The sequence below is a fragment of the Moorena bouillonii PNG genome, from assembly GCF_001942495.1.
Classification (GTDB): domain Bacteria; phylum Cyanobacteriota; class Cyanobacteriia; order Cyanobacteriales; family Coleofasciculaceae; genus Moorena; species Moorena bouillonii.
On record NZ_MKZS01000001.1, the window covers coordinates 4,280,755 to 4,338,425 of the forward strand.

General features: G+C 44.8%; 36 protein-coding genes, 1 tRNA gene and 4 pseudogenes (1 of these 41 running past the window's edge). 18 read left to right on the top strand and 23 right to left on the bottom strand.

All coding sequences use genetic code 11. The features are described from left to right. Positions 1–52: 52 nt before the first annotated feature. Both BJP37_RS17480 and BJP37_RS17485 read right to left on the bottom strand, forming a co-directional pair. Positions 53–925, bottom strand: a pseudogene (locus BJP37_RS17480) (S8 family serine peptidase); the annotation flags it as partial. Between the two features lie 711 nt (positions 926–1,636). Further along, positions 1,637–3,109 carry a SagB family peptide dehydrogenase gene (locus BJP37_RS17485; protein ID WP_075900643.1) on the bottom strand — a complete coding sequence of 491 codons (1,473 nt, stop codon included), beginning with the start codon at positions 3,107–3,109 and terminating at the stop codon, positions 1,637–1,639. Between the two features lie 231 nt (positions 3,110–3,340). On the opposite strand from BJP37_RS17485, the gene BJP37_RS17490 reads away from it, so the two are divergent. Continuing rightward, positions 3,341–3,904, top strand: coding sequence for a 3'-5' exoribonuclease domain-containing protein (locus BJP37_RS17490; RefSeq protein WP_075900645.1), 564 nt, complete (start codon positions 3,341–3,343; stop codon positions 3,902–3,904). A 151-nt stretch (positions 3,905–4,055) separates the two neighbouring features. On the opposite strand, the gene BJP37_RS17495 is transcribed toward BJP37_RS17490, so the two are convergent. From BJP37_RS17495 to BJP37_RS17535, 8 genes are all read right to left on the bottom strand, one after another. After that, complete coding sequence (locus BJP37_RS17495) at positions 4,056–5,381, bottom strand: hypothetical protein (RefSeq protein WP_075900647.1); 1,326 nt, start codon at positions 5,379–5,381, stop codon at positions 4,056–4,058. 760 nt (positions 5,382–6,141) lie between these two features. After that, positions 6,142–7,098, bottom strand: a complete 957-nt coding sequence (locus BJP37_RS17505; RefSeq protein ID WP_075900651.1) for an amidohydrolase family protein — start codon at positions 7,096–7,098, stop codon at positions 6,142–6,144. Between the two features lie 134 nt (positions 7,099–7,232). Continuing rightward, positions 7,233–7,994 carry a hypothetical protein gene (locus tag BJP37_RS17510; protein WP_075900653.1) on the bottom strand — a complete coding sequence of 254 codons (762 nt, stop codon included), beginning with the start codon at positions 7,992–7,994 and terminating at the stop codon, positions 7,233–7,235. Positions 7,995–8,358: 364 nt separating this feature from the next. Further along, positions 8,359–9,510 (bottom strand): DNA replication/repair protein RecF, encoded by a 1,152-nt coding sequence (gene recF / locus BJP37_RS17515; RefSeq protein ID WP_075900655.1) that lies wholly within the window; start codon positions 9,508–9,510, stop codon positions 8,359–8,361. Between the two features lie 383 nt (positions 9,511–9,893). Beyond that, the gene (locus BJP37_RS17520; protein WP_075900657.1) at positions 9,894–12,824 is read right to left on the bottom strand and encodes a cation-translocating P-type ATPase; all 2,931 of its coding nucleotides are present in this window, start codon (positions 12,822–12,824) and stop codon (positions 9,894–9,896) included. Positions 12,825–13,242: 418 nt separating this feature from the next. After that, the gene (locus tag BJP37_RS17525) at positions 13,243–15,111 is read right to left on the bottom strand and encodes a ShlB/FhaC/HecB family hemolysin secretion/activation protein (RefSeq protein WP_229415348.1); all 1,869 of its coding nucleotides are present in this window, start codon (positions 15,109–15,111) and stop codon (positions 13,243–13,245) included. A 2,104-nt stretch (positions 15,112–17,215) separates the two neighbouring features. Continuing rightward, positions 17,216–18,397, bottom strand: coding sequence for a DUF4912 domain-containing protein (locus BJP37_RS17530; RefSeq protein ID WP_075900659.1), 1,182 nt, complete (start codon positions 18,395–18,397; stop codon positions 17,216–17,218). An 852-nt stretch (positions 18,398–19,249) separates the two neighbouring features. Next, positions 19,250–21,637: an IMS domain-containing protein gene (locus BJP37_RS17535; protein WP_075900661.1), complete on the bottom strand. Its 2,388-nt coding sequence runs from the start codon at positions 21,635–21,637 to the stop codon at positions 19,250–19,252. Between the two features lie 397 nt (positions 21,638–22,034). Between BJP37_RS17535 and pdhA the strand changes: the two genes are divergently transcribed. Beyond that, positions 22,035–23,063, top strand: coding sequence for a pyruvate dehydrogenase (acetyl-transferring) E1 component subunit alpha (gene pdhA, locus BJP37_RS17540; protein ID WP_075900663.1), 1,029 nt, complete (start codon positions 22,035–22,037; stop codon positions 23,061–23,063). 399 nt (positions 23,064–23,462) lie between these two features. On the opposite strand, the gene BJP37_RS17545 is transcribed toward pdhA, so the two are convergent. The 4 genes from BJP37_RS17545 to groES all read right to left on the bottom strand — a co-directional run bounded on the left by BJP37_RS17545 (position 23,463) and on the right by groES (position 27,988). Further along, on the bottom strand, positions 23,463–24,713 hold the full coding sequence (locus BJP37_RS17545) for an ATP phosphoribosyltransferase regulatory subunit (RefSeq protein WP_075900665.1): 1,251 nt from the start codon (positions 24,711–24,713) through the stop codon (positions 23,463–23,465). Then, positions 24,713–25,681, bottom strand: coding sequence for a J domain-containing protein (locus BJP37_RS17550; RefSeq protein WP_075906202.1), 969 nt, complete (start codon positions 25,679–25,681; stop codon positions 24,713–24,715). Before BJP37_RS17550 ends, BJP37_RS17545 begins: the two co-directional genes overlap by 1 nt. Positions 25,682–25,932: 251 nt before the next feature. Next, positions 25,933–27,564, bottom strand: coding sequence for a chaperonin GroEL (gene groL, locus BJP37_RS17555; protein WP_075900667.1), 1,632 nt, complete (start codon positions 27,562–27,564; stop codon positions 25,933–25,935). A gap of 112 nt (positions 27,565–27,676) precedes the next feature. After that, positions 27,677–27,988: a co-chaperone GroES gene (gene groES, locus BJP37_RS17560; RefSeq protein WP_075900669.1), complete on the bottom strand. Its 312-nt coding sequence runs from the start codon at positions 27,986–27,988 to the stop codon at positions 27,677–27,679. Positions 27,989–28,367: 379 nt separating this feature from the next. On the opposite strand from groES, the gene BJP37_RS17565 reads away from it, so the two are divergent. From BJP37_RS17565 to BJP37_RS17575, 3 genes are all read left to right on the top strand, one after another. Further along, on the top strand, positions 28,368–28,859 hold the full coding sequence (locus BJP37_RS17565; RefSeq protein WP_143727659.1) for a (2Fe-2S) ferredoxin domain-containing protein: 492 nt from the start codon (positions 28,368–28,370) through the stop codon (positions 28,857–28,859). 291 nt (positions 28,860–29,150) lie between these two features. Continuing rightward, entirely contained in the window at positions 29,151–29,798 is a 648-nt protein-coding gene (locus BJP37_RS17570) for a response regulator transcription factor (protein WP_070393620.1), read from the top strand. 73 nt (positions 29,799–29,871) lie between these two features. Then, positions 29,872–31,152 carry an aspartate aminotransferase family protein gene (locus tag BJP37_RS17575; protein ID WP_075900671.1) on the top strand — a complete coding sequence of 427 codons (1,281 nt, stop codon included), beginning with the start codon at positions 29,872–29,874 and terminating at the stop codon, positions 31,150–31,152. A gap of 17 nt (positions 31,153–31,169) precedes the next feature. Here the strand turns inward: BJP37_RS17575 and xseA are convergent, their stop codons facing one another. Continuing rightward, positions 31,170–32,405, bottom strand: a complete 1,236-nt coding sequence (xseA, locus tag BJP37_RS17580) for an exodeoxyribonuclease VII large subunit (protein WP_075900673.1) — start codon at positions 32,403–32,405, stop codon at positions 31,170–31,172. Positions 32,406–32,857: 452 nt separating this feature from the next. Here xseA and BJP37_RS17585 point away from each other — a divergent pair. Beyond that, positions 32,858–33,938, top strand: a pseudogene (locus BJP37_RS17585) (RNA-guided endonuclease InsQ/TnpB family protein). 257 nt (positions 33,939–34,195) lie between these two features. Beyond that, positions 34,196–35,281 (top strand): recombinase RecA, encoded by a 1,086-nt coding sequence (gene recA, locus BJP37_RS17590; protein ID WP_075900675.1) that lies wholly within the window; start codon positions 34,196–34,198, stop codon positions 35,279–35,281. 237 nt (positions 35,282–35,518) lie between these two features. Here recA and BJP37_RS17595 read toward each other — a convergent pair whose 3' ends face one another. Beyond that, positions 35,519–36,154, bottom strand: coding sequence for an FHA domain-containing protein (locus tag BJP37_RS17595; RefSeq protein WP_075900677.1), 636 nt, complete (start codon positions 36,152–36,154; stop codon positions 35,519–35,521). 225 nt (positions 36,155–36,379) lie between these two features. Next, entirely contained in the window at positions 36,380–36,679 is a 300-nt protein-coding gene (locus tag BJP37_RS17600) for a DUF3493 domain-containing protein (RefSeq protein ID WP_075900679.1), read from the bottom strand. Positions 36,680–36,751: 72 nt separating this feature from the next. Here BJP37_RS17600 and BJP37_RS17605 point away from each other — a divergent pair. Then, positions 36,752–36,823 (top strand) — tRNA-Thr (locus BJP37_RS17605). A 137-nt stretch (positions 36,824–36,960) separates the two neighbouring features. On the opposite strand, the gene BJP37_RS39435 is transcribed toward BJP37_RS17605, so the two are convergent. After that, positions 36,961–37,143: a hypothetical protein gene (locus BJP37_RS39435; protein ID WP_158069638.1), complete on the bottom strand. Its 183-nt coding sequence runs from the start codon at positions 37,141–37,143 to the stop codon at positions 36,961–36,963. A 216-nt stretch (positions 37,144–37,359) separates the two neighbouring features. Between BJP37_RS39435 and BJP37_RS17610 the strand changes: the two genes are divergently transcribed. The 6 genes and pseudogenes from BJP37_RS17610 (at position 37,360) to BJP37_RS17630 (ending at position 47,923) form a co-directional block, all read left to right on the top strand. Then, positions 37,360–37,476, top strand: coding sequence for a photosystem II reaction center protein I (locus BJP37_RS17610; protein WP_075900681.1), 117 nt, complete (start codon positions 37,360–37,362; stop codon positions 37,474–37,476). Positions 37,477–37,687: 211 nt separating this feature from the next. Beyond that, a complete protein-coding gene (locus BJP37_RS17615; RefSeq protein ID WP_075900683.1) occupies positions 37,688–40,480 on the top strand; it encodes a DUF3769 domain-containing protein in 2,793 nt (930 codons plus the stop codon). A gap of 142 nt (positions 40,481–40,622) precedes the next feature. Beyond that, a complete protein-coding gene (locus BJP37_RS17620) occupies positions 40,623–42,683 on the top strand; it encodes an AAA-like domain-containing protein (RefSeq protein WP_075900685.1) in 2,061 nt (686 codons plus the stop codon). A 202-nt stretch (positions 42,684–42,885) separates the two neighbouring features. After that, positions 42,886–47,286, top strand: coding sequence for an AAA-like domain-containing protein (locus BJP37_RS17625; RefSeq protein WP_075900687.1), 4,401 nt, complete (start codon positions 42,886–42,888; stop codon positions 47,284–47,286). 33 nt (positions 47,287–47,319) lie between these two features. Next, positions 47,320–47,520, top strand: coding sequence for a hypothetical protein (locus tag BJP37_RS36760; protein ID WP_143727661.1), 201 nt, complete (start codon positions 47,320–47,322; stop codon positions 47,518–47,520). 184 nt (positions 47,521–47,704) lie between these two features. Then, positions 47,705–47,923 (top strand): annotated as a pseudogene (locus BJP37_RS17630) (hypothetical protein). On the opposite strand, the gene BJP37_RS43625 reads toward BJP37_RS17630, so the two are convergent. Next, complete coding sequence (locus BJP37_RS43625) at positions 47,880–48,002, bottom strand: hypothetical protein (RefSeq protein WP_269087143.1); 123 nt, start codon at positions 48,000–48,002, stop codon at positions 47,880–47,882. The pseudogene BJP37_RS17630 and the gene BJP37_RS43625 overlap by 44 nt on opposite strands. A 332-nt stretch (positions 48,003–48,334) precedes the next feature. Here BJP37_RS43625 and BJP37_RS17635 point away from each other — a divergent pair, with 332 nt between their 5' ends. Together BJP37_RS17635 and BJP37_RS39440 are read left to right on the top strand one after the other, a co-directional pair. After that, a complete protein-coding gene (locus BJP37_RS17635; protein WP_158069639.1) occupies positions 48,335–48,745 on the top strand; it encodes a methyltransferase family protein in 411 nt (136 codons plus the stop codon). Further along, positions 48,735–48,947, top strand: coding sequence for a hypothetical protein (locus BJP37_RS39440; protein ID WP_158069640.1), 213 nt, complete (start codon positions 48,735–48,737; stop codon positions 48,945–48,947). Before BJP37_RS17635 ends, BJP37_RS39440 begins: the two co-directional genes overlap by 11 nt. On the opposite strand, the gene BJP37_RS17640 is transcribed toward BJP37_RS39440, so the two are convergent. Together BJP37_RS17640 and BJP37_RS43630 are read right to left on the bottom strand one after the other, a co-directional pair. Continuing rightward, complete coding sequence (locus BJP37_RS17640) at positions 48,900–50,948, bottom strand: hypothetical protein (RefSeq protein WP_075900691.1); 2,049 nt, start codon at positions 50,946–50,948, stop codon at positions 48,900–48,902. The genes BJP37_RS39440 and BJP37_RS17640 overlap by 48 nt on opposite strands. Before the next feature lie 43 nt (positions 50,949–50,991). Then, entirely contained in the window at positions 50,992–51,120 is a 129-nt protein-coding gene (locus BJP37_RS43630; protein WP_269087015.1) for a hypothetical protein, read from the bottom strand. Between the two features lie 321 nt (positions 51,121–51,441). On the opposite strand from BJP37_RS43630, the gene BJP37_RS42615 reads away from it, so the two are divergent. Beyond that, positions 51,442–55,098: an alpha-mannosidase gene (locus BJP37_RS42615; protein WP_158069641.1), complete on the top strand. Its 3,657-nt coding sequence runs from the start codon at positions 51,442–51,444 to the stop codon at positions 55,096–55,098. Positions 55,099–55,207: 109 nt separating this feature from the next. Here the strand turns inward: BJP37_RS42615 and BJP37_RS39450 are convergent, their stop codons facing one another. Further along, entirely contained in the window at positions 55,208–55,354 is a 147-nt protein-coding gene (locus BJP37_RS39450) for a hypothetical protein (protein WP_158069642.1), read from the bottom strand. 8 nt (positions 55,355–55,362) lie between these two features. Next, entirely contained in the window at positions 55,363–56,544 is a 1,182-nt protein-coding gene (dnaN, locus tag BJP37_RS17660) for a DNA polymerase III subunit beta (RefSeq protein WP_075900693.1), read from the bottom strand. 353 nt (positions 56,545–56,897) lie between these two features. Here dnaN and BJP37_RS17665 point away from each other — a divergent pair. Continuing rightward, positions 56,898–57,671: pseudogene (locus BJP37_RS17665) on the top strand (IS5 family transposase); it runs 5 nt beyond the window's last position.

Genomic DNA, 57,671 nt, shown 5'->3' on the forward strand with positions numbered 1-57,671 from the left:
CCTCACTCATACCCCTCTAGCTTCTAGAGGCTCCTAGTGAGAACGAGCCGCACCCTGTTAAATCAGTAAACGCCCCAGCAATATTAACCTCACCCACCAAACAACGAGGACGCTGATCGTTTTCCGGTAGGTTACAGGGTAGGGCTGTTTTTAGCAAGGCAGTACGAACTTTTTGGGGGTCAGGTTCTTCACCCCGTTGCCGTTGCAGACTGAGCAAAAGTGCCGCAACTCCACTGACAATGGGGGTGGCAAAGCTGGTGCCACTGAGTCTGACTGTACCACCTCCGGGTTTAGCTCCTATAATATTCTCTCCCGGAGCCAGAATCCCTTGGTTTTGATAGGTTTGACCCCAATTACTCAGTTCTAGGGGTTGTCCCTGGCCATCCGTGGCTCCAACTGCTAGGACAGCCGGAAGGGCAGCGGGAACGTGTAAACACTCACACCCGTCATTGCCCGCAGCCGCCACAATTAATACATTATTGTCTCGGCACAGACGGACAGCCTGTTGGAGCCAGTCCTCTGCTTCACCATAGTCAGTCAGTTGTCCGCCGCTGATATTGATAATATGCGCTCCGGCATTAACGGCCTGTTCAATGGCACGAGACAAATCCAGTTGGGAGAGGCGGCGACCTTCATCGGCGAACACAGGTATGACTAACCCCTGGCAGTTCGGGGCAATCCCCTGCACAGGAGAACCATGCTGACCCAAAATCAGACTGGCAACATGAGTCCCATGGCTCGACATCCTCCCGTTTGGGTGTGCCTCTCCCTGAACTAACGTTGGCAACCGCTTTAGCCTAGCCCCATCAAAACAAGGATGAGCCTGGTCAACAACCCCATCTAGAACTGCAACAACAACTTGGGAGTCCCCTTTGGTTTTTTCCCAAAGTCCCTGTATTCCTGGGATTTTAGCAATTTCAGACATTGAATCCCAAACTAATTTTGGATTGTTAAGCCATTGGTTAACATACTATGTCCAGTGGTATAGAAGACTGATATAGCCACAAAACTTAATATTTAGGCACTTGCGTGTAAAAAAAATATCAATTAAAGTAGAATGGGCAGAGTTATATATAGCAATTTTTAGCGACGTTTGAGGACAAATCTTATCCTTTAAGGCAAAAGGCAAAAGGCAAAAGGCAAAAGGCAAAAGGCAAAAGGTAAGCTATCAGCTATCAGCATATGCTTAGATGGGCAAATCCCCAAACTTTCAATTCTGTCAAATCTCGAAATATTAAATTATCCTGTTCGATGTTTATTTTAAGCATTAGGCATTATAGCTGACCGCTGACTGCTGACCGCTGACTGCTGAATGTTGAGGGCAAAAGGCAATATTCAAGAGGGTTTTAAAGGAATCAGCCTCAAATAAAACTGTACCTAATAACTGCGAGAAACGCTATAATCTGGAATAATCGAAAAACCAAACTGTTTTTGAGCACCCTCAAAGCTTCTTGATGACCTCTTATCTATTATCTATTGCCTCTTGCCTTTTTCCTTTACCAAATTAAATCGAAATACTATAGTCCAGGGCTATAGTAGGGTGGGCAAAGTTCTATAATCTAGAATACTCAAAAAAACCAAACTGTTTTTGCCCACCCTACAAGCTATTTCCAACGGCCAAGGGCTATAGTTTTTATTAAGGTTTTACGGGAACAGAAGCTAACATAAATTCCCCTACAGAAGACTCTTCATAGTAGTCAATTCCAGTGGCTTTTTGAAATAGATCAGAATTACCTGCTCCAATTCCACAGGGAGCTAAATTCATACTGGTGGCAACCAGATAGAAGGTTTGATACATAACTCCAACGTGTTTCAAAATTGCTGCATAGGCCATGGATTGATATTTCCAAAACATTCGTCCGAAGCGGGCGGTAATCACAAATACAACCTGGGGCTGATCATGTTGAGCGCTGGCAAACCAGACATCCTGAACTAATGCTTCCGTTTCTGCGGTCCATGCTGAGACTTGACACAACACATGGTCTAAGGGGTGATAGTGATAGAGTCCCTGTTCTAATCCTTGACAAGCGTTAACCACGGGATAAATTTCCAATTCATAAATCGCACCTCCACCGGGATAGGGACGGTTACTGACCTCTCCCCGTTCTGTATCGAAGAGTTTTTTCACCCTGGAGCAACGGTATAGAAACTGTCCTAATTGTTCAAGGGTGATCGGGGTTTCGTCATATCGCCGGATCGAACGGCGAGTTTCTAATGCCTGACTCAAGGGCATATCGGTTTGATTGAGTTCCTCTAAGTTTGGTTTTGCCAAGGGAATCACCACATCGCTCATCAATGGCTTCACCCCAGGCAAGGGGTCAATTTTACCGACATAGGGAAATATGCCACCCAAGGGATTATTATGTCTACCGAGGCGACTGCGAGAATGGAACAGTAAATCGTGAAATTCCCAAAACACTAGCGGTGGAGTAGCTTCTTCGCTTTTAACTTCTTCATCTTCTTCAACAGGACTGGCAAAGGATGCAGATAACATCTGGGCCGCAAACAGTAAACTGAGAAACTGTTGGGCAATCTCTTCAGTAATTCCGGGAATTTCCTGACTTAAGCTAGTAGCGGTTTGGGGTTGAGATAACTGACTCACTAACCCAGGACCCCGCCAGTCGGAAAATTTAATCTTACCTTTGGTAAGGGGAGACTCTAATACCATTTCCCCTTCGACTTGATGGAGATAGGCGAAGCGAGAGAGGGTAAATGCGATGTTCCTTTGGAACCGCTTCGCGAACGCATCCCAATCAATTTCAGGGCAATCGAAGTAATAATCCCCTACCATGGGAATAGCGGTCGCAAGGGGGGAAAGCTCAGGGGATGAGGGGGGGATGGCGTGGCAGATCCAGCCCAGTTCAATCAGACGATTCAGGTAAGCATCGAACTTTTCCCGCACTTGTGTGCCATCGGTTTCTAGGATTAAGGTTTGAAGTTGCCCGGGGGTGTGGGTTCCCTGTTTGAGAGCATCTAGAGCAGTTTTTAATCCCGGTTCCGGTTGATGAAATGTCAGCTTACGGCTTGAAGATTGGAGCAGAATATTTCCCTCAACAGGGGTGAGGGTGATTTCGGGTTTGAGGGAAACAGTTAAGGATGAGAAAGTCATTCTTCCACTCAGAAGTCAACAGTAGACTGCATTTAACATTAACCCAAGGTGACACCAGATAACGAGAAGAATTGTTGCGGGTTAGCAACACCCCAGAAGTGTTCAAAGTTTTCAAGGTTCAACAGTTCTGATTGAATTCTTAGTATGCATTACTACCAATTTTTTTTCCTAAATTTTCTCAGATGTTAAGGTCATAGCAATATCCTGTTAATATTTGATATAGGCAAACAAATGACAATCGAAATCTACGTCAGCACGGATATTGAAACCGATGGTCTTATCCCTGGACCTCACTCCATGCTCAGCATTGGATCAGCAGCTTATACGGCAGACAAAGAATTAATCGCCACCTTTACCGCTAACCTAGAACCCTTGCCAGGGGCACAAGCTCATCCCAACACCATGAGATGGTGGTCAGAAAACCCTGAAGCTTGGGAAGCATCACGAGTCAACCCAAAGCCTCCAGCACAGGTGATGCAGGCATATCACGCTTGGCTACAAGCATTACCCGGTAAACCGGTCTTTGTTGCCTATCCAGCCACCTTCGACTTTATGTTTGTCTATTGGTATTTGATCAACTTTGTGGGGGATAGTCCCTTTAAGCATTCTGCACTAGACATCCGCTCCTATGCCATGGCATTCCTAAAACGAAACTATAGCGAGTCAGGCAAGAAAAACCTACCGCCTGAGTGGTTAGAGGACATTCCCTTGACCCATGTTGCTCTTGATGATGCCATTCAACAAGGTAAGTTGTTTTGCAATCTCTTACAAAACAACTTACAGCGTGAACATTAGACTTCGCGGCAGTTGTCGGGAACAGGGAACAGCGGATCTGGGAACAGTGGACAAGAATTGACGTAAACACTATCAGAAAAATACTTTTGCAAGAGGTCTATTGATTTAGCTGGCTGGCTATGGAAAGGGATAGGGGCAGCCAGCGTCAGTATCAACTCTTGAGATCGTCAATATAAGCCTTAATAGTAGGTAGTGCTGTCATCTTTTCGTAGAAGAAATTGTTGACAATATTCATGATCTCTGATTGGATTATTTTTGCGTGGGGACCAAGGGGAACCCCCTCCTCCTGACGGCTGATGCAGCGGGATAGACGCAGCAGATGGCGCACGATCTCCAATTCCTCTTCCCCTTCCAAGACCTTGATCACTGACATAATCAGTTCATCAGTCTGATCAAGAATGCTGTCGATATCAAAGACGGTGCTTTTTTCCGTGGCTTCTTGAACCGTTTTTACCAGGGCGTGGACTTGATAAAGTAATGCCGCCGGTTCGTCAAAAAGTTCCCGCAGGAAGGCAGCTTCCTCATACTGCCCATTCAGCCGGAATATATTATACAAACGTTTGGCAGCTTTGCCATAGTTGAGATGATCTTCCTTAACATATTTTTTAACTTGGTCTTGCAACGCCGTCACGTAATCATCCATGACATCGCTGGAAACCTGCTTCACCAGTTTGTTAAAGATGGGAGCAGATTCGGCATCCAGGTAAACCTCTTGAAAATAAGCGTCTAGATAGCCGTCTAAGGGAGTGATTGTACCATCGGGAGCTTCCCAGGTCACATCCAACATGTTGCTAGCGTTGGCCAATTGACCGCGCACTGGATCAGAAATTACCCAGTCCAGCTTACACCAACCGGGATCGTCGGCTACAGAATCCCAGGTGATGATGACAGGATTTCCTTCAGAGTCCCTCGCTTCTATCTTTCCAGCCACAACTTCGTCAGAAGACCACGCGATCGGTGAGCCTTTGCTACAGGGGCGTTCGTTGCAGATAACGTCTTGGGGATAGCTACCAAATTTCAGTTCAATGAATTGAAAATTGTCACCCGACAGGCTGTTGATTGCTTTCTCACGCATAATTCGAGCTAGAATCTGGCAAGCTTCAGCCTTGGTGGGGGCAATAATATTCACCCGCTCGAAGTAGTCACAGTCTCCAGGGTGAGTTTGAACCTTGGATTGAGCGGCTGAACCAGAGAGGGCCAAAGCAGTTTCTACCAGACCAGGAACATCGTCAAATTCCACAATTTTACCGATAGTGCGAAAACGCTCCAGGTCTTTCGGGTCAAAATCCAACATGCTGACTTTGTGACCGAAAACCCCTGTCTTTTCATCGACGACAATATCGCTGCCCTCTGTGGTTTGGGTAATGGAATTCATCCATCGTTCCAATTCTTGTTCATTGAGTTGAACTCCCAATCGCTTGGCGGATTCAATGACGCGGTTCCGTGCATCTGCGGTTTGATCTGGTGTTGTACTCATATCGGATATCCTGAATATATATAATTGATGATCAATGATCAGAAAGGTTAAAAAAACCTAAAACTTTGTAGTCTTGCCAAAGAGCTTGGGTGTTGATTTCACTAGGCTTGCAATGCAAGACAATACGTTAAAAGCAGTGTCAAATGCTAAATTATTGGCGTTGCTGAATTAAGGAATGAATGCGCGATCATCTGGTTTTGGTCAAGCCCCCGTTGGTCCCCCAAGTGAGCAATTACTCGCTTGGGGGGCTAGAGGGGCAAAACCATACCCATAATCAGCAACGCCAAATTCTTGGCTGCTTTTTAATAGAGTATTTAAATAATTATCATATTTCTGAATGGTTAGAGCTAAGATACCAAATTTCTTTACAATGTTTTTAGCAATGCAGATAGGATGGGAATAGTTCTCAAAGTTGCAGCCCATCTGTTACGAGTAAACCCTTGGGAGAAATCTAATCATCTAAGGGAATGCCAACAACCAAGATTATCGTAATGCTCTCTAGGTGAGGTTAATTATAGAGGTTTGCATGTAGTTGAAGTCTAATAATTAATCCTGACTACTGACTAATTTGGTGATTGTAATTAACGAAGGTTGCAAACTCCTACTTCAGACCTTACAACCGAAGGTAGTGGTAAAGATGCAGTGATTTGGCTAGGCTCTGGTTAAGGTAACGGAAGCTAAAATCACTACTTGTGACCACTACCTGGTTAAGAAACCTAAGACTTTGTGATCGTGCCAAATAGCTTGGGTTTTGATTTCACTAGGCTCGAACTTTTGAGAATAAGTTAAAAGCAGTGTTAAATGCTAAATTCTTGCCTGCTTTTTCAGAGAGAGCATCTAAAAAGACATCATATTTCTGAATGGTTGAAGGTAAGAACTCAAACTTATTCACAACGTCTGTACCAATGCAGACACGATCGGAATATTTCTCACACAGTTGTAGCCAATCTGGATCGGGCACACCTTTGGGACAAATATAATCATCAAACACAATCCAGGCAATATCAACCCAGAGATTATCGTAATGCTCTAGAACGCGCTTAACAATCTGATAGTAGACCGGTGAATAAACGCGGCGAGAAATGCCACAGTGACACCAAACAAACTTGACTTTGGGATGCTTTTGTAACATCTCCTCCAGCTCGTGCAACCACATTGGATAAGTATTTGTGCCCACCGACGTGATATTTTGGTGAATACAAACTGGCATCTCGAGGTCGGCGCATAGTTCAAACACGCTGTCCATGGCCGGATGGTTGCTGCGGGGAGGTTCGCCGTAGGTGAGGTTGGTTAAGTCGTCGTGGCGGAAGAGGATTTCGCCTACTCCACTCCACATATTGGGAAAATACTTAATCGTCCGTTCAATGTGTTTATAGGCCAACTTATCGCAGGGATTGAATCCGCCAATGAATAGGAAAAAGCGTTGTTGCTCTTCGGGAGATAAGGATTGATAGTCACAGGCAATGAACGGATCAACGGCACTGTAGTAGTAACACTTGGAGTTGTCTCCCAAATAATATCCTGGTGAACTGCGTTCCCAACTCGCCCATAGCTTGGTGACCGGTAAACCAAACACACAGGCGTGGGAAATATTCCCCTTATCCATGTACTTTAAACACTTCCGCAGCCCACCTGTATCTTGCAGAAAATCCACAACATGTAAATGAGCATCGATACATTGGTATTTTGAACCCTTCAGTGGTTCTAGAACTCCCATAGTCTTCACTCCTAATGAACTGATTCAGAGTAGGGTCTAAAGGGGAATAATTTTTCGCTTATCAGCATACGGACATTCCCCAAAATTCCGACAATTTGCTAACAATTGGCTGAAAATTAGTCTAAAATTTGCTCTTAAGCCACCAGCAATTTCTGATAGGTTTCTCGCAGGTAGGTGATGTCTTCTGCACCCAAACCTCGCCTACAGACTCGATCTAACTCAGCTACAGATGGAATGACCGCTTGCAACTTATTAAACTCAACCAATTTATCAATTAAAAGCCGATCGCTTTCTTGTTCCAATCCAATAAATGCTGCCATCAGATCATCCGCATCTTGAATGCAATTAATGACTGAGGGCCATCCCATCCGCTCTAGCAACTCTTTTTCTTCCTCTTGGGAAAGTACCTTCATGATGGCACCCAGGGAACGACCAGAATTGATAAATTTTAGTACAAAATCCCAGCCAATCAACTCGATAAACAAGATATCCATCTTGCCATATAGCCAGGTCAGAGCCTCTACCAAATCATTAACATTAGCAATAGACTTGCGAATCACCTCTTGCCCCAAAGAATTAAGGAAGTATTCCTGATCCGCTTCATTCGCCAATAGGGATAATCCCTTGAACAAGGTACTTCCCTTAGTGACTACTTGGCTTAATTGTGTGCCAAAACACTTGAGATAGGGTTGTTTGCTAGCCCCTCGCGTATCTAACACTTTTTCGAGAATTAGCAGAAACTGTTCATCAGTTGTAACTAGCTCTAACATTCCCTCACCAATTTGGGACAAAATCTCCTTATCGGCTTCTATGGGAGTGAGTTCTAGGGCAACGAATAATTCCTCTGCGGTTTCTAATTCAACAGTATCGTCCTGATAGGAAATCTGGCACGGCATTGTAAACTCCTTTTAATTGATGGAGTAGTTATAAGTCAGTTTGATCCAATTTCTTGGTTATTTTAAACCTGTATAATCTTATAGCCCAGCTTGACTAATGGCAAGTCCCTGTGTTGCTTTAAATTTATTAAGGATTTTCTAAATCACTATCCAACCGTCAATCCAGCGATTGCGTAGCGCGACGCAGTAGCGTCCTTCGCCTCCTTTCAAAAACAACATATTTCTTTATATTACATCTTGAAGTGCGTTTGGCTGGGGGTTGTATAGCTGCAACTTCTATTGGTCAGGGTAAAAAGCCGTGTACCCGATCAACAATAAACTATCAACAATAAACTATCAACAATAAACTATTAACTATCAATCATCAAGCTTCCAATCTTTTAATCTGTCCTGCTTGCACTGAAAGAATCTGAGACGAATTCAGCCATTGGGAATCAAAAGCTCCCAAGTGAGTAGTAGTAATTAAAGTCTGAAACCGGTCCTGAATAGCATCCAACAATAAATTTTGCCGATTCAAGTCTAATTCAGCTAATACATCATCGAGTAACAACAGAGGTGGCTCTCCCACCACCTCTTCAATGAGCTTCAATTCTGCTAACTTGAGCGCTAATACCAACGTTCGCTGTTGACCCTGAGAACCATAGGACTTAGCTGGGGTCTGATTAATGGTAAACTGTACTTCATCCCGGTGAGGACCGACTAGGGTTCTCCCTTGATGAAATTCAGGAATAGAGTACTGTTGGATTTTCTCTAAAAAAGCCTGCTTGACTAGATCTGGGTCATCTTTGGAAAGACTGACATTGGGAGCATAGGTAATATCCAATACCTCTGTCTTGCCACTAATACTAGCGTGCCATGCTTGGGCTAAAGGAGCTAACCGTTTTAGCATTCTCTCTCGACGGCGGGTAACTCGTGAACCAGCAGTAGCTAGTTGGGCATCCCACAACCCTAGCTCGGCATTGTACTGGTTGGATACTGATGCCTCAACTTCCCCTTCTTGTTGAAGTTTACGGATTTTTTTGAGCAAAGCATTGCGCTGTCGCAATACCTGGTTATATTGCTGCAAAATGTAAGCATAAATTGGTTCGAGCTGAGTCAGAATCGAATCGAGCCAGGCGCGACGCCGCTCTGGTGCTCCTCGCACTAGTTCCAAATCCAGGCTAGAAAACTGTACTGCATTGAGAATACCTAAAAAGTCCAACTGCCGACGTAAGGATTCTTGATTGAGAGCAACAGTACGTCGTCCTTGAGTGCGCAAGGTTAATCCTAGTTCTACTGAACCATAGGTTCGTTCTAGAGTAGCCCGAATCTCCGCAATGGGAGTAGTTTCTAAGACCAATTCGCGATCGCGTGCTGACCGATGACTCTTTAGGGTAGAGAGCAACTCTACTGCCTCTAGTAGATTCGATTTCCCCTGAGCATTATTACCCAGCAAAATTGTCTTGGGAGCATCGAAGTTAACCAGGCAATCCCTGTAGTTACGAAACTGTCGCAGGTGTAGGCTCTTAAGGTACATCCATTTAAGGTTACAGGTTGGGGGTTAGCAGGTTAAGAGGTTAAGAGGTTGGGAGGTTGAAGGTTAAGAGGTTGGGAGGTTGAAGGTTAAGAGGTTGAAGGTTAAGAGGTTTAAGGTTAAGAGGTTTAAGGTTAAGAGGTTGTTCGCCCAAGGCGTCCCTTGTAGGGTCGGTTAGCTGGTTGAAAGTGAGCAGGTTCTAGGTTATCAGGTTCTAGGTTAATAGGTTAAGAGGCTTAAGATTAGAAGTTTGATCTGAACTGAAAAAAATATCTAACCGTCCAACCTGCCAACCTTCAACCTGCCAACCAGCTAACCTTCAACCTTCAACCAGCTAACCTTCAACCTTCAACCAGCTAACCTTCAACCTTCAACCAGCTAACCTGCTAATCTTGAACTTTTCCCTTGCTAAACCAACGAATAAATAATTTCTCCAGCTCAACCCAAACAAATAGTGATGTACTAAAGCCAAGACAGACAGCGAATTCCATCATAGTCAGAGGTTCAGTGCCAAAGAAGTCTTGCAAAAAGGGTACATAGACCAGTAGCAGCTGTAAGAGAGTAGTCACAGTAACTGCCAACAGCAAATAAGGGTTAGATAATGGGTTTAATTCCAGAGTAATGCGTTTGTTGGAGCGGACTGCCAGGGCGTGGCCCATTTGAGCAATACATAGGGTAGTAAATACCATTGTCTTCCAGTGAGGGAAGTATCCATAGGCAATTGCCATTAAGGTAATGTTGAAAATGGCAAAAACAATACCAATGCGCACCATATAAGACCCCAACCCTCTGGCAAAAATACTTTCCCGAGGACTAAAAGGCGATCGCTTCATCACATCCGGTTCTGCTGGTTCCACAGCTAGGGCAAGAGCGGGTAAACCATCAGTGACTAGGTTCATCCAGAGAATTTGTAAGGGTGTGAGGGGAACATCTGGTAATCCCATAATCGGGGCTGCGGCAATAGTTAATACCTCACCGATGTTACTGCCCAGGATGTATCTAATAAAGCGACGAATATTGTCATATACTGTCCGACCTTCTTCTGTAGCAGCAACAATGGTGGCAAAGTTGTCATCTAAAAGCACCATATCGCTGGCTTCTTTACTGACATCGGTTCCGGTAATTCCCATAGCAATACCAATGTCAGCTTGCTTGAGAGCGGGTGCATCATTCACTCCATCTCCCGTCATCGCAACAAATTTACCCCTACCCTGGAGTGCCTGAACAATTCTAAGTTTGTGTTCCGGAGCAACACGAGCATAAATGCTGACTTGGTCTACCTGTTCCTCTAGATCGAGCTGGGAGAGCTTTTGTAACTCCTGACCAGTCAGTACCTGATCACCTTGATTAGCAATTCCCAAATCCTGGGCAATCGCTCTAGCGGTAAGTTTGTGGTCTCCAGTAATCATAATCGGACGAATTCCAGCATTCCGGCACAGCTGAACTGCTTCTCGTACCTCTGGGCGTGGAGCATCCAACATTCCCACTAACCCCAACCACACCAACCCTTGCTCTAAGGTTTCATGGTCTGCTTCTGGAGCTGATAAGCTATCTAGGGACTTATAGGCAAAACCTAGCACTCGCAAACCAGCCCCTGCCATTTGGTTATTCTGTTCCAAAATCTGTTGCCGCTGCTCTTCTGTCAAGGGTTGACACCCTAGATTTCCTCCTGCTCTGTCATCATTATGTATTGATGAAGTACAATGCTCTAACACCAATTCTGGAGACCCTTTGGTCAACATCATGTAACCGGTCAGTTGTCGGTTCTCGGTTGTTCCCGTAGCGTGGCCGAAAGGCCAAGGTTGTTCCCCTTTGGCGTTCGAGTAGGGTAACTGAGCAGGTAAGTTAGCAGGTTGAGAGTTATCTGGAGAACTATCCCACTGACAAATCACACTCATACGCTTGCGCTCAGAGGAGAAGGGAATTTCATCCACACGAGAATACTTTTGACTCAGGGGTTCCTTATCCACACCGCCTTTACCAGCCAGAGCAATTAATGCTCCTTCTGTGGGGTCTCCTAAAATCTTCCACTCCCCCTGTTCATACTGCAAGATGGCATCATTACACAGAGCACAAGCTAGAAGTAGGGGTTCGAGTTCGGGATACTGTTCTGTAGTAATGGGCTGATTGTTTAGGAGAAATTCCCCTACAGGTTCATAACCATTCCCAGTCACCTGAATACTAGTGTTGAGGGTATCCACCCGTTGCACAACCATTTTGTTTTGGGTCAGGGTACCAGTTTTATCAGAACAAATCGTAGTAACACTTCCTAAGGTTTCCACAGCTGGTAGTTTGCGGATTAGAGCATGACGGCGTACCATTCTCTGGGTTCCTAGGGCTAAGGTAACAGTCACCACCGCTGGCAAGCCTTCTGGAACTACAGCAACTGCCATACTTAAAGAAACTTCTACCAGTTGTTGGAACACACTCAAGTCCCAACCGCTTACGCCCAAGCCAATGATAATTACTAGTGCTACTAGCAACAGCGAACCGGTTACCAAGACTTTTCCCAGCTGAGACATGCGCTGTTGCAGAGGTGTCGGTTCACTTTCCACCCCTTGTAGCATCTGGGCAATTTTACCCAGTTCCGTATTCATCCCAGTACCAGTAACTAGAACTTTACCTCTGCCTTGGACAACTTCAGTTCCCTGAAAAACTAAATTAATGCGATCGCCTATGGGAGTATCTTCCGATAGCTCCACCTCTACGGTTTTATTGACAGCATTAGCTTCCCCAGTCAGTGCAGATTCTCTGACCTGCAAATTCGATGCCTCGATCAGCCTACCATCTGCTCCAACTTGTACCCCAGCTTCCAGCAACATGATGTCCCCTGGCACAAGCTGTGGACTATCTATCTCTAAGGTACGACCATCCCGCAGCACTCGTACCTTAGGGGATGCCATACTTTTCAGGGCTGCTAGGGCTTTTTCAGCACGGCTTTCCTGGAGATACCCGAGGATGCCATTGAGAATCACGATTGATAGGATAGCAATCGTATCTTTGAAGGGGAATTCACTGGCCTTTTCTGAGGCTTGTTGCAGATTGATCAGATCTAAAATCCCGGAAACTATGGCTACCGCAATCAGCATCAGCAGCATGATGTCCTTGAATTGGTCAAGGAACATTGCCCAGGAACTGCGCTTTGCTTTTTCCTCTAGTTCATTTAAGCCATAGTATTGTAAGCGCTGTGATACCTGTTGAGAGGTCAAACCCACTTGAGGGTCACAGTCGGATTCTGCTAAAGAATTTTCGACAGATTGGGTGTACCACGCTTTTAACGGGTCAGGCAATAAATTAGAATGGGTCAATGGATTCACCGGGAATGTTTGCGTTTAGATGATATGCATTCGATCATAAAAATTTCCTAGGGAGTTTGGAAACCAAGACTATAATCGAATCTAGCGCAACAAAATAGCACCAGATGCAGCAAGTGAAGATCTGTTGTTCAAAGTCTGTATTCTACAGATAGGCAGTTGGCGCTAATCCTAGTAATTTAGTTTGTATTTGATCAGGTTTTATTTACTGTTGAAGCTCAACGGTTGACTATTAACGGTGATCGTCAGAGTTGAAATAATTTAATCTAGGGTTTATCATACCTATGAGGTACATAAATTTTTTTTATTATTACCTATTAGCAGCTCCGAAGCTCCCTGTTCCCTGTTCCCTGTTCCCTGTCCCCTGTTCCCTAAAACCCATAAATTTGTACCTCATGAGGAAAGATAATTGCTATATTGATTAATATTGATAGCGAACATTGAAGTAGAAGCCCTCATCCTGGGCATTGTTACTGCGATCATCCAAATCAACCAGAGGAATGCCATAGTCAAGTCGCAGATTCAGCCCTGTCACTGGCTGCACAATTAGCCCTAAGCCAATACCCGCTAAAAAGCGTTGTGACGGTAACGTATTAGGATTGTCAGGGTTATTCCAGACATAACCCATGTCGAAAAACGGAATTAGTTGTAATGCGGGGTCATCGTCTACGTCTCGATGTAAAGTGATACGGTCTTCAACAGAGAATCGTACTCCATTGTCCCCTGCTCTGATATTTTGACGGTAGCCCCTCAGGGATTGACCACCCCCAAGCAAAAATTGTTGGGGAGGCAATAGGCTATTGGGGGTAAGCTGAACTTCGGTTCCCATAATTAAGAAATTATCCTCTGAGAGAATCTGCAACCGCTGTACTTGACCTACCCAGCGAAAAAAGCGCCCATCAGGTATAGGATCGGGGTTGATAGTGGCATCAAACCAGCCAGTTCCGAGACTCAAAAGCGATCGCAAAAACCAAGTTCCCTCCAAATCCCGACGTAGATACTCTTGTTCAAACTTAATCACGCTCAGGGTAGTCGAGCCATCTTGATCTGGACCAAAGCCAAACCCAAGAGGCTCATCACCCAAAAAAGTCTGACCATCTCTGTAGCTGAATCCTAGAGACAGAGCAAATTCTTCCCGAGGTGTACGGTACAACGGCTGACGAAATCGAATTTCATATAGCTCAGATTCTCCCTCAATATCAAAAACATTGAATGGTGCTTGAGTCACCCGATTACGGTCGATCACTGTTCGCAGTTCTAAGGTACCATTTCGGGGATTGAGGGGAAAGCGATAGCCAATATCAAAAATATTAGACCCCCCAGTGGTCGAACGGCGATAAGTGAAAGAAATTTCATCCCCATTGCCAGTTAGGTTGAGATGCCGAAGATTAAAGCTCATTCGTTCAGAACCAATACTAGGAGGTGAGTAGTTATCAACCCATACACTGCCTTCGAACGGATTAGCTTCCACAACACGAACAATCAGAATGCTCTGTCCTACTTTTGTTCCTTTGCGCAGGCTGGCTTCTATACTTTCCAACTTTGGGTCAAGCCGTAACAATCGTAATTGGTTTTCCAAATCAGTAGTATTGAATGGTGTTCCAGTACCTAACTGGACACGGCTGCGGATATAGTTGGCATTGAGGCGGCGTGTTCCTTCAACTTCGATCTTTTCTATACCCCCTTCTAGGACACGAATTGTAACAATGCCCTTGTTAATGTCAATGGTTTGCTCGGCCAGAATTGCTCTAGTGTTAATATAGCCTTGCTTGAGGTAAACCGTAGTAATAGCATCCGCGACTTCTCTTAGTTGCTCAATAGTCAGGGAGCGTCCTTGATAAGGTTGTATGATCTGCTTAAACTGCTCTGGTGAAAAGATAGTGCTGCCAATGACTTCAATTTTATCAACTTGAATAGTTTGAGAATCAAAAACAGTTAGTTGAGCAGGTGTATTGGGTTTATTATCTAGTAGAACTGGTTCTTCTGAATCTGATCCTATGGGCGCTAATAGTTCACCTATCTGATTTTGATAATTTTCATCAACCAATTGTCCTGACTCCTGAGCGATTTTCTTCTCCTGCTGGTTAACCAGAAGGTTACTTGTGCTTAGAGATCTATGATTGCTTGGCAAAGAGGTTAGGGTTACTGCTAGGGCATCATTACAAGTGCTACAGGCAATTATTAAATACAACGGTGTAAATTTATTTGATATTAATTTATTTAAGAAATACTTAATAAGCACAATTTGAATTAACATCTGATGCCAAAGCAATCCGATCTTCGAGCGCATCGGGTTTTTTATTCTCCTTAGGTGGGGATATCTAGGGATTTTGGGTGACAACGAATGGTTCAAACGTAAACGCCACTAAAAAGCCTAACCCTGATTAGTTCAAAAATTCCAAAAAACTATCACCATCGTCTCTCGCAGTTATAGCTTATATCAAATTCGTTTAACAAAACTCCCTATCCATCCCCACCGTCTTTCACGGTGGGGATGGATAGGGAGACGACAACTAGAGCGCGATTCGTGCTAAAATAAAAGTGGTCGATGACCCTCCTGACTGACTAAAAGGCTACCTTCAAGGTGTAAAAGTACGCTTCAGAGTTCAGGGTTTGAAGTTACCGTAAGTAGAGGGTCGCCTTAATCAAACAGTTTTAACCAAAGGTGCGCTTTCCGTAGGCGAATTAAATTCGCCACGGGTCGCACCTCTTTTACTCATAGCCTGCAAACTATAAAGGCTCCACTATCTTACGGTAACTTTAAACCCAGCTACCGACCGTGCGGGGGAAAGTTACGCCCTTGGAGATAACAGCAACATAGTTGTTGTGCCGGGGAATCCCCATCCCTCTACAGGGTGGNGTTTTTTATTCTCCTTAGGTGGGGATATCTAGGGATTTTGGGTGACAACGAATGGTTCAAACGTAAACGCCACTAAAAAGCCTAACCCTGATTAGTTCAAAAATTCCAAAAAACTATCACCATCGTCTCTCGCAGTTATAGCTTATATCAAATTCGTTTAACAAAACTCCCTATCCATCCCCACCGTCTTTCACGGTGGGGATGGATAGGGAGACGACAACTAGAGCGCGATTCGTGCTAAAATAAAAGTGGTCGATGACCCTCCTGACTGACTAAAAGGCTACCTTCAAGGTGTAAAAGTACGCTTCAGAGTTCAGGGTTTGAAGTTACCGTAAGTAGAGGGTCGCCTTAATCAAACAGTTTTAACCAAAGGTGCGCTTTCCGTAGGCGAATTAAATTCGCCACGGGTCGCACCTCTTTTATGCATAGCCGACCAACCATAAAGGCGACCCTCTACTAAGGTTTCGTCTCCGGGAAGAGACTTGCCCCAGCTGGTCAGCTATCGCTGTAATTCCAAGGTAAGTCTGTCGCCAAAATATGCGTCGATAGAAGGCGGATGTCTGCCTGTGGACGCTGAGTAAGACCAAGACGAGCAGGCGCGCGCCTCCTAGGCCGGGTTCCCCGGCCTTGGGTCGCGCCTCTGGTTGAGGCATCGGGGACCCGCGCGGGAAACCTCGTTCGCGTAGCGTCGGGCAAAGCCCGAAAGACGAATAAAACCGTCCCTGATTGAACTGAGAATGGGAAGCCCCAACCGAGCGCGAACGCGCCCCGCGTGACCAAAGGTCAAGCAGGTTGGGGTACTTCACTTACCCATAATCAAAATCTCTACCCTGTCTGACCCTGTGGTGGGTTTTCCGCTGTCAGTATAACCTTTGTGTATTTAACAGGTGCGCGCCCGTTCGCACTCAGCGTCGGGCTTTGCCTAAAGGGTCGCACCTATAGCGAATTCAATTCTTAATGGGTCAAGCACACCTATTAACTCTTGGCAAAAAAATCCCTTGGCTAGTGTCGGGGGAACTCTTTAGAAGTATGAAGTGTGAATTCTCACCTTATTATAGGCAATTATAGGCAAATGCTAGTTCTTGAACTATATAGCAATAGTTAGTATATACCTATACAAACTATTAGATAAATTGTATCAAAAGCTACAATTTATCTTGACGACTATAAAATCCAATAGTTATAGCATATTTATTTATAATAATCGTCTGCCTTAATTTACTGCTCTTCCGCACTTGTTATGGTAACAAAGCAGTTCAATCATCCTGATCGCCTTATTGGGAATTGCTTGAGCGCCTAATTTTTGCCCTCGAAAAGCCGCTCAGAAACAAGCAATGAACATCACAAACATGGCAGGACTTGGATGATGGCAGGACTTGGTAGTGCAACGACAGCCCAATAGTCTTTGCCATACCAATGGGATCCTACCATAGAAGCTGACGCTTCGCGATGCAAAAGCTGATTTGACTTACCCCACCCAACTTATAAAATATCAGTGAAAATTATGGGTGGGGACTGCACTCAATCATTGTGTTCAATTGAACACCATATCAGTATGACATGATGGCGTCTCGCGGATGAACTTCATATTAATTGAGCGAGTTTGCTTGCCATCCGCTGACACTGCCATGATTGGGTAGTCAATCAGAGCATCCTGCAAAGACATCTGGAAGCGGAAGGTACCGTCTGGGTTAATCTTGACCGGAAGTCCATCAATAGTAACGGAAGCATCAGGATCAGTGGTACCATGGATAATTAGCTCCGCATCTGCCAGTAACAACAATTCCGGAGAAGGAGCAGGGGGAGCATAATCCCTCAAACCAGCTCCCGACATGTTTGGAGAAACCCACTTACCAATACCCGAAGGGAAAGCATTGGAAGTTATTGCTGACCTTGGAACTTGCTGCATAGAACTATAAACAGAACCAGCTACTGCCTGAGATTCCCCAGATTGAGTTATGCCAAAGATTTCGCCATAGATAGGGGGATTAGGCATTTCCGAGCTACTCCCATTAGCTGTTTGGCTAGGTGGCAGAAGTTTTAGGACAGTCTTACCCTGTAAATTATCATTCCAGTTGACCGTGATGAATTGGTCTTCCATCCATTTAGAGGGATAGGCTGGGGGGGCATGGATAGGTGCTGAACGGGCCAGAACTAGCCATTGACCATCTTCACAGCGATAACCAATCTCAACTACATAGTCGCGATCGCTAACTGGCATGGGTAGATACCATTCTCGCGCTAGCTCATCACACGGATATTCTTGGATACTATGGGGACTTTGATCATCCAGTTTGATTGCAGTAACATCATAGAGCCTTAGAGCGAGTTGTTGACCTCCCTGAGAGCGCAGTTCTTTTTTATGTTCATTCGGAATCTCCCAATAAGCATAAGACCAATGTGGATCACGAGGCATTAGGACAATCCGGCTTTCACCATAACCTTCTGGTAGCTCTGCTAATCCCTCATCAACAGAAACTAGACTATCACTAGTCGGCTCTTCTTGAGCTAATTCAAACTGGCTTGATTCGTCCTTTGCTTGTGCCTCAATTATCGGCGATGGAGTGGTAGACCTTTTGTGACGTTCTATTGCTTTAATTTCCGCCAATAAGCGTGCTTTACGCATTCTGCTGTATCGAGATATACTATATTCACTCGCAACTCTACGTAATTGCCGTAAAGTCATTTCTTCTAGGGGAGTTCCTTCTTTTGCCATGATTTATTTTCTATACGTTGTTAGGTTGGCTGATAGATTACTGATGTCAATCTTGAGGTGTGACCCGTGCTCGGGTTCCCTGGCCTAGGAGGCGCGCACAAAGAGCGAATTTAATTCTTAAGGTGAGACCCGTGGAGAATTTAATTCTTAATGGTAAGAGCGCACCTAAGGGTCAAGCGCACCTAATTAAAACAAGTTTTGGTTGCTATGAAACTTACCTAAAGTCAGACCTGACTAAAGTTTTTATCCTTCTTGATTCCCAGATTTTAAAGGCGCTACCCTAGGCCGCGAGGGATTGCTCGCGGCCTAGGAGGCGTGCGCCTTGAGGGAAATTACCCGTCTACTGCTTATTCGAAACTTCAGTTATTTTTTCTACCTACAATATGGTAAAGTCAGCCATCGATAATTTGGTTAAATACTAACAAAGCCACATTTTTATGGAATCCTCTGAGCAACTATATATAACAAGAAATTTTTTGGTCAGGTCAAGGGTGAAATCAGCCGATTTCTGGTAAATTCACGCATTTGTCAGAAAAGTGGGACTCAAAATGTCATGAAACTGTGACATCACTCCTCACAACTTAGGACTTCAGTCATCAATATTATCAACTTAGCTACCATAAATGATCTGTAGCCAAGAAGGATAAAACTCTGATCTACTTATCATTGAAATTCTTTATTAATCATTTATCTCTCAGCCTTGATGATAAGCAACACTATATGACTACTTTCCTCAACGGTGAGCGAAGCGTGGCAAGCCAAAGCTAATCGCATCATCAACCATCGACAGGAATAATCATTAGTTTTCCCTTTTCTTTTCGACAGGAATTGACTGGTCAGATATGTTTGTAGTTATCTTACCATCCAACCTTTAATTAACCACTGACCCCCTTGGCGTACTAAGTCATACTTGACTCTTAAGTTATCATTACTCGAAGCTGCCGGACTCAGCATACCATCTTGATATACCTTTGCTTGCTCCTTGACCGCAGCATCTATCACAGCTTGATTAGGATTGGATGTGTTAGTCTCAACTGAGTTAATTTTGACGCTGTGCTTGTAGATCCGGTAAGAGTTATTGGTTTTAGCCGCTTTAGCACTTTTGAGCCAGACAGACAGAGCTGGCTCAGCTAAGATTTTATTAAGTTGCCCTACCTCATGTTTTGGTCCAAAGGCAACTTTCTTAGTGTTTAGCCAGGTTTCGATGACTTGCTGAGCCGTTTCTTGATTTAGAGGACCACTCGGAGCAATGAGCCCACTGCCGCTAGGAGGAATTGGGACTGGAGGTTGGTCAAGCTGCACAAAAATCTGTTCTCCCTCTAAGGGTGGTTTTGAAAAACTTTTAAGAGCTTTATTGAGCAAAACCAGCAGGATGCCCAGTCCTAGCAAACCTAAAATACTCAGGAAAATCAGACGTCTTAGTTTAGTCCCTGGTTTGAATCGCTCTGGTGAATATTCAAGACGATCAGGGGATGAATGATTCAGACTGCTCCGCTGACTTGAGGAGTCTTTGACCAAAGAAGCGCCTCTATACCACCCGCCTGAGGTGCTTGAATTTTGACTATCCAGGGTTTTGCCTGACTTGCCCCCACCCAGAAAGCTACCTAAGGACTGACGCCTACGACGCCGTCCATGACTCCGCAAGCCTGTTGTGTTTGACTCTAAGTCCTGAGAGGTTTGTGGTTCTGAGCCATTTGATGAGTGGGATATCCCTTGACCTGTAGGCAAAGTTGATACCCCATTATTAGTTAAGCGATCGCTATTGACCCCGTTTTGACTAACACCGTTTGCCAACGCCGCACTTGGCCACCTTGATCCCACCGTTACTGGTTCTGCAGTTGTCTGTGAGCCTTGGCCATTGCTTAGTCTATCTTGCCCCAGCATGCTTTTAGAAGAGCCTACTGTTGCATAGGTGGTTGTTTGGGAAGGTACAACCGTCCACTGATTGCTAGTTTGCTCAGATGAATCTGGTAAATTTTCTAGATAGGCTTGTACTTGCTCATCAGCAAAGTATTGCTTCAAAGAAACCTTCTGATTGGCCAAATCCCGGAAGTGGGGAAATACAGATTCTTGTAGCCAACGCTCTCCGTACAGGCATAATCCTGGCAATAAGTCTGGGGAATTTTGAGAATGTTCCCGAATGAAAGCTAGAGGTTCGTATTCCTGGCTCAGTTCCAAGGCACGACTGGCTTCTTCCGTTTGGCCCAGAAGCAGAGCACACACCCCTTGTTCTAAGTGAACATCCTGCCGCTTCCCCAAACGCATCAGCATTTTCTTGGCACGAGCAATCAAAGCCGGTTCTCTGTGGGCAAATCCCCTTGCTAGTAATGCGTAAACAGCTAGGTATGTAGCAACAGCTGAAGGACGTCGTGCTTCAGCTTCAAATAAGGTTTGCTGTTGGTTGGAGGTAAGATAGCCTCGTAACTGTTGGATAAAGCGAAGAAAGTCATCAATCCCTAAACCAGATTGGTCATTACCAGTGCCATCAATCCCTCGGCGCTCCTGTAACATTTCTTGGAGCAACCGCAAGCCTTTGCGACGCTCAATGGCTTTTTCTTCTGGCAGGGCTAATAATTCTAAAATCCGATAAGGGCGAAGTTTATAGAGGTCTGCCTGGATTTCCCCTCGAACACTCGGAAATAAGCCTTCTTGTAGGAGTAATTGTTGTCCAGTTTCTAGGGACATAGCTGCGTTTTCATACTCCCCTTGCTGCCATTCCTCTCGACCTAGCTCTAAGCAGGCTATAGCTAAGGTCAAAACTACGTCGGGTCGAACAAGTTGGGGATCCCCCAATTTCCCCTGACTTAATCCAACGCTGTTACCTTTTTCCAGTAACGGTTGCGCCAGTTTTATAATCAGTTCGTATTCCCCAAGTTCTTGAAGAATCAGTAAGCTTCCGAGTAATTGGTCGTTATCAATTTCAATCGTGGGAGTGTGAGCTTCGACGGTTTCACCTGTTACTGTTTGATTAGTATCAGGAGCACCCGCCACTGATGGGTGTTGCTCTTGGAGTTGATAAGCTTTGGCAATCAAGCCAGCATCATACTCCTCTCTTGTTTCGGGGTCACTCAAAACCCCGTAGGCTTTTTCAAGGAGAGTTTTACGAGAGGCTATTGCTGCTTCCGAATATTCTCGGCGCGGTAGTTGTAAGGTACGATCACGATAGGCTTGGCTGAGCTGTTGGGCTGTAGCCTGAATCGGCAATCCTAATATGCGGTAGTAATCGAGCGGAATGCGCACGGTTCACTTCCCCAGCTTTTCGAGCAACTGAATGAGTTGATGATAGCCCATATCGTACTCCCTAAACTGGCTATAGCTATTTATCTGTCACTTTAAAAGACACAGTATCGCAGCTAACCGGTTTTGTCGAGTCCCTAAACACTATTAATTCTAGCAATTAGGGTGGATCATCTTCTTTAATTAACTTTAATTAAACTAAAACACTAAAGGAGTAGTGTGATTTTAAGTCAAGTCAACTTGACCTAACTATTACCTCTAGGCTTGACCTATAAGATAAATTCTGGAAGATAAATCCTGTAGGCTTGAGTGAAACTTTATAATAGCTTTGCTTAAATTGGCTAAACAAGTAGTTTGGCTAAATGCCAGTATAGTGTTGGGACAAGTATAGGACAAATTAATGGCTCAGGAAAGAACTTTACCTAAAGTAGAGGATTACAGACCCATTACCAGCGCAGAAGGATTACTCCTTTACGAGGATATGATGCTCGGGCGCTTGTTTGAGGACAAATGTGCTGAAATGTACTATCGGGGCAAAATGTTTGGTTTTGTCCACCTCTACAACGGTCAAGAGGCAGTGTCAACAGGAGTCATCAAGGCGTTGCGTAATGGTGAAGACTTTGTTAGTAGCACCTATCGTGACCACGTCCATGCCTTAAGTGCAGGAGTGCCAGCACGGGAAGTGATGGCAGAGTTATTTGGCAAAGCAACAGGCTGCAGCAAGGGACGCGGTGGTTCAATGCATATGTTCTCACAAGAACATAATCTCCTAGGAGGCTATGCCTTTGTAGCTGAGGGGATTCCCGTTGCCACGGGTAGTGCTTTCCAAAGTAAATACCGTCGCGAAGCCTTGGGGGATGAGAGTGCTGATCAAGTCACCGCTTGCTTTTTCGGTGATGGAGCTTGCAATAATGGTCAGTTCTTTGAATGTTTGAATATGGCAGCCCTTTGGAAACTGCCCGTTATCTATGTTGTGGAAAACAACAAGTGGGCAATTGGGATGGCTCATGAACGGGCAACATCCCAGCCAGAAATTTATAAAAAAGCCAGTGTATTCGGCATGGCTGGAGTAGAAGTTGATGGCATGGATGTAATGGCTGTCAGAACTGTTGCCCAAGAAGCGATCGCTCGGGCTCGTGCAGGAGAAGGCCCAACCCTGATTGAAGCCCTGACCTACCGCTTCCGAGGTCACTCTCTGGCTGATCCTGATGAACTCCGCTCCAAAGAAGAGAAGGAATTCTGGTTAACTCGCGATCCCATTAAAAAGATGGCAAGTTACCTGACAGACAATAATCTAGCTACTCCCGAAGAACTCAAAGCCATTGAGAGCAAAATCCAGGAAGTGATTAATGATGCAGTTGAGTTTGCCCAATCCAGTCCTGAACCTGACCCTAGTGAACTATATCGCTATGTTTTTGCTGAAGATTAGCTTAATCCGCGATTCATCTCACACTCATGGCGAGCGCATGTTCGTTGTGAGATGAATCGCGGACAGGAACTGTCTTGCATAGGTTGAAAAATGCTATAATGAAAATAGTAGGGAAGACAAATTAAGAGCTAACCGCCACCTACTAAGTCAAAATTGAACTTTTTTGTATTGTTCCGGTGCGGAGGGGCATCCCGGAGAGGAAACCTTAGAAGAGTGGAGCCTTAATCATAAAGTTTTAACCCTGTTATGCATAGCCTGCTAACCATAAAGGCTCCACTCTTCTTGCGGTAACTTCTGACCGTATCGTTAATAAAGCTTACCGAGTATCCTAAGCGATGGCCGGAGTTGGTAAGAAGCCCACACTGTAATCTTGGCCAAAGGCCAGGCTAAGCGAAGGATTCAGTGTGGGAGTATGTCACTTACGGTCTCAATCCTAGGAGTGCCATCGGCTGGTACCCAGGCAATGTAGGTGATACCGTGACCCAGGGCGTATTCTCTAATTTGTGCTGGTGAGCGTCCCCCTAAATCCATTTCTACCCTGACCAAATGCTCAGAATCTCTAAGTTTTTGGGCATAGGTAAGAGCGATTGCCTCAGCTTCGGGCAATTCTGGCACTACTAACCAATCACTAGCTGGTGTTCGGCTGGGTAGTTGATTACTGGACAGTAAGACATAATGAAGGTCTTCTAGGTTGAGGCAAAAACCAACTCCAGGGTAGTTTTCTCCTTGAGGATGATATACACTCAGCAATTGATCGTACCGCCCTCCCTGACCTAAAACTCGGCTAGAGCCCTCGCTACTACTGACTACTTCAAAGACAATACCAGTGTAATAGTCAAAGGTTTGTACTAATGTCAGGTCAAGAACGATCGGTAAGGGGCTAGGGGAACTACTATTTAAAAGTTCCACCAGGGATTTGAGATTGGTCACAATCTCGTGTTCTGATGAGTCTAAATCCAAGCTAGCAACCTTTTGCAAAACATCAGCAGGGTCTCCCCTCAGGTCAAAGAGAAACAATGCCCGCTCTCGCAATTCTGGAGAGAGGGGTAAGGTTTCTAGGCTAACCCGGTCAAGATAGGCAATAGCTTGACGAACCTTTGTTTGCATAGGTTTGGGGAAGGGAGACAAAAGCGATCGCGTTAGCCGAGCTTCTCCCAAAATCAGGTGCCACTGCTGTAACCCTAAATTATTAAGACAATCGGCTAGCAACAGCAAAATTTCCCCATCTGCCAAGAGCCCACCAACTCCCAATAATTCTACCCCCGACTGGTAAAACTCTAGTTGACGTCCGTGGTGACCTATACTTGGTCGTCGAAATACATTGGCATTGTAATAGAGTCGCTGGGGTAAGGATAGGCAGGCTTCACTATTACTGCCAGCAATACGAGTGACCATTGCTCTGGCTATGGATGCCGTTAATTCTGGACGCAGCCCCAGCGTTCCTTCCTCAGCATCGTGCAACTGGATGACCGTGGAACGTTCAACAGCTCCTCCTGCCATCAGGGTATCCAACCATTCTAGGGTTGATGTGATAATCCGGTGATAACTCCAGCGGTGAAATACTTGCTGTAAGTGGTTAGCAATCCAGCGTTTTTGGGTAACTTCTAGGGGGAGTAAATCCCTTGCCCCTGGGGGTGGTTGATGAATCATTACTTTTTCTTTCCACCAAATAAACCACCAAATAAGCCACCACCAGATTTATTGGAAGGTTTCCCTTTAGCTGCTTCAGGCGAAACTTTTGGTTGGCTACCGCCACTTTTGGGGGTTAATTCATTGAGAATCTGTTTCGCCTTCAATGCTTTTTCGTTCTGAGGGTTCAATTGCAACGCCTTATTAATGTGTACTTTAGCCATTGTCCCCTTATTTTGCTTCAAATAAGCAATTCCCAATAAACTATGGCAGTCGCTATTGTTTTGGTCCAACTTCAGAGCTTCTCGCAACTCCAGAACTGCCGCAGCAAAATTGTTTTTCACCAAATATCCTTCAGCACGGCGGATATAGCTATCCACTCGTGATACTCCCTTAGGCCCAACCGACCCTCCCTGTGATGTGCCAGCGGTACTAGTCTGACTATTTGGCTGGGTCACACCAGTTCCTTGAGTTTTCACAGGGGTTGACACAGAAGTTTTTACCGTTTCGCCCTTACCACTTTTACACATCAAATAAACTAGGTTAAGTTCACTGATTTCGGCAATTTTTGCCAAGGCTTGGTCAAGGGCTTGGTATTGCTCTGATGCTAGGTGGTCAACTGAGCTTCTGTAAAGATTATCTAAATTTGCCCCTGCTTGTAATAATTGCTTAGCCGTTACGCTAGCTAGGGAAATTTTATCTCCTTGAGCCCCTAACCGCTTACTCAAGTGGCTTAGACTAGCAGCATAGTCACGATGACCTCTAGAGAGCTGTTCATAAGCGGGATTAACCAGCCGTGTTAACAGCAGATTTGCTTGTTTTTTTTCCGCTTCGGTACTGGCTTTGCAACTGTCGGGATGCAAACGTCTAGCAATTTGAAGGTAGCGTTGACGGACTGCCTTAACATCCGCATCAACTGGAATTCCTAAAACTGCGTGGTAGTCAGTGAAATCAAGCTTGAAGAGTCCGTATTCAATTTTCAAAGACATAGGCAACTGTCCCATCTCAACTGCTGCAAGGCTCGTTTCTAGTATCTCTTAGATTAGAGAATCTAGGTTTGTTTGGGTAATAAAAAGCAGCTGCTTCGTTGAAGAAGCAGCTGTAATTAGCTATAGGTGCGCGACCGTTCGCGCCCCGCGTTGGCTTTGCCGAAAGGCGCGCACGGCCACGGGAATTTAATTCTTAATGGTAAGAGCGCACCTATAGTCCAATTAGAGTACTTTAATTAATTCCGTAGGCTTTAGTAATCAAAATCTCCACCCATACCAGCACCAGCAGGAGCATTGTCCTTAGGCTCAGGCTTGTCTACCACAATACACTCAGTGGTCAACACCATACCTGCGATGGAAGCGGCATTTTGGAGAGCAGAACGAGTTACCTTAGCTGGGTCAACGATACCAGCTTCAAACATATCTACAAACTCACCATTGGAAGCATTGTAACCAACGTTGAAATCTTTTTCTTTAACTCGCTCAGCGATCACCGCACCATTTTGACCAGCATTCTGGGCAATTCGCTTCAGAGGTGAAGACAAGGCACGAGAAACAATCATAGCACCGGTAAGTTCTTCAGCCTTAAGGTTCTCGTTTGCCCAAGTTTCTAGCTCAGGAGTCAGGTGAGCTAGAGTTGTGCCACCACCAGGGACAATACCTTCTTCTACAGCTGCCTTAGTAGCGTTGATGGCATCTTCCAGACGCAGCTTGCGGTCTTTCATTTCCGTTTCTGTCGCAGCACCCACTTTAATCACTGCGACACCACCAGCCAGCTTAGCTAATCGCTCTTGCAGTTTTTCTTTGTCGTAGGAAGAATCGCTTTCGTCCATCTGACGGCGGATTTGGTCACAACGACCCTTCACTGCATTTTCGTTACCTTCAGCAACGATAGTAGTGTTGTCCTTAGTTATGGTCACACGACGGGATTTACCAAGCATTTCCAGCTTGGCGTTGTCAAGCTTTAGACCTGCATCTTCAGTGATTACTTGTGCACCAGTTAGAGTAGCAATGTCCTCCAGCATAGCCTTACGGCGATCCCCAAAGCCAGGAGCCTTGACAGCTGCCACATTCAAAACACCCCGTAGGCGGTTGACCACCAAGGTTGCCAGGGCTTCTTTCTCAATGTCCTCAGCAATAATCAGCAACGGCTTGCCAGAACGAGCCACTTGCTCAAGTACTGGCACCAGATCTTGTACCAGGGTAATTTTCTTGTCAGTGAGCAGGAGGTGAGGTTCTTCTAGAACTGCTTCCATCCGCTCAGTGTCAGTAGCAAAGTAGGGAGAGATATAGCCTTTGTCAAAGCGCATCCCTTCAGTAATTTCTAGTTCAGTGGTCATAGACTTCCCTTCTTCAAGGGAAATCACGCCCTCTTTGCCCACTTTGTCCATTGCGTCAGCAATCATCTGACCAACGGTCTCATCGTTACCCGCAGAAATAGAACCAACTTGGGCAACGGCTTTAGAGTCTTCTACTGGACGAGCATGTTCAGCAATCTTGTCCACCAGAAACGCAGTAGCTTTATCAATACCCCGCTTCAGGGCGATCGGGTTAGCACCCGCAGCAACGTTGCGCAAGCCTTCTTTGACCACAGCATGAGCTAGTACCGTAGCGGTTGTAGTCCCATCACCAGCAGCATCATTGGTTTTTGAAGCTGCTTGCCGAATCAGAGAAACACCAGTGTTTTCAATGTGGTCTTCCAGTTCAATCTCTTTAGCAATGGTGACACCGTCATTAACAATTTGAGGAGCACCAAACTTCTTCTCTAACACTACGTTGCGACCTTTTGGTCCAAGGGTGACAGCTACAGCTTCAGTCAGAGTGTCCATTCCCTTTTCTAGGGCGCGACGAGCATTTTCGTTGTAAATAATGCGCTTAGCCATAGGTTTTGAATTCAGTTCCTAAGGGTTATTAAGGTTGAACGTGAAAGGTTGAAGGTGAAAGGTTTAAAATTTAAGGGTTCAACTTGTTTGCTGTTTACTCACCTTCAAGGTGTTAGCTGACGACTGCCAAGATGTCTTTCTCTGACAACAAAACGTACTCTTCGTTGCCTAGCTTAATATCGGTACCAGCGTACTTCGAGTAAAGGACCTTGTCCCCTACTTTGACTTCGAGAGCAGCGTGAGAACCATCATCGTTGCGCTTGCCAGGTCCGGTCTGTACAATTTCCCCAACTTGAGGCTTTTCCTTAGCGTTATCGGGTAGTAGAATACCGCCAGCAGTTTTTTCTTCAGCGGGGCTTACCTTAACAAAAACTCGATCCCCTAAGGGCTTAACGGTGGAAACACTCAGAGTTACAGCTGCCATATCAGTTTTTCCTCTCTACTTCATCTGATTCATCTGAGCCGATTTAGCACTCTCAGCTCCTGAGTGCTAATTTACTCAAAATCAGCAGGAGATGGCAATAAATACCTCTGTACGGGTTCCCGAACTCATAGCAGGTTAACAGATGGCGAATGCACAGATGATATAGCTTTGAGTTATTCTCTGTGTATGCGTATGACTATGCTGTAGCTTGTACCTGTTTCATTGAAGGCTTGACCTTAGTCCCAGCAATTGCTGAAAAGAACAGAACTGCAACCAATGGACTGCTGATCACTGATAACTAAAATAAGCAAATAGATATAACAGGTATATTCTTACTCTCTCCCTTTCCACTCATCCTCACACAAAAGCCGTAAAACTCATGCCAGCAGACAAAACGGAGTCTGAAGCTACCCAAGCATCTGATTCTGATAATTCTGAAATTTCTCACACTTCGACTTTCGACGGATCACAGCAAATTACCCTAGCAACTCATGTAAAGAGCTTAGGACTTAATCAAATTCAGCGCCACATTTTCCTGTGTGCTGATCAAACTAAACCCAAATGCTGCTCAAAAGAAATTAGCCTTGAATCCTGGGAATATCTCAAAAAACGCCTTAAAGAACTAAAACTAGACCAGCCCAAGGATGTTCAAGCAAGTTGCATTTTTCGCACCAAGGCTAATTGTCTGCGAGTCTGTACCTCTGGTCCTGTGATGGTAGTTTACCCAGACGGTGTTTGGTATCACAGTGCTACTCCTGAGGTGATTGAACGGATTATTCAAGAGCATATTATTGGCAACCAAGTTTTAGAGGACTATGCTTTTTTAGTTCATCCTTTGCCAGAAACTATTCCAACATCTGTTTCAGACTAACAGGCAATGGAAGCAGATCGTCCGCAACCCCAACCAGGTTAACATCTAGCGTGGTCATGAACCCCACCTTTGCGACACAACGGGTTCTAAAATCTACTGACTTGGCCAGTCTAGGGTTCCGGGGGCAAAGTTTAAGTTCCGTATGAACCCTACCAACCCTAATTATGGTGAGGTAGGATTATTGGTTGGAGAGTTATAGCAGCTTGGTAACTTCCAAGCATTAGAAAAGGCAAGAGGTACTACCACTATTTACGAAAATTAAGCAAGCAAATTCTAACAAACGTTACAGTTATGAAGGACAATGCTGTAAGAGAGCAAAAAAAACTGCTGCTGATTGATGATGACCCCAACCTGATATTACTAGTCAAGGACTACCTCGAGTTTCGGGGATACCAAGTGATTACTGCTGAACATGGAAAAGAAGCTCTGGACATTTTAGAGCAGGATATTCCTGATATGATTATCTGTGACGTAATGATGCCAGAGATGGACGGCTATACCCTGGTAGAAAAGGTCAGAGATGATTCTCGCACCAGCTGGATTCCCATACTATTTCTCTCAGCCAAGGGTCAAAGCCAAGATCGAGTAAAGGGACTCAATAAGGGTGCGGATGTTTATATGGTGAAGCCTTTTGAGCCAGAAGAACTGGTAGCACAGGTGGAATCCTCCCTCAAGCAAGCTTCTCGTCTAATCCTTCATTCAGGTTCTGGCCCAGACAGCACACCCAAAATTAAGGTTCCTTACGATGTTGAGTTGACTCCTACTGAGCTAAAGGTTGTCCAGTTTGTGGCAAGAGGTATGGCAAATCGGGAAATAGCTGAGAAACTGAATGTTTCTCAGCGTACCATAGAAAGTCATGTATCGAACATGCTAGGGAAAACTGGTCTCCATAACCGTACTGAATTAGCTCGTTGGGCAATTGAAAATAGTATGGCATAACGCTCCGTACGCTGATTGGTAAATCCTAGAAAGCCAACCTTGACCATTCACTAATCACACAAGGACTAAGCTCGTGAGCCCAGAAACTATTGTTAACAATCCCTCGCCACCGGCAGAGTCAGCTCCGGCTGGGGGGGCACCTTATGACCTAACTGCATTCGATGCTAGGGTCATGAAAACCTATGGACGCTTTCCTATTGCCTTAGAGTGGGGTGCCGGTTGCCATGTCTGGGATACTTCTGGGCGAGACTATCTTGACTTTGTGGCAGGGATTGCTACCTGTACCTTAGGTCATGCTCACCCAGTTGTGGTAGAAACGGTAATTAAGCAAATCCAAAAGCTAAACCATGTTTCCAATCTCTACTACATTCCAGAGCAAGGGGCATTAGCGAAGTGGCTCATTGACCATTCTTGTGCAGAACGAGTATTTTTCTGTAACTCGGGAGCGGAGGCTAATGAAGCTGCTATCAAACTGGCACGGAAATATGGCCACACTGTGCTCGATATTGAACAACCAGTGATTTTGACCGCTAACGCCAGTTTCCATGGGCGCACCTTAGCAACAATCACGGCTACTGGTCAGCCTAAGTACCAAAAAAACTTTGACCCCTTGGTACCTGGGTTCGAGTACGTACCCTATAACGATATTCAGGCATTGGAAAATGCGATCGCAGATATTGATGAGGGAAATCGGCGGGTAGCAGCAGTGATGCTCGAACCATTGCAGGGAGAAGGGGGTGTTCGCCCAGGAGACCTAGACTACTTCCAGCAAGTTAGAAAGATCTGTAATGAAACTGGCATTCTACTGATTCTAGATGAAGTTCAGGTGGGTATGGGTCGCACTGGTAAATACTGGGGCTATCAAAATCTGGGAATAGAGCCAGATATCTTCACCAGTGCTAAGGGATTGGCTGGTGGCATTCCCATTGGAGCGATGATGTCTAAGAAATTCTGTGATATCTTCCAACCGGGAGAGCACGCTAGCACCTTTGGTGGTAATCCCTTTGTCTGTGCAGTTGCCCTATCTGTAGGAAAAACCTTGGAACAGGAGAATATTTTGCAAAATGTTCAGGTGCGGGGTGAACAGCTGCGCACCAGACTCTCAGCGATCGCTGATAAATATCCCGAAGTGATTGAAGAAGTGCGAGGCTGGGGTTTAATTAATGGGCTTGAACTGAAATCAAATATTGATCTAACTTCAATCGATGTAGTTAAAGCTGTGATGGAACGGGGTTTGTTGTTGGTACCAGCAGGACCAAAGGTAGTTCGCTTTGTTCCACCCCTAATTGTCTCAGCCGAGGAAGTTGACCAAGCGGCTCTTATCGTAGAGCAAGCCTTACAAGCTTTAGCTTAACCGTCAACCCTCAACCGTCAAGTATCAACAATCTCGATAATCTTGACGTTAACTTGACCCTCACCTAACTGAATTTGTAGTTCTTCTCCAGAAGCCAAATTCTCTGTAGACGAAGCAATAGTTCCCCCTGCGGTGCGCACTAGTGCATAGCCTCGTTGTAGGACTTTTTGAGGGTCAAGGCTATTGAGCTTTTCCCTGAGAAGTTGATAGTGCTGGTACCCTTGGCTCAGACGCTTTGATGTCACTTGTAACAATCGCTGATGCTGGAATTCAATCGCATTTTGTTCCTGGTGTAGTTGTTGGTCTAGAGCTAGGTGTCGCAATCGTGTTCGTAGATGGTGCAGTTTATGGCAAGATGCCTCTGTGATTTGAGTCACCGCTTGATAAAGGGTCGTCCGCCGCTGTTGATGTTCAGCATAAAGGGTGATCAGTTCTGGTACAGCTTTTTCCGCTGCTGCTGTCGGGGTGTGAGTACTGTGGTCAGCTACTAAGTCAGCTAAGGATTCATCCCGTTGATGACCAATACCGGTGATCACTGGTATTGAGCATTGAGCAATTGCTCGCACCACCCGTTCATCATTGAAACAAGCTAAATCTTCTGATGCTCCACCCCCCCGAGCTAAGATCAGCAGTTTGGCTCTGCCATCCCGCTCGACTCGATCAATAGCGTTAACTATTGATGCGATCGCAAGTTCCCCCTGAACCTGAGCCGGTGAAAACAAGACTCGTAAACCAGGATACCGTTGCTGTAGTGTACGTTTAATATCTCCCCAAGCAGCCGCTTGGGGAGAGGTAACCACAGCAATAGTTTCAGGATGAATCGGCAGGGGGCGCTTTCGTTGTGGGTCAAATAATCCTTCTGCTTCAAATCGTTGGCGTAATTGGCGTGAGCGCAAGGCTTGCAACCCCTCACCCGCCGGTAAGGCTTGCCAGACATTCAGCTGATACTGTCCCCGCTGAGGATAAACTCGGAGGCTGCCCAAAATAATCAACTGTTCTCCTACTGCTGGTAGCTGCACCAGCTTGCTTAACTGGCTCCTCCAGGCTACACACTGTATAGTAGCCTTGGCATCTGGGTCTTGGAGGGTAAAAAACATCCCTTTTGGATGGTGGTTGCTACTAGAAACTTCTCCAATCACCCAAACTCTATGGAGTTGGTTATCTTCCTCTAACAACTCTTGGATATAGTCGGTTAACCCAGCAACCGACACAATTGCTTCTGAGAATAGGGAATTAATTGTAGATGAGTTCATTGTATCGGTAATCGTTAATAAATTAATAATTTTTCATATCATGCTCTTGATTGTTTCCTAGTGACTGATCAAGGCTTTTGCTGATTCTATATAATCAATTTTAGTTAAATCCTGAACAAAAGTATTTCCTAGTGGGTAGCCCATGCCAAGATTCATACCCATAGCAACAGGTGCGCGCCCGTTCGCGCCCCGCGTCTCCTACGGAGAACGGAAAGCGAAGCTATCAGAAAATTTCACTAGTTCCTTTCAGATAATTTCTTTACAAATAAGTACTTTTGTACTATACTTTACCCAAGTACTGATCCTCCTCAGCATTCCTACCCAGCTTAACCAAGCAGTTTTGCACAGAGGAGTAACTTAGTTAAAAATTCGCGGTACAACGCGATACTATAAGTATGTTGTTAACTGTAGTTCGGGGACTAAGTAGCTTAAACCAATAGTGTGCCAGACTTATGCAAAGAGCCTTCAAGACCCAATTAAAACTGAATAACAGACAAAAAACCTTGATGGCTCAACACGCCGGCTATTCAAGATGGGTTTGGAATTGGGCTTTAAATATATGGAACGAAGCTTATCAAGCCGGTTTAAAACCTTCCGCTAACAAGCTTAAAAAGTTCTACACCAATCATGTGAAGCCTCAATATACCTGGCAAGCTACCTTAAGTTCTAGGGTTTATCAATTCGTCTTCATGCACTTAGGAGAAGCATTCAATCGCTTTTTCAAAGGTACGGCTCAACATCCGAAATTCAAGAAAAAAGGTAGAAATGATAGCTTTACCCTGGATAACTGTGGGAAGGTGATGGAGTTTTCAGGAACTCGATTAAAACTCCCCTTTATTGGATGGGTTAGCACCTATGAACCTCTACCCGAAATCCAGACTAAGCGAGTCACAATCAGTCGAGTAGCTAATTCTTGGTATATCTCTGTAGCCTACGAATTTGAGTCGGAATCTACCCCAAAGTCTAGAGAATATCTGGGTGTTGATGTGGGAGTTAAAGTTTTAGCTACCTGTTCGGATGGGACTGTATTTCATAATCCCAGAGCATACAAGCAAGCTCAAAATAAACTAGCCCGACTTCAAAGAGAACTATCTAGAAGACAGATAGGTTCTAACAACAGAAATAAGACTCAGCTGAAATTAGCGAAAGTTCATCAACGCATCGCTAACATCCGGAAAGATGCAATCCATAAATTAACCTCTTGGCTTTGCAAGAACCACGCAGTCATTGGGTTAGAAAATTTGAATGTTTCCGGTCTGTTGAAAAACCACAAAGCACGCAGGTGCTATAGCCGATGCCGCTCTTTATGAAATTCGTCGCCAGGTCGAATATAAGTCGGAGTGGTACGGCTGCCAACTGGTTTTTGCGGATAGGTTCTATCCATCCACTAAAACCTGTTCAAGCTGTGGTCATGTTCAAGAAATGCCACTCAAAGAACGAGTTTTTAATTGTGAGGCTTGCGATTACACCGCTGATCGTGATCTGAACGCAAGCCTTAATTTAGAACGTTATGCCGAGGGCTTCTCGGTTTAAGCCTGTGGAATAGGAAGTGCCGACACCCTATGAAACCCAGATAATCTGGAGGAAGCAGGAAGGGAACTTTAACACGGTTTCTACCGAGTTATATCAGTTTCTCATAGCAGCTCAAGGAGCTTAAACAGTTAAAATGGATCATTAATTATAGTCTATAATTCCTTGAGCAACATCCCCTTTCAATCCCCCATGTTTCTTTAGGGGGAGAATTAAAACTACAAAACCCGTCCCGATACAGTAAATTTTTTGAGGCATCCATGGCTACCCCAATCACAAACAGTCCCGAAAAAGAAAAAGCTCTGAACCTGGTACTAAAACAAATTGAGCGTAGTTTTGGTAAGGGTGCCATCATGCGCTTGGGTGATGCCACCCGCATGAAAGTGGAAACAATTCGGAGTGGGGCAATTACCCTAGATTTAGCCTTGGGGGGTGGTCTGCCGAAAGGTCGCATTATTGAAATCTATGGTCCAGAAAGCTCTGGTAAGACAACCCTAGCGTTGCATGCTGTCTCAGAAGTCCAAAAATCTGGGGGAGTTGCAGCGTTTGTTGATGCAGAACATGCTCTTGATCCCACCTACTCTGCAGCTTTGGGGGTTGACATCGAAAACCTTTTAGTATCTCAACCTGACACAGGGGAATCAGCCCTAGAAATTGTGGATCAACTGGTTCGTTCTGCGGCAGTGGATATCGTTGTGATTGACTCCGTAGCTGCTTTGGTACCCCGTGCAGAAATTGAAGGGGAAATGGGTGACAACCAAGTTGGGTTACAGGCGCGGTTGATGAGTAAAGCGCTGCGAAAAATTGCTGGTAACATTGGTAAGTCTGGGTGTACTGTTATTTTCCTCAATCAGCTACGACAAAAAATCGGCATCACCTATGGTAGCCCAGAGGTGACTACGGGTGGTAATGCACTTAAGTTCTATGCTTCAGTTCGCCTGGATATTCGTCGCATTCAAACCCTGAAAAAATCTAACGAGGGGGAATATGGGATTCGTGCCAAAGTCAAAGTTGCCAAAAATAAAGTTGCCCCTCCTTTCCGCATTGCAGAGTTTGACATTATTTTTGGCCAAGGGATTTCCCGCTTAGGGTGTCTGGTGGATTTAGCAGAACAAACCAAAGTCATTCTGCGCAAGGGAGCCTGGTATAGCCACAATGGGGACAATATTGCTCAAGGTCGGGATAATACAGTTAAGTATTTAGTTGAACATCCCGAGTTTGCTGAGAATATTGAGCAGCAAGTACGTCAGGCTCTCGACATGGGAGCAGTAGTTTCCGCTAACTCAGTAGCTCCTATGGATAGCAAGGACGGGGATAGCATCGAAGCAGGAGATGAGGAGGCTTAATTTATTAGTTATCAGCTATCAGCAATCAGTTATCAGCTATCAGCTATCAGCTATCAGCTATCAGCTTTTGAATAAGCGATGCAGCCCGCGCTGCCGTGGTTCCTCCCACTTGCTATTGCATAAAGACAACAGGTAAGGATTGGTTTAATCTGAGTGAAGTCACAGGCTGGAAGCCTGTGCCACAAAGCTCACGGCTGACCGCTGACCACTGACCGCTGATAGCTTAATGCTTACAACTCACTTTTCTTCAGTGTACTTTCTAATTAAAAAGCGGTCTAGAATTTCTAACTGCTGAGCCGGAGTGAGTTCATCAGAGGAGGTTGCTCCTTCAAGCTCTTGCATTTCTTGTGCAGAGTCTTCTGAGGCAAATACGTCTGTTTCTTGCGGCTCTAGAAATGGGTTAGTATCTCGGCTGATCTGATCTTGAGATAAGGATGAGGCAATTGTTGCTTGAACACTGCTTAAGTTGTTTTCTGCTGCTAAAGCTTCGATTTGGGCTAGGATATCTGAGCTAATGTTGTCTACAGTCTTAGTCTGTTTGCAAAAGAAAAAACTAAAACTAATGCTAGCAAGTTGAACATACTCCCCATCCTGGAGCAGATGAGGTCCTTTGACTCGTTTTCCATTGATAAAAGAACCATTAGTGCTCTTCAGGTCAATTAAGTAAAATCCCTGCTTCTGAATGTGCTGAATAGCAGCATGATCTCTAGACAAACGCTTCTCGGGGAGCTGTATTGCTGACTGGCGTCCCCGACCGATTGTCCAAATTCCTTGAGGCTGGAGCAGGGTTTGACTTTTACCATTCACTAGGTTAGTCAGCAAATAGGCTTGTTGACCCTGAATGACACCAGCTACATATCGTGTTTCAAACAAGCCAATAGGATGGTTAGTTTTTTCCAGCTAAAGATTTTTTGTCTAGTAGAGTGTATTGATACTTTTCGGTAAAATCTAGACGAGCCTAAACATTTACTTCAAACCTAATCCAAGCCGTTAGATAGGCTATGATCACCATGGCTTGCATGGCTTCCATAATTTTCTTATCCTACTATTATACCCTGAGATTCCTCTGTGGATCCAAGGAGTGTCAAGGTTTTCCTACTATAATTTTCCTTCTGCCTTATTTTCCAGGCGAAATAGCCAAACCATCAACATAACTACACCAATTTGCAGAGCCAAGTTAGGCATGGCCGTAGCTACAGATTTCCCAGCAGCTAACTGGGCTAAAAAAACCATTGCACCGATAAAACCAGAGGCACCGAAGGCAATATAGATAAACTTTCTTAAGCCTCGGTAGGGATGTTGGGCTTCTGCTTTTAGCCTGGCATACTTCTCTGGATTAATTTTTTGCCGAGAGACTTTGGGATTGGGGTCAGGATTTTTTGAGTTCGAGTTTGTCATTAATGTTTTACCCTAACTTAGCTGACTGATTTGCTATTGCTATAGTAATATTTGCTATATTAATAAACTGGTGCCGATGTAGCTCAGTGGTAGAGCATTCGATTCGTAATCGGACGGTCGGCGGTTCAAATCCGCTCATCGGCTTTGGGTAAGCATTCAGTTATCAGTTATCAGCTATCAGTTATCAGCTATCAGCGTGTCGCGTATCAGCGTGTCGCGTATCAGCGTGTCGCGTATCAGCTATCAGCTAAAGGCCTTTGGCCACCCTACTTGAGGTTCTATCAGCTATCAGTCCCAGCGTCGAAGCCTGTGCTACGTAGGCTAATGTTCGCGCAGCCTTTCCGTAGCGCAATCGGTGCTTTTGAATAAAATAAGCTGACGGCTGTTCCCGTAGCGTGAGCTAAAAGCTCACGGCTGACGGCTGACCACTGACCACTGACCACTGACCACTGACCACTGACCACTGACTGCTTACCCAGCTTTTATCCCACTTTTCAGGATATTAAACGTTAAATGGGAGCCACCTTTAGGTATGATCTTAAAAAAGTATGAAGTTAGTCGTGTCAAAAGCTCCGATGGTGAAAGTTCTAGGGTTGGTAACCTAGAACTTTCACCATCGGAGCCATGTCTCACGTAGTGCTTCATCTTCCGTATTTCATATCTTCTTGGGAGAACTCAACATGGTAACCCTCAAAATCGTTGTTTATGTAGTCGTTAGCTTCTTTATTGGCTTATTTGTCTTTGGATTCTTGTCAAACGACCCATCTCGTAACCCCAAGCGGAAGGATTTCGAGTAAATAGCGACCGCTCAACTAGAGATAGCCACAGCTCTTTAACAAGGGACTATCCACACAAAACCACCCTATTCGAATAGGGTGGTTTTGTATTTGTGCTTAATTAATAGTAATATGGGCTGTCTTTGTCGATAACCCAATTGGAACTACAATCTTGGGGATTGAGTCAAGGATTGTTGGTCTGAATACTAAAACACCAGCCAATTAGTGAAACATGCCCCAGCCAGTTCAGCCGCCGGTCGTACCCGCAATTATTCAAACTGTTAAACTTTCCCAGACCACTAGCGACCTAGATAAATTATCTCAAAGAATAACTGTTTCGGCACCGTACCAAACACAGCAAAACCAGGCACTGCTCAAACCGTACCCGACAGGAGAGCTCAAGGTTGAGGCTTTACCAATATTAGGCACAGACAAAAGCGCTGCTAGCTTAGGTCTACCTATTTCCCGAGCAGTTGGCCAGACCTTGCTAAGGATAACAAACAGCCAAGACAATTGGCAACTAGGGCAAGGAAAACAGTGGCAACAATCTCTTCTAAAACCAGCAATAGAGCAACCACTCCATCCTGATTTAACCTCCTTACTCAAGAGTCCAACTCCAGAAGCACGATCAATCTCGGTTACTTCTGAGACAGGGGTTGCTGATTCTGGGTATGATTCGGCCTCCCTAGCCCCCCAGCGAGCAATCCCTCGCTGGGGGGAACAAAACCTTCCAAGTCCCCCCGAGGGAGGGATTGCTCGCTCGGGGGATTTAGGGGGCTTTCCCAAAACTACGCGATCGCCCATTCATACTTCAATTCAGCTTAAACCTGAGCTAACACCTGAGCCTGGGAATCAAGAAAGATTCTTCGCTGTTAACTCTTACCCCAAACCATGTTCTACTCTCGAAACTTTACCCAGGCCAGATGACCCCTTAAGCATCAGTCCAAATTGCCCTTTGCCATTGCCTAGGAGCAAGCGTATTATAGCTCAAGAGCGGGGGGGAGAGACTAGAGAGTTTGAGTTAATCATCCCTGAACAATCTAACCCACCTTCCCTAGACGAGACTACACCACAATCAGACCAAGACTTGTCTCAACCCCAATCTGGTTCCGAGTTAGATTCCGAGGTTACTGCTCCCACAAGTACCTTCGATACTAATGAGCCAGACATACTTGAACTGACTTCAGACCGTCAGGAGTATGACCAAACCAGACAAGTGATTACAGCGGTGGGCAATGTTACCTTGCGGTTTCAAGATGCCTTACTAGAAGCTGACCGTTTGCAAGTAAACTTGCCTACTCGGATTGTGGTTGCGGATGGGAATGTGGCTCTGACCCGTGGTAACCAGGTGCTAGAGGGAGAGCGCTTTGAGTATTATTTTGTTCAAGATACTGGTGTGGTTTTGAAGGCTAGGGGAGAATTTGTCAGAGCAAGTTCAGATTCTGGGCCACCCCCCCCAACTCAACCGGTCAGTCGCCGAATTATTAATAGCCAGCCCTTAACTGGAATTAGTAATCCCGGAGCCTTTGCCATTGAGTTTGGTGCTCGGGTTATTCCCAATGCTGAAACTGGGACAAGCACAACAACCTTAGAATCCCCTGACATAGAAGGGACTATCAATCGATTCCGCTATGAAGCAGACCGGGTGGAGTTTGACGGGTTAGAAGGAGTTGCTACTAATGTCAGAATTACCAACGACCCCTTTTCTCCACCAGAGTTGGAGTGGCGCACCAAGAATGCTCGATTTCGGCGGATTTCCCCAGAAGTAGACGAAGTAGTTGCCAAGAACCCTCGACTTGTGTTTGATCAAGGGTTTTCCTTGCCTACATTTCGTGAACGGTTTGTGATTGACCGCCGTGAGCGGCAACCGAGTTTATTGGATTTTGGGTATGATGATGACGACCGGGGTGGTGTGTTTATTCAGCGTGGCTTCAAGGTACTGGACACTCCCTCGGTCAGGTTTAGTCTAACACCACAGTTCTTTCTTCAAAAAGCTATTCTTGGAGACAATGATGAAGATGAGAACAATGATCCAGAAGGTGGTGGCGTAATTGATCCCGCTAACTTTGGTTTGCTTGTTGACCTTGATGGTTCCTTAGGGCCACGTACTACACTAATAGGTTCCGCAGAACTCACTAGTCTGGATCCTGATGATCTAGAAAACGAATCTCGGGGAAGTTTGCGGCTCCGACAAACTATTGGCACCACTTATCCTCATCGCTTAACTTTGGAATCCAGCTACCGCGATCGCCTTTTCAATGGGTCTTTGGGTTTCCAAACCGTTCAGAGTAGTATTGGGGGTATATTTGAATCACCGACAATTCCCATCGGGCAAACAGGCTTGACCATTCGATATCAAGCTGGCGTTCAGCGTATTAACGCTAACACAGATCGAGTAGACTTGCTACCTCTGCCACCTCGGGATAACAATCGGATTAATTTGACCCGTTATCAAGGGAGTGCAACCTTAACTTGGACACAACCCCTTTGGCAAGGTAAAATCTTGCCAGCAACTGCTGAAGAAGGTATGCGCTATACACCAGCACCACTGCTTCCCAATATTCAACTGAATTCATCCATTACGGGTGTTGCTAGTGCCTATAGTAACGGTGATTCTCAAGAGTTTCTCCGTGGGAACATTGGCTTAACTGGGCAATTCGGTCATTTTTCTAAACCGTTTCTGGACTATACGGGTTTTAATATCAGCTATAGTCAGGTAGCTTTAGGAAATACATCACCATTTTTATTCGACCGAGTTGCAGATACTCGTATTCTTAATGCTGGTATTACCCAACAACTCTATGGTCCCTTTCGAGTGGGTTTTCAGACTTCCCTAAATTTAGATACTAATCAGGAAATTAGTACTGATTTCTTTTTAGAGTATTCTCGTCGAAGCTACAATATTTTATTGCGCTATAATCCAGTTCAACAACGGGGTTTAGTTGGTTTACGAATTAATGATTTTAATTGGACAGGTGCAACGGAGCCTTTTGATACGTTTAGCAATAGCTGGGAGGATGATTAGGGAGTAGGGAGTTGGGTGTAGGGTGTAGGGTGTAGGGTGAAGAAAATTGAATGGCTCTGATAATTATCAGAAACGTTAAAATTATTTGTGTGGAAATATAAACCCTACCAAATTAATATCGTGGATAGGTTGGGCATCTCCAATGAAGGCTAATAAGCATCGGTCAGTCTGTGGGAAATTCAAGCAGCGGTTAAATAACGCAGTTAAACGCTGGTTTAATTCCCCTAAAATTCGTCATAGCAGCACCACACAAGCCATACATCTTACGCTTGGAGAGCCTTATGCTCCCTACAAACCTCCCTCAACTACTCAGCGACCTAACCACAGCAACGTTGTAAGTACTATTACCTGGCTCCCTGGTTATCGGCTACAAAAGGGTAAGTACACCATCGAAAAAAAACTAGGACAAGGTGGGCTGGGTATTACCTATTTAGCCCGAACTAAAACAGGCGATCGCATTGTTATCAAAACTATCCTTAATCATGTACTCCGCCAAGATAATTTATTAGAATTTTGGAAAATATTCGCCAATGAAGCGATAAAGTTAGCCCAATGTAGCTGTGGAAATCCTCATCTAGTCCGTTTATATGAAGAAATCATCCGAGAAGGTGAACTTCCCTGCCTAATCATGGAATACATCGAGGGGGAAACCTTGTCGGATCTGGTGAAACGGCAGGGTGTGCTTTCGGAAGAGAAAGCCTTGCTCTACATCCAGCAAATTGGTAGCGCCCTCTGGGACATTCATCAGCAAGGGTTGCTCCATAGAGATGTTAAACCTAATAACATCATGGTGGGTCAGGATGGTTCTGGTGCCGTGTTGATTGATTTGGGTATTGCCACTAAGTTTGTCCCTGGGGTTACACAAACTCATCTTTGTGCTGTGACTCCAGGTTATTCTCCTCTGGAACAATATCAGTGGCGAGCGCAACTCGGTCCCTACACCGATGTTTATGCTTTGGCCGCTACCTTGTATGTTCTCTTAACTGGAAATGAACCAGTACCAGCTGATGAGCGGGCTGAGGGAGCTGTATTACCACCACCAAACCATCTTAATCCCCAGATTAGCGATCGCACAAGTCAATCCATTCTCAATGCCATGAATTTGGTGGCTAGCGATCGCCCTCAGTCTATACCAGAATTTTTAACATTACTCGGTATTGAATTACCAAATAATATTAGTAACTATAATAGCACAAATAGCACCAATAATCAACCACAAATAACCGCTAAATTTAGAGACTGTTATATAGAACGTCCCCAAGATGCTGAGTGTTATCAAAAGATTTTACAACCAGGGGCGCTAATTCGGATTAAAGCACCGAAGCTGATGGGAAAAACCTTACTCAGTAATCGCATTCTTGATTATGCTAAGTCTCAGAGTTATGGCACCGTTTATTTAAATCTGAATCAGTTACCTTGCCATGACTTGGATGTATTTTTACAGTCGTTTTGCGTGCGGGTTGGTGACAACTTAGGCTTATCAGACCAGTTGGATAAGTATTGGAGTAAACGATTATATAGTAAGGTAAATTGTCAACGATATTTTGAGCAGTATCTGTTAGCGTCTTTATCCAGTCCTGTAGTTTTGTGTTTGGATGAAGTTGATCGCGTGTTTCCTTATCCAGAAGTAGCTGGGGAATTTCTAGGGTTGCTGCGCACGTGGCATGAGGATTCCAAAAATAATCAACTTTGGAAAAACCTGCGGTTGATTGTCGTTTATTCTACCGAAGTTTATATTGAATTGGATATCAATCAGTCTCCTTTTAATGTGGGAGAAGCAGTAGAGTTATCGGACTTGGATTTAAACAACATTCAGAGTTTAGCTCATCTCTATGGGCTAGATTTATCCATTGATTCAGGGCAACAATTAAGGGAAATGGTAGGAGGACATCCTTATTTGTTGACGCTGGCTTTCTCTACTCTTAGCAAAAATACCAACATGACTATGGAGCATCTTTTAGAAACCGCTCCGACAGAATCAGGAATTTATCGCCATCATTTGCGAGAACTTTTGAATAATCTCATTCTTCATCCCAATTTACTAAACCCTTTCAAAAAGTTACTGACGACTACTAAAGCTGTGCGCCTGGATTATAAGGAAACGTATCTGTTAGAAAGTCTGGGATTAGTCAGAGCAATCGGTAATGATTGTATTCCTCGATATAATTTGTATCGTGAATATTTTAGTAACAGGATTTTATAGTTAGGGAGCAGTCAGCGGTCAGCGGTCAGTGGTCAGCGGTCAGCGGTCAGCCGTGGGCTGAAAACTGATAACTGAAAACTGATAACACTGAAAACTGATAACACTGAAAACTGAAAGCTGAAAGCTGAAAGCTGATAGCTGATAGCTGATAGCTTCTTTATTCCCTACTCCCTACTCCCTACTCCCTACTCCCTTTCTGATCATGACCAACCAATCAACAATCTACCAAGTTGGGGGAAGTTTACCTCAAGATGCCACAACTTATGCTAAGCGAAAAGCTGATGATGAAATTTTTCACGCTTTGATGGCTGGGGAATTTTGTTATGTGCTCAACTCGCGACAGATGGGTAAATCTAGTTTACGGGTACAAACTATGAAGCGTCTCCAGGAAGCAGGAGTAGCCTGTGGTTGTATCGATTTTACTATGATTGGGAAAGAGAATATACCGGTAGAGATGTGGTATTCAAGCTTGATAGTGATGCTGGTGGATGAGTTTAAGCTATCAAGTAACTTTGATGAAGAGGCTTGGTTTCGAGAAACAGAACACATCGCTCCCTTGTTAGGATTTGGCAAGTTTATTGAATCGGTATTGTTGGCAACTATTCCGGAAACTATTGTTATCTTTCTAGATGAAATTGACAGTATTATTAAATTAGCCTTTAAAGATGATTTCTTTGCCTTTATTCGCAGTTGTTATAACAAACGAGCGGAAAATCCTGCCTACAATCGCCTGAGTTTTTGTTTGCTGGGAGTAGCAACTCCAGCGGATTTGATTCAAGATAAACAGCGCACTCCCTTTAATATTGGTAGGGATATTGAATTGACTGGCTTTACCTTTGAGGAGGCGAAAACACCACTGCTTCCTGGTTTGGTAGGGAAAGTGGATAATCCGAAACAGGTGTTAGGTGAGATATTGACCTGGACAGGGGGACAACCGTTTTTGACCCAGAAGTTGTGTAAGTTAATGGTGGACAATGCTCTGGCTTCCCCCTTATTAAGGGGGACGGGAGGGGGATCCCATGGCAGCACTTCTGGAGGAGGATCCCCCCTAACCCCCCTTAACAAGGGGGGAACTGGAGTTGAGGGAACTTCTGGAGGCGAATCTAACCCTGTTCTGGCTTCCCCCTTATTAAGGGGGACGGGAGGGGGATCCCATGGCAGCAATTCTGGAGGGGGATCCATCCACAGCCGTTCAAGACTGGGATCCCCCCTAACCCCCCTTAACAAGGGGGGAACTGGAGTTGCACAGGTTGCCCGTACCCAGATTATTGAGAATTGGGTATCTCAGGATAAGCCAGAGCACTTGAAAACTATACGCGATCGCATTCTCAGAAATGAGCAACGGGCGAGTAGGCTGTTGGGATTGTATCAGCACGTATTAGATCAGGGTAGTCTTGCCGCTGATGGCAGTGAAGAACAGACAGAATTAAGGCTATCGGGGTTGGTCGTGGAGCGCAATGGCTATTTGAGCGTTAACAACCGGATTTATGGCAGTGTTTTTGATAGGGATTGGGTTAAGCAGGAATTAGCGAGACTGCGTCCCTATGCTGAAGCCTTTACTGCTTGGGTTGAGTCTGGATGTAAGGATGAAGCTCGTTTGTTGCGGGGGGTAGCGTTACAGGATGCTCAAGCTTGGGCTAAGGGTAAAAGTTTGAGCGATTTGGATTATCAGTTTTTAGCTGCTGGTCAGGAATTAGACCGCAGGGTATTGGCACAAGAAAGTCGAATATTAGCCGAGGCCAATGAGACGTTAACTGAAGCTCAAAAGAAAGCCAAGAGAACTATACTCATAGGGGGTATTAGTCTAGGTTTGTTCTCAGTTGTAGCAATAATTATTGCTATGATCACTGCTAAAAACATACAAGAAGCTAAAACAGGTACCCGACTAGAACAACAAGGGATTACTATTTTACGGCGCTTACCAGAGGATAATGTTTACTATGGCAATCGAGAGCTTTTATACTCAGCCATGGAGACTGGGCAACAGCTATTTAATATCGTGAAAGATGATCGTCCTTTGGATAATTATCCTGCCATCAGTCCTGTCTATGCTCTACAGCAGAGTCTTAGTAAATTCAAAGAAAAGAGAAGATTTCAAGGACATCAAAACTCGGTAAACAGTGTAAGTTTTAGTCCCGATGGTAAAACCCTGGCTACGGCATCATCGGACAAAACGGTCAGAGTTTGGGATTTAGAAGGAAATCAATTAGCTCTGTTGACAGGACATCAAGGCTCGGTAAATAGTGTAAGGTTTAGCCGAGATGGTAAAACCCTGGCTACGGCATCATCGGACAAAACGGTCAGAATCTGGGATTTAGAAGGAAATCAATTAGCTCTGTTGACAGGACATCAAGGCTCGGTAAATAGTGTAAGGTTTAGCCGAGATGGTAAAACCCTGGCTACGGCATCAGACGATAAAACGGTCAGAGTTTGGGATTTAGAAGGAAATCAATTAGCTCTGTTTAAAGGACATCAAGGCTCGGTAAATAGTGTAAGGTTTAGCCGAGATGGTAAAACCCTGGCTACGGCATCAGACGATAAAACGGTCAGAGTTTGGGATTTAGAAGGAAATCAATTAGCACTGTTGAGAGGACATCAAGGCTCGGTAACTAGTGTAAATTTTAGCCGAGATGGTAAAACCCTAGCTACGGCATCATCGGACAAAACGGTCAGAGTTTGGGATTTACAGGGAAAGCAATTAGCTCTGTTGAGAGGACATCAATCCTCGGTAAATAGTGTAAATTTTAGCCGAGATGGTAAAACCCTGGCTACGGCATCATCCGACAAAACGGTCAGAGTTTGGGATTTAGAAGGAAATCAATTAGCTCTGTTTAAAGGACATCAAAGCTGGGTAAATAGTGTAAGTTTCAGCCGAGATGGTAAAACCCTGGCTACCGCATCATCCGACAATACTGCGAGACTGTGGGATTTACAGGGAAAGCAATTAGCTGTGTTGAGAGGACATCAAAGCTTGGTATCGAGTGTAAGTTTTAGCCGAGATGGTAAAACCCTCGCTACGGCATCAGACGACAAAACGGTCAGAGTTTGGGATTTAGAAGGAAATCCATTAGCACTGTTGAGAGGACATCAAGGCTCGGTAAATAGTGTAAGTTTTAGCCGAGATGGTAAAACCATCGCTACCGCATCATGGGACAAAACTGTCAGACTCTGGGATTTACAGGGCAATCAATTAGCAATGTTTCAAGGACATCAATCCCCGGTAGAAAGTGTAAGGTTTAGCCGAGATGGTAAGATGCTGGCTACAGCATCAAGGTACAATACTGTTGTCAGACTCTGGGATTTACAGGGCAATCAATTAGCAATGTTTCAAGGACATCAAGACTCGGTATGGAGTATAAGTTTTAGCCGAGATGGTAAGATGCTGGCTACGGCATCATCGGACCATACGGTCAGACTCTGGGATTTACAGGGCAATCAATTAACACTGTTTCAAGGACATCAAGACTCGGTATGGAGTGTAAGGTTTAGCCGAGATGGTAAGATGCTTGCTACGGCATCAGACGACAATACAGTCAGAGTTTGGGATTTACAGGGAAATCAATTAGCACTGTTTCAAGGACATCAAGACTCGGTCAATAGTATTAGTTTTAGCCGAGATGGTAAGATGCTTGCTTCTGCATCAAGAGACAAAACGGTCAGAGTTTGGGATTTAGAAGGAAATCAATTAGCACTGTTTCAAGGACATCAAGACTCAGTCAATAGTATCAGTTTTAGCCGAGATGGTAAGATGCTGGCTACGGCATCATCGGACAATACTGCCAGACTCTGGGCAGTTGAAGATTTAGATGAGATGCTAGCTAGGGGCTGTAAGTTGCTTGAAAATTACTTTGTGGAATATCCTGAATCCCTAGATAGCTTAAAAAAATGCCAAAATTCAGATGGCAAAATAGCTGCAGCTTCTGGTTTTGTCAAACAAGGTGAAGAGTTAGCAAAACAGGGGGATGTGGATGGTGCTATTGCTAAGTTCCAAAAAGCCCAAGCATGGAATCCGGAGCTAGAATTACAGCCAGAGACAAAAGCCAAACACCTTGCAGCACCCACTTTGGTTGAACAAGGAGAGGAATTGGCAAACCAGGGGGATGTGGATGGTGCTATTGCTAAGTTCCAAAAAGCCCAAGCATGGAATCCGGAGCTAGAATTACAGCCAGAGATAAAAGCCAAACAGCTAGCAGCACTCGCTAAAGTTAAACAAGGTGAGCAGTTAGCAAAAAAGGGTGAATTAACCAAAGCCTTATCTCTCTATAAAGAAGCACAACAACTAGATCTAAACCTAGAAATTTATACTTATTCTTGGAATCAAATCTGTTGGTTTGGTAGCCTCCATGGATATGCTACTGACGTGATGGATGCCTGTGAAAAAGCAGTAGCAAAAGAACCTGAACATGTCGGTATTCTTGATAGTCGTGGTTTGGCTAGGGCTCTGACTGGGGATACCGCAGGAGCAATATCAGACTTTCAGAAACTTGTAGACTCGATTAATGAGGGTGAGTGGAAAGCACAACGGCAAAAATGGATAGATGAGCTCCGGGCTGGTAAGAATCCTTTTACGGAAGAGGTGTTGAAGGGTTTACTTGAGGAGTAAGGGTAGGGAAGGCAATAGGCAAGCATATGCGCTATGCGCACGCTACGCGAACAGCGGTCAGCCGTCAGCGGTCAGCCGTCAGCGGTCAGCCGTCAGCGCCTGGAAACTTTAACAGGCAAGATGCCTGTTCCACCAAGATGCCTATTCTACCAAGATGCCCCAAACATTCCTAAACTCAGCAAACGTAAGTCTAAGCTGACTTCAGACTTCAGACTTCAGACTTCAGACTTCTGACTCCCGATTCCCGACTCCCGACCAGTTTGTTACAAAATTTTTCAAAATATGTTATAATAAAAGATTATTTGTGCTATAATATCAATGTGGGCGCTGAGACGCCCAGAGTCAAGAGCTAGCCCGCTGAGAGTCCAAAATCGACGGGCTAGCTCTGGCTCCCCAATCACAAGGAGATACTTTCATGATGACGTATTCTGAACGCCTTCATCCATGGGTGGTCATGCGGCTGTTACCGAAAATGCAGCGAGTAGTTGTTGCTCGCTTTCGCAATCGATCGGATGCCGTTCGCGTAGCGTGACCTTTGGTCAAAGGACATTTGTGGGCCCTGAAACGATTAATGCCGGATGCGGAATTTATAATTATTTTTGATGTCGGTAATAATCCGATAAATAGTAGGGAATAGGGAACAGGGAACAGGGAACAGGGAACAGGGGATCAAGAGAGAGATTACCTAGCAAAAGGAAGCTATGTTTTTTGAACACTGATTGTAGCGTTTATCGCAGTTATGAGGTACACATTATTTTTTCCTTCTTCCCTGCTCCCTGCTCCCTGCTCCCTGCTCCCTGCTTCCTGCTCCCTGCTCCCTGCTCCCTTCATCAAAGTGTTAATTTAGCATAACAAGTACGGAAGAGCCAACATTACTAAAGCAAACATCATGCTAGTCTTAAAATCTTGCGCCCTAATCTTATTCACAACTTGTTTGATAAGTTTTACTTGGGCAGGCGTTGCTTTATTTACTCGGCCTAGCGGCACTCCAAATGGTTTGAGGATTCTGTTTTTTTTATGGACACTATTAATAGTTCTACAGGTCAGTATGATCGTTCTGACTGAAGAAAGTAATTTAATCCTAGGGTTAATGGGACTGAGCATCTATATCAGCTCACTAGTTTTGTTTTGGTGGGCAGTTAAAACAACTAAGGAAAAGCCTTTGTCTATTTGCTATTCCGATGATTTACCAAACCACATCATTACCACTGGCCCCTATAAATTCATTCGTAATCCCTTTTACACATCCTACCTGCTTTCTGTGCTAGCTGGTGTTTTTGTTAGTAATCAACTCTGGCTAATACTAACAGTAGTAGTAATGTTTGTTCTCTACTATCAAGTTGCTCGCCAAGAAGAAGCTAAATTTTTAACTAGTAGTTTTGCGGCTGACTATAAAGTGTATAAGGAAAACACAGGAATGTTTTTACCTTATACCAATCGGATTTGGTATGATAGCTGATAGCGGATATAGCTGTTTTCAATGTGGTGAGGTACAGAGTTTCTGGTTTTCGGAAACAGGGAACAGGATCCCGATTCCCGATTCCCGATTCCCTACTCCCTACTCCCTACTCCCGATTCCCGATTCCCTATTCCCGATTCCCTATTCCCTCTATTCAAAATGGCCACAACCGTTGCAGCAATCGCCAAATTTTAACCACTAGCTCTTCTATCCAAAGCATGGTGATGTCTAACCACTCCAACACTCGTTCTAAAGGATGTTTAACATATCCTTCTGGAGTTGCTTTAGTGTCAATGCAGTCTTGATTGGGCTCTACATCACTATGGTTTCTAGAGTTAGCGATCGCGCCATTTTCTCCTCCCTTGACTCCTTTAACCTTGTTGCTACCAGAATTAACAACTGCTAGAGGTTGATGTTTAGATTTTTTGGGAGTATTTTTTCCTAAATTAGACTGAATTTGCGATAGGTCTGGTGATTTTTCAGTCCTGGAATTTTTAGTCTGGGTGATGGATGGTTTGGGTTGAACGTTTGAGGATTTATTTCTTGAGATAATCAGCTTACCTGGAGCCTTTAGTAAGTTCAGGTATCGCTTAAAGAGGGTCCAAATAGACTTTTCTGACTTCACAGGAATCTTGCTGTTGAATCCTTCTGGTAACTGATGTCTAGATTGAAGATTAGCAACCGGTAATTCTGCCTGATTTCCGGAGTTGGAGGTTGAGGAATATAAATTTTGGTAGTGGTCAGATCCATCTGGGTTGCCCCATAAATCATTATCGGATAACCAAGGATCAAGTTCATCTGATTTAGACCGAGATGCTGTTGAGGTGGATGGTTTTAATGACGGGGAAAGTGGAGGGGAATTATCTCCTGATAGCTGATGGGCTTCTGGGTATAAATCATTGCTGTTTGCTCCTGGTAAACCCTCTCCAGAACCAGAAGTAATTTCGGATTGTTCTGAGGAACCAGTCAAACTAAAATTAGATGATTTTCTACCAAAGAAATAGTCAACCGCAGCATAGATTAAGCTTAAGAGTTTAAGTCGGTTAGTGTCAGACCCTGCGGTTACCTCCTCTGAGCTATTAGGCTTAATAAATGGTTTTTGTAGGGCTTGAATCAGCTGATTAGTACTCTGGCGAAGGGTTAGGGGGATTTGCTTACTCAGTTTAACCACCACTTCCGATCGTTGTACTAATTGGTGTGATTCCAGTTCCAGCAATTTGTTATCCAGGAAAGTTAATAGGTCTTGAATTGGGCTAGAAGGTGATAGCTGGAATGGTTTGGGTTTAATTTGTCGGTGATTAGAGGTGGCTGATTGACCCTTGGAAACAGCTCGTTCGCGTAGCGTGCGCGTAGCGCTAATGATCCTCGATTCCCCGAAAAGATTAATTGCGATCGCTACAGGACTAGTTTGCACCCAGGCCATCAATCGCCAGAATAGCCTGATGGGTGGAAAAATAGGGGGGTGATCTAAGGTAGCAAGGGAAGGGGATGCTTTTTTGCCCTCTAAGGAGTGGGCTAAACGCCATTTACGCAGTAAGTCAGCCACCTCCCAGCTGATTCTGGATGTTAGTTTTTGCTGCTGCTGGGGTGTCAATATATCCAGAATTTGATTTTCCATTGTCACCAGCACTAGACCCCTGTTGTCCAATAAACAAGCTACTCCCTGAATCAGCATATGCTCATTGGTTGGGGTTTGAGCTGGGGTTTGATTTGGGGTTGCCCATTGTCCTGGGGTTACAGCTTGCCCATTATTTAGGCTTACTACAGGTTGCCCGTTATTTAGGTATGTTCCCCTTTGCCGTTCGATTAGGATAGGTTGCCCGTTATTGAGGGTTACAGGTTGTCCGTTCGACGGTTTTAGGTTCTCTAGATCAAGTTCAAGGGTAAACTTGCCAAGGTTCAACTCTTGTAAAACTCGCTGAATTGCTGTATCTGCTTCTGGCGGTGTTTCTTGGGGCTGGGTGTGGTTAAATGTCCTTAATTGGGGCAATCCAGCTTTTACCGAAGAAGAGATTTGACGCCCAGCGGATAAACTAGCTTGCACCAGCAGGTACACCGGATAAAGTAAAATTTGTCCTCCCCATACCCCTGCAACCTTTAAATGGCGTATTGTACGTTGAACTTGGTCAACAAACCGTTGAGATTGTCGATTGATAAAGTTAAACAATCTACTGCGATAGGGACCGTTGGCAGGGGAAGACATGATGGTTATTGTTTGGGTGAGGGATTAGCTAGCTGATAGACATTTAAGCTGCATATATAGCAATTATTATTTGGATGAGGTACAGAGTTGTGGGTTTTAGGGAGCAGGGAGCAGGGAGCAGGGAGCAGGGAGTAGGTAAGAGGGCAGAGGTAAAAAATTTTGTGTACCTCATAGTTATTAGAAAGGCTATATACCAGGAAGTGGTTATGGGTTGACAGTTGATGGTTAGTTAAAGGTTAACTGTCAATAAACTACCAATAACAAATTAATGATAACCTGTTGCGCATTTAAAATTGAATATTATTCCGTTATCAAAAAAACTCTCAAACCCTTTCCCCTGCTCTGATAAAAAGAGAATTTAAATGAAAACTAGCTGATCAGGTACACAGGATTGTTTCCCGATTCCCGATTCCCGATTCCCGATTCCCGATTCCCGATTCCCTAACACCCAGAACGAAAGTACCTCAACGAATTGAAAACCGCTGTCAACCAAATGGATCAGATTAAGATTATTGATGGTATTAATGATGCGATCGCAAAACTCCGTGCTTTAACTCAAGCCAATGTTCAGCAGGGTTGGCGATACTGTAACGGAGATATTCCTTACCCTCTGGCAACTCAACCACAGACCTGGGAGAAGTGGTCAATAGCCCAACGTAATGACAAGGATTACATTATTTGGTCTGCTGGAAGACAAGTGATGTGGTTGAGTCAACGATTCCTAGTGCCCCAGGATTTGCAGCGCTATCCTTTATCGGGCTTAGGATTACGTTTGGTATTGACCTGGTGGGCAGAATCCGCTGAGATTTTTCTCAACGGTCAGCTGGTACAAGAGGGGGATTTGTTTGATTCCTCCACAAGGATGCTGCTCAATTCAACAGTAGTGCCAGGGGAAGAGTTTGCCGTAGCCCTAAGGTTGGTTAGTCCTGGTCATGATATCGGCGGATTAATGCGATCGCAAATCCTCTACGAAGCCACCAATGATATCGATCCAGGCTTTGTAGCTGATGAATTGACTATCTTACAAAAGTATAGCGCTAGTTTTGAACCAGAACAATTAGCGACTCTAGCTAAGGCTGTGGCTGAGATTGATTGGGAAATGGTGTCACAGCCGACAGAATTTATGCGATCGCTTACCCGATTGCGCCAACAACTCAGTACAATTGAAAATTCAAACTTCAGAATTCAAAATAGTCAAAACTCTATCCAAATGCTAGGTCATGCTCACCTTGATTTGGCTTGGTTATGGCCAGTCAGCGAGACCTGGGACGTAGCTGTGCGTACCTTTGAATCAGTATTAAAGCTACAGCAAGAATTTCCAGATTTCACCTTTTGCCATACCACCCCTGCCCTTTATGCTTGGATAGAACAGCATCGCCCTGACTTATTTAAAAGGATAAAACAACAAGTAGCTGCTGGTCGTTGGGAAATTGTGGGGGGGATGTGGGTAGAACCGGAATTAAATTTAATTGATGGTGAATCAATTGTCCGACAAATCCTCTATGCTCAACGTTACGTCCAGAAAACCTTCGGTCAGTTAACCACAGTGGCATGGGTAACGGATAGTTTTGGCTTCTGTTGGCAACTACCTCAATTACTCAAACAGGGTGGAATTGACTACTTCGTGACCCAGAAGCTGCAATGGAACGATACCACCAAATTTCCCTATGGTGCTTTCTGGTGGCAGTCTCCCGATGGCAGCCAAATCTTCAGCCTGATGTCTCCCCCTAACGTTGCTGGTGTGATGGATACAAATCCCATTACTATGGCAAGCTACGCTATTGATTGGGAAATTCAAACCTCACTCAAGGATGCGTTTTGGTTGCCTGGTGTGGGAGATCATGGTGGTGGTCCCACCAGGGATATGTTACAAGTAGCAAGGCGTTGGCAGAAATCCCCATTCTTCCCAAAGCTGGAATTTACCACCGCCAGTGACTATTTGTTTAAGGTTAGTAGGTTGAAGGTTAGCAGGTTGAAGGTTAGCAGGTTGTTCGCGAAGCGTGGCCTTTTGGCCAAGGTTGCAGGTTGTATTGAGAACCTTCAAGCTTTAACTCCAACCAACCTTACACAGAGTGTCGCAAGTGTCGCAAGTGTGAGGGGAGAAGAAATTAAAGGAGGGGGGAAAGGCCAAAGCCAAACCACTAAAGAGATTCCGGTCTGGAATGATGAACTCTATCTAGAATTCCATCGGGGTTGCTATACCACTCACGCTGACCAAAAGCGCTATCTACGTCGTTGTGAGGGGTTATTGTACCAAGCAGAACTGTTTGCAGCCCTGAAAACCATTGCGACAGGACAAGCTTATCCTAAGACTGAACTAGAGGAAGCCTGGAAAAAGGTGTTATTTAATCAGTTCCACGACATCTTACCAGGAACATCGATTCCGGAAGTCTTTGTAGACGCTAATCAGGCTTGGCAGGAAGTCGAGGAGGTGACGGGAGAGATATTGGAGGAATCATTAAATGCGATCGCATCCAAGATCACCTTACCACCACCACCCAAACCCAATGCTCAAGCCATTATTGTCTTTAATCCTCTCAATTGGCAGCGTTCAGAAGTAATTGCTGTTTGTTTAGCTATTTCGTTACCTGTTTCCATACCGGTCGGGTCAATCGAATGGGAAGTGTATGACTGTTTTGGGGAAAAGATAGTCTCTCAAGTTAGTCACTATCAAGCCCAGCAAATCCAAAACCATGACAATAACAATGACAATCTCTCCTATAGTCAGATAGAATTGCTGTTTCTAGCCAGTAATATTCCTTCGGTAGGATATCGTGTTTTTTGGTTATGTAGCAATGATGTGGGCGTTGCTGATTCTGGGTATGATTTTGCCCCCCTAGCCCCCCAATTTTGGGGGGTACAAAACTCTCAAAGTCCCCCAAAGTTGGGGGATTTAGGGGGCTTTACCAAAACCAAACAATCACGAATTCATACTTCAATTCAGCAACGCCATGATGTGGACTTGAACTTAGAGCTACGTCCCGATTCCCGATTCCCGATTCCCGATTCCCGATTCCCGATTCCCGATTCCCGATTCCCAATTCCCGATTCCCAACTCCCGATTGAAGATTTCGTGTTAGAGAATCAATACCTACGAGTAGTGGTAGACCGAGAAACTGGAGAGTTGAGTAGTGTCTTCGATCAGGTTAATCAGCGGGAAGTGCTTAGTGGTCCTGGGAATAAGCTACAAGCTTTCCAGGATAGTAGTCAATATTGGGATGCATGGAATATAGACCCAAATTATGCTGACCATCCTTTGCCGAGCACTGAGCTGATCGGGATCGAGTGGATTGAAACCGGAGTATTGCGTCAGCGTTTGCGAGTGGTGCGTCGGCTGATGCGATCGCAATTTTGTCAGGACTATATCCTCTCAGCTGAATCTCCAGTCCTCAAAATTGCCACTACCGTAGACTGGCAGGAACGCCATGTATTAGTCAAAGCTGCTTTTCCATTAGCCATTGATGCCGATTATGTGTCCTATGAGATGCCTTGTGGGGTAATTCAACGTTCTACTAGACCCCAAACCCCTGCTGAGCAAGCTAAATGGGAAGTACCTGCTCTGCGCTGGGCAGACTTGAGTGATCAAACCTATGGTGTCAGTTTGCTGAATGATTGCAAATACGGCTATGATGCCCAGGCTTCCCAATTACGTCTAACATTGCTTCGCTCTCCCACTTGGCCCGATCCTGAAACTGATCAAGGCATCCACCAATTCACCTATGCTTTGTATCCTCATCAAGGCAGTTGGCGTTCTGCAGATACAATTTACCTAGCATACCAACTTAATTTACCATTTTTAGGGTTACTTTCGTCTCCCGCTAATAGTTCTATTTTCAGTAATAATGTCAGTAATAATTATCAACCTTCTTTACCATCAACCGGACAACTATTAAATTTGTCAGCCAAGACTTTAATTTTGATGGCACTTAAACAATCCGAAGATATCCCTGATCAATGGATTCTCAGGTGTTATGAATCTCATGGGGAGTCAGCGAATTTATCCTTGGTGAGTGATTTGGGATTAAAAGTAGTTCACCCAGTTGATTTATTGGAAAGACCGATTAGTGTATCAGAACCATCACCTGATGAAAAAGTAGTTAAGATAGAGCCTTGGAAAATAACTAGTTTAGCAGTTAAATCCATAACCTAGAAGGGAGTAGGGAGGTAAGCTATCAGCTATCAGCTATCAGTTATCAGCTATCAGCTATCAGCTATCAGCTATCAGCTTAAGCGCTACGCGCACGCTACGCGAACAGTTATCAGCTAAAGGCTGAGGGCTGAGGGCTGAGGGCTGACGGCTGACTAATGTTCGCGTAGCGTTGGCGTAAAATATAGGTTGAAGGCTGAAGGCTGAGGGCTGAGGGCTGACGGCTGACGGCTGTTGGCGTAGCCTGCGCGTAGCGCATATCCTTACCTATTTCCTAATTTGAACTGGCATAATCAAATAGGTCATCTTCAATCCCCCTAGAGGCTTAAAAATTACAGGACTATTAGCTTCATTCATATGCATTGAAATCTCAGAGCTAGAAAGCGCCTTTAAGCCATCAATTAAGTACTTAACATTAAAAGCAATTTCCAAACTATCACCCGATATTTCTACTTCCATTGACTCCCGACCACTACCCAAATCCTTTGCCTCTACCGAGAGATTAAGCCGCTGGTTAACACTATCAATATTAAACTTGACAATATTATTTTTCTGGTCAGCTAACACTGCAATCCGTTCTACTGCACTGAGTAATTGACGGCGATCTAGAATGATCTGACGCTCAAAGTGTTTCGGAAGCAGCTGATGATAGGAAGGGTACTGTCCTTCCAAAGTTCGGCTTGTTAAACGCTGTTCTCCCCCTTGACAAACAATCTGACCAGGTTCAAACTGAATCGCAATAGTATCCTGAGCTTGAGCCTTAGATACTATCCGCTCCAACTCCCGTAACGCTCTAGCTGGTAAAGTAAATTCTAGGGGGAAATCATGATCATCCAATTCTTGAGTAGTTTTAGTCGTGGCACTTTCCTGTATTCTCCGATTAGTTTCCACAACTGCTAGTCGGTGACCGTCGGTAGCAGCAAATTCCAAGTTGTCCGACTTTACAGTAAGGTGAACCCCCGTCAGCACTTGCTTAGTTTCATCAGAACTGGTGGCAAATAAAGAACCCTGCAATCCAATCTTTAAGACTTCTACAGGAAGATGAACCGCAACGGATGCGTTAACTTCCGGCAGTTCCGGGAATTCCTCAGAACTCATTCCTCGAACCTGATAACGTCCAGTAGCTGAGGTTAAGGTCACAATCAGGCTATCACTGTCTGTACCTTTACCATCATCCTCTAGAGTAATTTCCCCTGAAGGTAGACGGGAGACAATATCATTGAGCAGTTTGGCTGGCAGGGTAATTTCCCCTCCTGTCTCAACGTCAGCCTTAAAGCTAGTCTGGATACCCACGCTAAGGTCGAAAGCAGTTAGTAGCACCCGCTGATTTTTTTGGTCTGCTTCTAACAAAACATTACCCAGCACAGGATGAGTAGGGCGAGAAGGGACTACCCGACTCACTAGTGAAAGGTTTGTATTGAGGTCACTTTGACTGCAAACCAGTTTCATGATTGGTTTTCTAATGGGTCTTGCTTTAGCAAAGAACCATAGTACTCGATTAGTAATGTTTCTACAAAACCACCTCAAAAACCTAAGTATATGCGCTACGCGCAGGCTACGCCAACAGTGGTCAGTAGTCAGGGGTCAGCCTTCAGCTCATAGCACCTCAAGTAGCGATGCAGGGGGTAGCCCATAGGCTGATAGCCATTGGTGACAAGTTAAGCAAAAGAGCAATTTGTCAAGTACTTTCCAGAAATTGCTGTATCCTTTACTAGGGCATGTCGTCAGTTAGAGAATTGACAACCAGTCAGTGCAGCTATAGAACTGAGGGGAGTCAGGAAAACTCAACTAAGGAGGAAGTAATGCGTCGGTATGCCTTGCGTCTTGGATCAGTGGGAGCGAATTAAGGATATGCTACCTGGCCAGGAGGGCGCTTGTTGGTGGAAATGCCAAAGATAACCGCCTATTTGTTGAAGCCGTACTGTACCGATACCGTGCAGGTATTCCGTGGCGTGATTTGCCGGAGAGGTTTGGCGATTTTCGGTCTGTGCACAAGCGTCATAGCCTAGGGTCTGAAAGTGGTGTGATAGAACGTGTATTCAAGACACTCTCATTAGATGCAGACAACGAGTACGCTGCGCTCGACGAACACGATTGTACGCGCTCATCAACGAGGGTGCTGGTGCAAAAAAAAACACCAGACGATAAACCATTAACACAAGCAATTGGACGCAGTAAGGGTGGTTTATCTACCAAAATTCATGCCACCTGTGATGCACGCTAGTAATCCCACAGGGTTTCATCTGACCCCCGGTCAAGCACATGATTTGCAGGGAGCTGATGCGTTACGCGGGTGGTATACATGAGATTGGTGCACTGCTTGCAGACAAGGCTTACGATGCGACAGAGCGGGTGCTCAAACGATTAAAAGAAGCTGACTGCCAAGCTGTCATTCCTCCTAAAGTCAATCGTACTCAACTTTGAACATATGACTTGCACATGTATAAGTGGCGTCATCTGATCGAAAACTTTTTTCAGAAACTTAAGCAATACAGGGCAATAGCAACTCGCGCTTGATAAAACTGCTCGTAATTTTTTGGGAGCCATTCATCTCGCCGCTTCTGTCATCTGGCTTA

Excerpts from the sequence above, each read along its gene's own strand:
- groL (WP_075900667.1), bottom strand. The coding sequence starts at position 27,564 with ATGGCTAAGCGCATTATTTACAACGAAAATGCTCGTCGCGCCCTAGAA.
- BJP37_RS17600 (WP_075900679.1), bottom strand. The coding sequence starts at position 36,679 with ATGACAAACTCGAACTCAAAAAATCCTGACCCCAATCCCAAAGTCTCT.
- groES (WP_075900669.1), bottom strand. The coding sequence starts at position 27,988 with ATGGCAGCTGTAACTCTGAGTGTTTCCACCGTTAAGCCCTTAGGGGAT.
- BJP37_RS17550 (WP_075906202.1), bottom strand. The coding sequence starts at position 25,681 with ATGTCTTTGAAAATTGAATACGGACTCTTCAAGCTTGATTTCACTGAC.
- BJP37_RS17530 (WP_075900659.1), bottom strand. The coding sequence starts at position 18,397 with ATGGCAAAAGAAGGAACTCCCCTAGAAGAAATGACTTTACGGCAATTA.
- BJP37_RS17490 (WP_075900645.1), top strand. The coding sequence starts at position 3,341 with ATGACAATCGAAATCTACGTCAGCACGGATATTGAAACCGATGGTCTT.
- BJP37_RS17505 (WP_075900651.1), bottom strand. The coding sequence starts at position 7,098 with ATGGGAGTTCTAGAACCACTGAAGGGTTCAAAATACCAATGTATCGAT.
- BJP37_RS42615 (WP_158069641.1), top strand. The coding sequence starts at position 51,442 with ATGGATCAGATTAAGATTATTGATGGTATTAATGATGCGATCGCAAAA.
- BJP37_RS17525 (WP_229415348.1), bottom strand. The coding sequence starts at position 15,111 with ATGCGCTCGAAGATCGGATTGCTTTGGCATCAGATGTTAATTCAAATT.
- BJP37_RS36760 (WP_143727661.1), top strand. The coding sequence starts at position 47,320 with ATGCGCACGCTACGCGAACAGCGGTCAGCCGTCAGCGGTCAGCCGTCA.
- BJP37_RS17635 (WP_158069639.1), top strand. The coding sequence starts at position 48,335 with ATGATCGTTCTGACTGAAGAAAGTAATTTAATCCTAGGGTTAATGGGA.
- BJP37_RS17570 (WP_070393620.1), top strand. The coding sequence starts at position 29,151 with ATGAAGGACAATGCTGTAAGAGAGCAAAAAAAACTGCTGCTGATTGAT.
- recF (WP_075900655.1), bottom strand. The coding sequence starts at position 9,510 with ATGTACCTTAAGAGCCTACACCTGCGACAGTTTCGTAACTACAGGGAT.
- BJP37_RS17625 (WP_075900687.1), top strand. The coding sequence starts at position 42,886 with ATGACCAACCAATCAACAATCTACCAAGTTGGGGGAAGTTTACCTCAA.
- BJP37_RS17485 (WP_075900643.1), bottom strand. The coding sequence starts at position 3,109 with ATGACTTTCTCATCCTTAACTGTTTCCCTCAAACCCGAAATCACCCTC.
- pdhA (WP_075900663.1), top strand. The coding sequence starts at position 22,035 with ATGGCTCAGGAAAGAACTTTACCTAAAGTAGAGGATTACAGACCCATT.
- dnaN (WP_075900693.1), bottom strand. The coding sequence starts at position 56,544 with ATGAAACTGGTTTGCAGTCAAAGTGACCTCAATACAAACCTTTCACTA.
- BJP37_RS17565 (WP_143727659.1), top strand. The coding sequence starts at position 28,368 with ATGCCAGCAGACAAAACGGAGTCTGAAGCTACCCAAGCATCTGATTCT.
- BJP37_RS17620 (WP_075900685.1), top strand. The coding sequence starts at position 40,623 with ATGAAGGCTAATAAGCATCGGTCAGTCTGTGGGAAATTCAAGCAGCGG.
- xseA (WP_075900673.1), bottom strand. The coding sequence starts at position 32,405 with ATGAACTCATCTACAATTAATTCCCTATTCTCAGAAGCAATTGTGTCG.
- BJP37_RS17545 (WP_075900665.1), bottom strand. The coding sequence starts at position 24,713 with ATGATTCATCAACCACCCCCAGGGGCAAGGGATTTACTCCCCCTAGAA.
- BJP37_RS17495 (WP_075900647.1), bottom strand. The coding sequence starts at position 5,381 with ATGAGTACAACACCAGATCAAACCGCAGATGCACGGAACCGCGTCATT.
- BJP37_RS17610 (WP_075900681.1), top strand. The coding sequence starts at position 37,360 with ATGGTAACCCTCAAAATCGTTGTTTATGTAGTCGTTAGCTTCTTTATT.
- BJP37_RS17615 (WP_075900683.1), top strand. The coding sequence starts at position 37,688 with ATGCCCCAGCCAGTTCAGCCGCCGGTCGTACCCGCAATTATTCAAACT.
- BJP37_RS17510 (WP_075900653.1), bottom strand. The coding sequence starts at position 7,994 with ATGCCGTGCCAGATTTCCTATCAGGACGATACTGTTGAATTAGAAACC.
- BJP37_RS39450 (WP_158069642.1), bottom strand. The coding sequence starts at position 55,354 with ATGCGCTACGCGCAGGCTACGCCAACAGCCGTCAGCCGTCAGCCCTCA.
- BJP37_RS43630 (WP_269087015.1), bottom strand. The coding sequence starts at position 51,120 with ATGAGGTACACAAAATTTTTTACCTCTGCCCTCTTACCTACTCCCTGC.
- recA (WP_075900675.1), top strand. The coding sequence starts at position 34,196 with ATGGCTACCCCAATCACAAACAGTCCCGAAAAAGAAAAAGCTCTGAAC.
- BJP37_RS17640 (WP_075900691.1), bottom strand. The coding sequence starts at position 50,948 with ATGTCTTCCCCTGCCAACGGTCCCTATCGCAGTAGATTGTTTAACTTT.
- BJP37_RS39440 (WP_158069640.1), top strand. The coding sequence starts at position 48,735 with ATGATAGCTGATAGCGGATATAGCTGTTTTCAATGTGGTGAGGTACAG.